Origin of the sequence: Streptomyces sp. NPDC058289 (assembly GCF_042880975.1) — a bacterium.
Classification (GTDB): domain Bacteria; phylum Actinomycetota; class Actinomycetes; order Streptomycetales; family Streptomycetaceae; genus Streptomyces; species Streptomyces stoeckheimensis.
This window is the reverse complement of sequence record NZ_JBHVYI010000028.1, coordinates 1-42,418: the sequence shown is the minus strand read 5'-3', so window position 1 is coordinate 42,418 and position 42,418 is coordinate 1. Positions and strand designations below refer to the sequence as shown.

Below are 42,418 nucleotides of genomic sequence, written 5' to 3'. Positions count from 1 at the left end.
TTGGGGGCAACCTTTATCAGCCCGGCCCCTGGGGGGTGCGGGTCGATAACCGGGGTGGGTATGTCTTTTTGTTGGGGGGGGTTGCGGCGGAACTGCGCCCCGGGGAGCGCCGTGCGGATGTCGGAGAGCAGCCGGTCGACGTCCCGGTCCAGGCCGCGGTGCGTGGCGACCACCGAGTACCAGGTGCTCTTATCGCCCTCGAACCTGGCGGCGGAGCCGTTCGGCTCGGCGATCTTGCGGCCCTCGGAGTACGAGCCGGTGAGCGCGTCGACCTGGTGGACCGCGGGGATCCGGGACAGGACCAGCGCGGTGGCCTCGATCGCGGCCCGGTTCGCGGCCCGGTTCACGGCGCCGTTCGCGGCCCCGAGCCCGGCGCCGCCCGGGCGGCCGGGCGGCAGGACCTGGATCGCGTCCATCTCCTCCGCGGCGAAGCCGTCGCGGATCTCCTGCTGCACCACCCGGCTGGACACGTGCGCGGGCAGTACCCGCTCGTCCGGCAGGCCGAAGGTCAGCCCCAGCGTCGGCGAGGCCAGGCCCAGTAGCAGCACCAGCGCGGGAACCCCGTACAGCAGCGGCCGGCGCACATGCGCAGGGCCGCGCCGTGCCACCACCCGCCGCCGGCGCCAACGGCGCGGGCGTCCGAGGGCCGGCGGGCGACCCGCCGGGCCAGCGCGTCGGGCAGGACCACCAGCGCCGCGAACACCGAGGTGAGGACCGTGGCGATACCGGCGTACGCGAAGCAGGCGGGCGGTGGTGGCGCGGACGGGCAGCGGTAGTGCCGCGCATGGTCAGCGGTCACGCGAACGGTCAGCGGTAGTACGGCTCCACCGCGGCCCGTACCTCGGCGTGCAGCGCGGGGCCGTCCTGCGGTACGGCCGGCCGGCCGCTGCCCGGCCTGATGTCCAGGAGCTGTTCGCCGGACAGGGCGAACACCACCCGCCCCAGCCCCGCCTGCCGGATGACCGGCTCGCACATCCCGCACGGCTCGCAGCTGGTGTACAGCGTGCTCCGGGCCGCGGTGGCCGCGTCCAGCTCCCGGGCGGCCCACCGTGCGAGCTTCAACTCCGGGTGCGCGGTGAGGTCCCGGTCGGTGAGGGACGTGTTGCGCTCCTCCGCCAGCACCGTCCCGTCCGGCCCCGCCAGCAGCGATCCGAACGGCGGGTTCCCGGTCTCGCCCGCCTCGGCCGCGAGGGCGATGGCCCGCCGCAGGAGGGCATGGTCCCCGGTCGTGACACTCATGACGACTCCGTTCTGCTGTCTTCTCTGGTCCCGGTCCCGGTCCCGGTCGTCCCGGTCTCGGTCTCGGCCTCGGTCCCGGGCTCCGTGAGCCCCAGGCGTGCGGCCACCATGGCGAGTGCCTGCCGGCCCGTCTGCGGATGGCGCGTCTCGTCGGGGTCGCCGCCGTAGTGGTCGAGTACGACGGACTCGGCACCCAGCATCCGCAGTTGCTCCAGATCGTCCATGATCTGGTCGATGGTCCCCTCCCCGGCGATCCGCTGCGGCCCCTCGACCGGCGCCGCGGTGACCTTGAGGGCGATCCGGGGTGCCAGCGCGGGCACGGGCAGGCCCTGCTCCTGCGCGCAAGCCGCCATCCTGCCCGCGGCCTCGCGCAGCCACGGCAGCGTGGGGCGCAGCGGATGCCATGCGTCGCCGAGCCGCACGGCCCGGCGCAGCCCCGCGTCGCTGTTGCCGCCGACCCATACGGGGATCCGTAGGTCCCCGTAGTCGGCGGTGTCCTTCCAGGCGGCCCGCACCGCCCGCAGGTGGTCGTCGGTAAGCCGTCCCCGCTGCTCGAACGGGATCCCGAGGGCGGCGAACTCCTGCCGCGCCCAGCCCACCCCCACCCCGAGGACGAACCGCCCGCCGCTGAGCCGGTCCAGATTGGCCGCCATGCGGGCGGTGAGCAGCGGGTGCCGGTACGGGGCGATGAGCACGGTCGTGCCGAGCCGGATCCTGCTCGTCAGGCCGGCGAGCCAGGACAGCGTGGTGAAGGGCTCGTAGAAGGGGGCGGGATAGCGTTCGGCGACGTCGGGCGTGATGGCGATGTGGTCCGAGAGCATCAGCAGGTCGAAGCCCAGACCTTCGACGGTCAGGGCCGCGTCCCGAAGGGATCCGGGGTCGGCACCCGGGCCGAAATTGAGGATGTTGACTCCGATCTTCACACCGTCGAGCCTAGCCAGCGGGGCCGTCCCGCCTGAAGGGATTCCTCCCTGTTCAGAGCCGGTTCGGCCGTGGATCCCCCGGTAATCTCGCCGGATGACCGAGAATCTCGACGCGACGGACTGGGCGATCCTGAACGAGCTCCAGCAGGACGGCAGGATCGCCTTCACGGAGCTGGCGCGCCGGGTCAACCTGAGCCCGTCCGCGACGACGGAGCGGGTACGCCGCCTGGAGGCGGCCGGGGTGATCACGGGCTACCGCGCGGAGGTCGATCTCGAGCGCACCGGCTACATGGCACTGGCCGTGGTCCGCCTGAAGTACCCGGGAACCCGCCACGAGCCGCTGCACCGGCTGCTCGCGGAACGCCCGGAGATCCTGGAGTGCCTGCGCACCACCGGGGACGACTGCTACGTCCTGAAGGTGGCGGCGACCTCGATGGCCCAACTGGAGCACATCGTCGATGCCCTGGCCCAGTTCGGCAGCACCACCACCAACCTCGTCCTCAGCCGGCCCCTCCCCTTCCGCGGCCCGAGGGCCGTTTCCGGTCCCGGGCTGGTCCGATCGGTCGGATCTTTTGGTGGGTCGCGCGGGGACACTCCGAGCGACGACGGAGCCGGGGCTATGCATGGGGCATCTGACCATCCGTGAGTCGCACCCTCAGGAGCCACACGATGCGCCCCATCAGAGCAGCCTCTCTCGCCACGGCCACTGCGCTGATTGCCCTTCTCGCCTGCGCCCCCGTTGCGTCCGCCGTCGCGGCGGACACCGATTCCGCCCACGACAAGGGCAAGGGCCAGGTCATCACCCTGACCGGCCGGCTCGCGGAGCAGTCGCGCTTCCCCGTCAACCCCGGCGGCGCCGCGGCCCAGGGCGACCGGACCGTCTTCCGCTCGATCCTCTTCGACAAGGACGGCCAGCAGGTCGGCGAGACCGGCGGCACCTGCACGACCACCCGGGTCGACAACGGCGGAGCGGAGGCGTGCGTCGTGACCTACACCCTCCCGGGCGGCCAGATCGCCGCACAGGGGATGGTCTTCGGCCACCTCGTCCCGGGCCCTCCCCCTGCGTTCGACAACGCGATCACCGGCGGCACCGGGAAGTACGACCGGGCCCGCGGCTCGATCCACGCCGAGACGATCGCTCCGGGCGAGAGGCGCTTCACGATCGACCTCGAGCGCTGACACACCCGCTCTGACGGCTCGGTTCGCGCTCGAGGTCGTCGCGAACCGGGCCGAGGCCCTCGTACCGCCGCAGGTCAGGCGTGCGCAGCCGCGCACGCCCCCGGCGGGCGCACCATGAAGACGTCGATCGGGTCCTGGGCTTCCACGACGAATCCGTGACGCTCATAGAGCCGACGGGCAGCGCTGCCCTGCAAGACGTTCAGGCCCACGGTGATGCCCTGCGCGTCCGTCCGCTCCAGCACCGTGCGCAACACGGCGGAGCCGAGCCCGCGGCCCTGATGGTGCGGAGCCACGTAGAAGTGCTCGAGCCACTGTCTGCCTTCGGCGGTCCGGACCGTGACGCATCCTGCGGGTTCACGGTCGATCACGACGATCGACGTGTGCTGCGGGGAGAAGGAATCCCGCAGCCGCTGCCGCACCCGGTGCTCGTCGTAGCGCCCGAGACGTTCGAGATCCCCGCGCATGACCGTGGCCCGCAACTCCGCGATCATCTCGATGTCCGCCGTCACCGCAGAACGCAGCACCCAGCCCGCTGCGTGCACCGCCGCGGCCCGTGCAGACACCGCCACGTCCGCCCGCGCACCGCTCCCCGTCGTCCCCCTGGCATCCATGGCATCCATGGCCGGAGTATCTCAACCCACCCGCTCTGACCAGCACACGGGCACCTCAGCCCGGGCCGCCAGGGCTGCAGCCCCTGCACTTACCGGGCGTCGGGCTGCGGAAGGCGCGATCGCACTCCGGGCAGATCACGAAGGGATCCGGAGCCACGAAGGCGGGCGCGCGGGGCAGCGGCACCAGCGGCGGTGGCAACTGGGCCGTGAGCCGGTGGGCGATCAGCCCGGCCGGATTGCGCAGCCCCACCGGCAGCCGGGCGGACAGCGCGGAGACCAGCGCCTGCACCCCCGCCCCGCGCTCCAGCCAGGCTTCGACCCCACCCGCGAGGTACCGGACGTCCCGCTCCCCGAGCAACAGCCGCGGATCGACCCGCCGCAACTCCGCGAGCACATCACCGGCGAGCCGCCGCCGCCCGGGGTCGTCCGGCTCCCGGGGCACGGGCAGCCCGCTCGTGGGCGCCGCCTGGGCTGTGGGCGGCTCCTCCGCAGGGCCCTGCACCTCTGGCTCCGCCTCGGCCGGCGGCGGGTTCACGAAGGCGGGGGTCACCGAAGCCGAAGCCACTGCGGGACTCACCCGACCCACATGGGATCCGTGAACGGCGCCGCGCCGCGCAGCCGCCACGGTGGCGGCCCGGGGATGGTTGTAGGACACCGTACGGGTGGCGATCCGCCCACCCGGCAGGCTCTCCAGGGACCGCTCCAGATACCCGAACAGCACCAGTTCCCTGAGCCCCTTGGCGATCGAGGTCTCCCCGATCGAAAGCCGTTTGGCCAGGTCCTTGATGCCGATGGGGGTCCCGGAGGGCATCGACTGGATGAAGATCCCCAACATCCGCGCGATCACCGACATCTCGGGATGCTGGATGAGGTCGTTGCTCACGACGGTGAACCGCCCGGTGAGCCGGACGTTGGCGTGCCGAACCCCGTATGCCGCGCGCGAGGGCGCGGTAAAGTGCACCGAAGCCATCAGGAAGGGACTACTTCCTCGTTGGTCAGGCCCTCGATCGGGATTCGCAGTCCCGGCGGGGGCCGTCTCATGTCTGGGTTGTCGGGGCGAGCATATGCCAGACAACCATCGGGAAATCCACCCCAGTTGGCCGATTCACCCGTGTGAGTGAGAGCCGCCGAGCGGGAGGCTGGAGGGGTCTGGAAAGAGGTCTTTCCCCAGGTACTCAACCCAAAAGAAGCATCGTGCCCCACCGGGACGCGCCCGGCCGCGACCCGGTACATTCCCACCTCGGAACTCGAGTTCGAGACAGGTGAACCCATGCCGATCATCGCGGAAGAGGTCGCATTCGACCCGCAGGAGATGTTCGCGCTCTACGACTCGGTCGACTGGGCGGGCTACACCAGCGATGTCGACAAGCTCTGCCGTGGACTGGCGAATTCGCATCTGGTCATCACGGCCAGGGACGAGTCGGGCGCCCTCCTCGGACTGGCCAGAACGATCTCCGACGACGAAAGCGTCTGCTACGTCCAGGACTTGCTCGTCAACCCCAAGTTCCACCGCCAGGGCATCGGCCGGAAGCTCCTCGAGCACCTGAAGCAGCGGTACGCACACTGCCGCTTCTTCCTCCTGTCGACCGACCACGAGTCGACCCCCGAAGGACAGCGCAACCACGCCTTCTACCGCTCGCTCGGTTTCCTCTCCTACGAGGAGAAACAGATGTCCGCCTTCGGCCTGCCACGCGTCCGCTGACCCGCCTCGCCGGAGTCAGCGAACGACGGGACCGCGTCCGGCCCTCCAGTCGTCGACGCGCTTGCGGATGCTCGGCACCATCGGAAGACCGTCCACGGCCTCCGGTGCGAACCACGCCACCTCGGTCGACTCGTCCGACACGCGCAGAGTGCCGCCGGTGGGCCGGGCGAGGAGGCAGATCGAGAACTCCTGCCGCACCTCACCGTCGTCGTAGGAGAAGACGTGGCCGGGGTTGCTGTACGTCCCGACGATTCCGGTGATCTCGACCGTCACGCCCGTCTCCTCGAACGTCTCCCGGACGGCACACTCCCCGAGGGACTCACCCACCTCCATCTTCCCGCCGGGCAGCGCCCACATCCCGTTGTCGGTCCGGCGCTGCAGAAGGACTCGTCCGGCCTCGTCCACGACCACGGCCGATGCGGCCGGCACGAGACTGTTCGCTTTGGGGGCTTGAGGGTCGTCCTCGTAGTCACGCCTGGGCATCGTGGCCCACCTCCCGAATATCCCGTCCCCGACTCCACAACTCCTCGACATGGGCGGAGAACCGGTCGAACATGCCGTCCGTCTGTCGGCGTCGCAGGTGCATCATCGGCGAGTCGTGCCCGACCCGACGGGCCAGGATCGGTGTCACGATCATCTCGTCGTCGAAGCGGAAGACGGACAGGTTGACGTGTCCCGTCTCGAAGCGCCCTTCGATGCCGTCTTCCTTGTCCGGACCGCTTGTGAGTGCCGTCCGGATGGCGTTTGGCCACAAGGCTGTTTCCTCCTCGCCTAATGCCTCGCAGGTAGCCCATCGATGGCGGGCGTGAGGGATTCGGTTGGGGTCGGTGATCCATCGGCCAACCGTCTTGGCGTCCACCCCGCACGCCTCAGCGAGCTGCGTTTCGGTCATCTTGGCATTCGCCATCGCACGAGGCAGAGCGTGATTCGCAGTTCGCCTCCACGGGACGCCTGGGACGGTACGAACCGTAGTTGCGAACCGTCCCAAACGTCCCACAAACGGGGTGGTAACGCCCTGACGAGCGACGGAGCATCCGTACATGCCCGTTCCTGGACCTGGAACGGAGCGACGCGGTTGGGGCGACAGCCCCAACCGAGCCGAGAGGGCGATCAGTTATGAGCAGGGGCTTGAGCAGTGATTTGCCGCGCGTATTGATGACGGTGCGGGTCTCGCGGGACGCGGGGCGAACCTGGGAGCAGGAACGCGTGGTGCGTGAGGGCGACCCGGTGGGCATCCTGTCCGACCCGGGGCGGTACCCACCATGCCGATGCGGCCGATGCCTGGGGCGCCAGATGGTGCCGGCCCGATCGCTGCGACCATCATCGTGATGGGCTTGCGCTGTGTGTGCCGCCCCGTCACGCGGGTGAGCACACGTTCATGGAAGCCGAGGAGCCGTGTGCGGTCGTTGGGGGTCACCCCGTGAAGGACTCCGGGCCGAAGCGGCCCCAGGCTACGAAGGCGGCCAGGAGGACGTAGGCCAGGTCCACCGCCATGTACGTGGGCTCGTGGCGGCGGTAGCGGGTGAGGGTCGCGCCCAGCATGAGGAGGACCAGGCCGGCCGCGGCCAGGGGGACCAGAACCGGGGCGATGTCCAGGACGGCCGGGAGGATCAGGGCCGTCGCGGCCAGCATCTCCACGGCGCCTATGGCCTTCACCGCGCCGACGCCGAAGTCCTCGACCCACTTCGCGCTGGCGCCGCTGGCGGCGATCTTCTCCTTCGGCGTGAACACCTTGAAGGCGCCGCCGAGCAGGTAGGCCACGGCGAGCAGTCCGGTGACGATCCACAGCGCGATGTTCATGGGGGTGTTCCGTCCTTGTGGGGGAGGGGGATGGGCCATGCGCCGGCTCCGGCGCGGGGCCGGAGCCGTGCGTCGCGTGGGTCAGTGTTGGAGCTGGCCGGGCTGGTAGTCGCCCGCCGGGGTCTGGACCATGACGTTGCCGCGGTTGAAGGCGTTGATGAGCGCGATCTGGGTCACCAGGGCGGCGAGCTGCTCGTCGTCGAAGTGCTTGGCGGCGTTCGCCCAGACCTCGTCGCTGACCCCGCCGGCCGCGTCCGCGATGCGGGTGGCCTCCTCGGTCAGGAGCAGGGCCGCGCGCTCGGCGTCGGTGTACACGGTGGCCTCGCGCCAGGCCGCGACCAGGTGGAGGCGTACCGAGGTCTCGCCGGCGGCCGCCGCGTCCTTGGTGTGCATGTCGATGCATCCGGCGCAGCCGTTGATCTGGCTGGCGCGGAGCATCACCAGTTCGCGGGTCGAGGCCGGCAGGGTCGACTCCCCGAGCGCCTTGCTCGCGGCGATGATGTGCTTCCACGCCTTGACGGCGACCGGGTCGGCGAAGAGGTTCAGGCGAGCGGTCATGGCGGATTCCTTTGCCGTTGTGGGCCGTTCGGTGTGTGTCTCCCTCTAAGACACGGCGCCCCTGCGCCCTGTGACATGTGGCGGATGTGACCTGGGTCACGGGTGGTGTTCATGATCGATAAGCCGGATCCCCTCCGATAACCTGCCGGACGGCGCGCAGCGAATCGGGGGAGGGTTTCGTGCAGGGACCGACGGTGCAGGGATCGACGGACGTGGCGGATGCGGTGGCGTACCGGCCGCTGCTGTTCTCCATCGCCTACGGGATGACCGGGTCGGTGGGTGACGCGGAGGACATCGTCCAGGACGCGTTCCTCGGGTTCGCCAAGGCCCATCGGGCCGGGACCGAGATAGCCGCACCGAAGGCGTACCTGACCACGTCGGTGACGCGGCTCGGGATCAACCACCTGAGCTCGGCGCGCGTGCGGCGGGAGACGTACGTGGGGGAATGGCTGCCCGAGCCCGTCGTCGTGTCCGGCGAACGGCCGGGGCCGGCCGAGCACGCCGAGCTGGCCGACTCCCTGTCGATGGCGTTCCTCGTCCTGCTGGAGGCCCTGTCCCCGGTGGAGCGTGCGGTGTTCATGCTCCGCGAGGTGTTCGGGTACGAGTACCCGCAGGTGGCCCGGAGCACCGGCAAGTCCGAGGCGAACTGCCGCCAGATCTTCGCCCGCGCCAGGAAGCGCATCGCCGCCGGGGGTCCGCCGCCCCCGGCCCGGCGCGCGGAGGGCGAGGAGCTCGCCCGTGCGTTCTTCGAGGCCGCGGAGGGCGGCGAGATGGACGCGCTGCTCGACATGCTCGCGCCCGACGTCGTCTACCACGGGGACGGCGGCGGCAAGGCGCGGGCGGTCGCGAGGTCGGTGACCGAGCCGCGCCGCGTCGGGCAGCTGCTCATCGGCGGACTCCGCCGGCTCCGCTCGCTCGGCGCCTCGCTGCGACCGACCCGGGTCAACGGCCGGCCGGGCGCCCTGATCGTCGACGCCGAGGGGCGGGTGGCCAGCGTGGTCGAGCTCGACATCGCCGACGGCGTGGTCCGGGCGGTCCACACCGTGTCCAACCCCGACAAGCTCGGCCACCTCGGTCCGGTCTCCGACATCGGCCGCCTGCCGGAGAAGTAGGAGGAGCAGGGGAGGGGCGAAAGCGGTACGGGCTCAGGCCGGTCGGCGCGCCAGTACCAGCCGCCACCTCGGTGTCCCGTCCGGCCTGCGGCCGAAGTGGTCGAGGGGGAGCGTCTCCACCGTGAAGCCGGCCGCGCGCAGGTCCGTACGGACGCCGCCCAGCGGGAAGGTGCGGTAGTACATGACGAACGGCGGGCGCCAGACGGCGTTGCGCACGCGCATCGCCGCGTCGAAGCCGGACAGGACCCACCACGCCGGGCGGCTCGGCGGGATCGGTGCGCCGATCGGGAAGGTGAACACCCCGCCGGGGCGCAGGGCCGCGTGGACCCCGGAGAAGACCGCGGGCCGCTCCGCCGGGAGGAAGTGGCCGAAGGCGCCGAAGCTGACCGCCAGGTCGTACGAGTCCCCGAGCGCGGCGGGCAGGGAGCGCGCGTCGGCCCGTAGGAGGTCCACCCGCTCCTCGGGGTGGGCGAGCCCGGCCTCGGCGAGCATGCCCGAGCTCAGGTCCACCCCGGTCACCCGCCCCCGGCACAGCCGCCGCAGCATGCCGAGGCCCGCGCCCGTACCGCAGCACACGTCGAGCCCGGCGTCGAAGGTGCCCTCGTGGCGGGCGAGCGTCTCCTCGACCGCGTCGAGCATCCGGTCGGGGGTGCGGAAGGGGGTCTGGTCGAACTTCGGGGCCAGCAGGTCGTAGCCCCGCTCGATGGAGGACATGCCCTGGACGGCCAGTTCGCGGAGGGTCGGGCCCTGGGAGGTGAACACACGGTCAGCCTAGTCAGCGCGCGTGCGGGCGCCCGGCATTTCGGGCCCTTCGGCCCCGGGCAAAACGGGCATCGCGTGACGTAGAGTAAATCGATGCGTTTTGCCGACCCTTGGGGATTCCGTGGTCAATGCCATACGAAGTGAGGTGCCGGGCCGGAGCATGGGCCGGAGCTCCACGAGCGGCAGCGCCCTGGAGAAGACCCTGAGGATCACGGAGGCGCTGACCGCGTTCGGCGGCCCGCACCGGCTCGCGGAACTGTCGGCCGCCGCCGGGGTCCCCAAGTCCAGCACGTACCGGATCCTGGTCTCCCTCGTCGAACAGGGCTACGCCGTCACCGACGGGGAGGGCAGCTACGGCGTCGGCCTGCGGTTGCGCACCCTGGCCGCCGAGATCTCCGCCGACCGGCCCGAGGGCATCGCCGAGCTGCTCGAATTCCTCCAGAAGTGCACCGGCCAGGCCGTCCACCTGGCCCTGCGCAGCGGCAACGCGCTCACGTACGTCCGCAAGATCGAGAGCGCCCGGTCCCACCCGACCTCCTCGCGCGTCGGCATGCGCATCCCCCTGCACGCCACCGCGATCGGCAAGGCCGTCCTCGCGCACCTGCCGCCCGAGGAGACCGAGGGCATCCTGCGCGCCACCGGGATGCCCGCCCTGACCCGGCAGACCCTCACCGACCGGGCGGGCCTCGCGGAGGACCTGCGCGCCGTCCGGGCGCGCGGCTACGCCGTCGACGACGAGGAGCACGAGCCCTCGACCCGCTGCCTGGGCGCTCCGGTCTTCGACCGGGCGGGCGTGCCGGTGGGCGGGGTCAGCCTGACCGCCTCCGCCTTCCTGAGCACGCGGGCGGAACTGGAGAAGTTCGCGCCGGCGCTGCTGGAGGCCGCGCGGGGCGTACAGCGGCGGCTCCAGCTCGGCGGCTGAGCCGTCCCGCTGTCGCGCTGCCGCGTCGTCCCCACGCACGCAAGCGGCGGCCGCGGTGGTCCCCCCTCCTGGCCACCGCGGCCGCCGTTCCCCCGTGCACCTCCGTCGGTCCCCCCGTGACCCACGGTCCCCCCGTGGTACGCACTGCGGTACGGCCCGGATCCCCGTTTCCCCCGTGTTCCCGGGCCGTACGCGTCTGTGAGGCCTAGGCCTGCACCCCCACCTACAGGCCGCCACCGGCAGCGTGGTTGTCCATCGTCACGATGTCCTCGCCCGCGGCGTGGTTGTCGAGCGGCTTGACCGGCTTGATCGGCTCGCCCGCCGCGTGGTTGTCCATCGGTGTGATGTCGACATCCGAAGGGTGGGTGTCGATCGGCGTGATCTCGCCGTCGGTCGGCAGGACGTTCTCGTTCGTCGTCATCGGATCTCCTGATGGTGGGTAGGACCCGTTCGGCAATTCCCCCGCGGATCGCCGAACGGGTGGTCTTGCAGTCGACCCTGGTGCCCCCCGACACGTCGAGTCGATGAACACCATCCTGGTGGACGGTGATAAACGAACGATGAACGCCTCGTTCAGCGCCACCGCACCGCACGGAACTGCGCCGCACCGCACCGCACTGCACCGCGGCTCAGGCGGCGATCTCCGCCGCCAGCAGGGCCCGTACCTCTGCCAGTTCCGGCGAGCCCAGCTGCTTGAACACCACCTCGGCGTCACGCCAGCACACCCGTGCCCGGTCCCGCTGCCCCAGCTGCCGCAGTGCCCGGCCCAGTACGGTCAGCACCCGGGCGCGGCTCCACTCGCCGCCGATCCCCCGTAGGGCGATGGCCTGTTCGGCGTGCGAGGCGGCCAGCGTGGGCCGGCGCGCGGCCAGGTGGACCTTGGCGAGGCGGAAGTGCGTGACGCCTTCCCACAGGGGCTGCCGGTTCTCGTGGAACAGCGAGAGCGCATTGCTGAGCTGGGAGTGCGCCTCGGAGAGTCGGTCGGCCTGGGTGAGGGCGATGCCCAGCGCGTAGCGGCCGTTGGCCAGGCGCAGGGTGAGTCCCATCCGGTCGTAGATGGCGATGCCCTGCTGGGCGAGGTCGATGGCGCTGCCCAGCCGGCCCTGCTCCACGTGGATGCGGGACAGGTTGCACAGGGCGCTCGCCTCGCCCACGTGGTTGGAATCGGCCCGGAAGTTGGCGATGGCCTCCAGCAGGTACCGTTCGCCGTCCTCGTAGCGGCCCTCGTAGAGGGCGATGATGCCCCGGTCGTTGGGTGCCCAGCAGCTGGGCAGCGGGTCCCCGGCGGCGCGGGCGAGGAGGGTGGCCCGGCGGGCCTCGTCGTCGGCTTCGGCGAACCGGCCCGCGACCAGGTGGGTGTTGGTGAGGGTGGTACGGGCGCGCCCCTCGGCGTACGAGTCCTGCGCGGCCTCCGCGGCGTCGCGCAGCGCGGTCGCGGCGGACTCGTACTGCTTGGAGTTGGCCCCCGACTCGGCGAGGTCCTTGGCCGCCCACAGCAGGTCCACGGCCCGGCGCAACAGATCGGGCCGCCCGGTCGTGCGTACGGACGCCTGCCGTACGCAGGCGAGCAGCGGGTCGGCCTCCGCGTACAGCCAGTCCTGGGCGGAATGCGACTCGGTGAAGACCAGCCCCGGGTAGCGGGTGGCCGACAGGTGGGCCACGAGCCGGTCGCCCGGCCGCTCCAGGCCGTACACCCCGGCGGCGGTGGCCAGGTAGAAGTCCAGCACCCGGTCGAGGGCGGCGTCGCGCGCGCTCGGCGGCTGCTCGTCGCGCTCGGCGCAGGCACGCGCGTAGAGGCGTACGAGGTCGTGGAAGCGGTAGCGGCCGGGCGCGGCCGATTCGAGGAGGGAGCAGTCCACTAAGGCTTCGAGCAGGTCCTCGGTGTCGTGCTCCGCCCGGTCGAGTACGGCGGCTGCCGCCGCGAGGGAGATGTCCGGACCGTCGGCAAGCCCCAGCAGCCGGAACGCACGCTGCTGCGCGGGCTCCAACTGCCCGTAACCCAGCTCGAAGGTGGCCTTGACGGCGAGGTCGCCGGCCTGGAGCTCGTCCAGGCGGCGGCGCTCGTCGGCGAGCTTCGCGGCGAGCACGGAGACGGTCCAGGTGCGGCGGGCGGCGAGCCGGGAGGCGGCGATGCGGATGGCGAGCGGCAGGAACCCGCAGGCGCCGACCACGTCGAGGGCGGCCTGCCGCTCGGCGCCGACCCGCTCGGCCCCGACGATCCGCGTGAACAGCTGGAGGGCCTCATCGGGGCTCATCACGTCGAGGTCGACGAGGTGCGCGCCGGCCAGGCCGGCCATCCGGACGCGGCTGGTGACCAGGGCGGCGCAGCCCGCGGTGCCCGGCAGCAGTGGGCGGACCTGGGCCGCGTCGCGGGCGTTGTCGAGGAGGACCAGGACGCGGCGGCCGTCGAGGGTGGAGCGGTAGAGCGCGGCCCGTTCGGCGGGGGAGTCGGGGATCGAGGAGTCGGGGGTCCCGAGGGCGCGCAGGAAGGAGCCCAGGACGGCTTCGGGCTCGGCGGGGCGGGCCTCGGTGCCCTGGAGGTCCACGTAGAGCTGCCCGTCGGGGAAGTGCGGGCGGGCGGCGTGTGCGATGTGCACGGCGAGCGTGGTCTTGCCGACGCCGCCGATGCCGGCGAGGGCGGAGACCGCCATCACCTGGCTCTCGGCACCGGAGAGGATCTCGCCGAGGTCCCGGACGAAGCTGGAGCGCCCGGTGAAGTCGGAGACGGTGGCGGGCAATTGGGCGGGCCTCACGAGGACGGGCGCGGCGGCCGGTGCCGGGTCTTCGGCGCGGGCGAGTTCGGAGTCGGCCCGCAGGATGCGCTGTTGGAGCTCGGAGAGTTCGGGGCACGGGTCGACGCCGAGTTCGTCGGCGAGGAGCCGGCGGGTGTCGGCGTAGACGGCGAGGGCCTCGGCCTGGCGGCCGCTGCGGTAGAGGGCGAGCATCAGCAGCTCGCGCAGCCGCTCCCGCAGCGGGTGGGCGGCGGTGAGGGCGGTGAGCTCGGAGACGGCCTCGGCGTGGTGGCCCAGCTCCAGGTCCAGGTCGAGGCGGGTCTCCAGCAGTTGGAGGCGCCATTCGGCGAGGCGGGTGCGCTCGGTGTCGGCGTGCGGTCCGGGTACGCCGGCCAGCGGTTCGCCGTCCCAGACGTCCAGGGCGCGGGCCAGCAGCGTACGGGCGAGCTCGCGGTCGCCCTTGCCGGCGGGGGTGCCGGGGCTGCTGGGGGTGCTGGGGGTGCCTGGGCTGCCGGGGGCGCCCATCCCGGCGGCGTGGCCCTGCGCGTGGTCGTGGGCCCGTCCCTGTGCCCGGCCTTGCGCCTGCGTCTGCAGCTGCCTGTGCGTCTGCGCCTGCGGCTTCGCCTTCCCGGCGCGGGCGGCCTCGGCGTCGGCGGCGAGGGCCCGGGCGATGCCGAGGTCGAGGGCCTCGGGGTGGGGCAGGCGGATCGCGTAGCCGCCGGACTCGCTGACGAGGAGCCCGGGTTCGAGGATCTTGCGCAGGCGGGAGGCGTACGTACGGATGGTCGCGAGGGCCTGCTGCGGCGGGTCCTCGCCCCAGATGGCGTCGATGAGCTCGGGCGCGGTGGCGGTGCGGCCCTCGCGGAGCAGGAGCACGGCCAGCAGCGCCCGCTGCTGCGGGGTCCCGGAGCTCAGGGCCTCGCCGCCGCGCCAGGCCCGGATGGGGCCGAGCACGGCGAACCGGTTGCCTCCGGCGGCGGAGGGGGGCGGGGTCCCGTTGACGGCTTCGTCGGCTCTGGCTTCCGCGGCGGGCGCTGCGTCGACTCCGGGTCCGGCGGCTGCGGCAATGGCGGTGTCACCGGACTCGGGGTGGTTCCGCTGGTGCGGGATGGCCGGTGTGCCGTCCATCTGGTCTCCCCCCTGCCTTCCATAGGTGTAAGGGTCAGTCTGCCCTGTGTTGCGCGTACACGTCAGTCCGTAACGGACCCAGTCCGTACGGATCCGGCGCCCGGTCCGTGCGGATCCGGCACCCGATCTCCGTGGATCCGGCACCCGATCTCCACGGATCCGGTATCCGGCCCCGCCCAACTAGCTGACGGTTCGTCAGATTGGCGCTACCGTGAGGACATGGAGACCTTCCCGAAGATCATCTCGGTGGACGACCACACGGTTGAGCCCCCCAACGTCTGGCGGGACCGGCTCCCGTCCAAGTACCACGACGTCGGCCCCCGCGTCGTCCGCGCCCCCCTGAAGGAAATGACCTTCCTCGGAGGCAAGTTCGCCCCCGTCATGGGGGCCAAGGGCGACGACGGACCGATAGGCGACTGGTGGGTGTACGAAGACCTGCACCGACCCCTCACCCGCCTCGACACGGCCGTCGGCTACGACCGCGACGAGATCAAGCTCGAAGTCATCACGTACGAGCAGATGCGCCCGGGCTCCTTCTCGGTTCCCGACCGGCTCGCCGACATGGACGTCAACCACGTCCAGTCGGCCCTCTGCTTCCCGACCTTCCCGCGCTTCTGCGGCCAGACCTTCACCGAGGCCAAGGACCGCGAACTCGGCCTGCTCGGCGTGCGCGCGTACAACGACTGGATGGTGGAGGAGTGGTGCGGACCCGACGCCTCCGGCCGCCTCATCCCGCTCACCCTCGTCCCGCTCTGGGACGCCCGCCTGGCCGCCGCCGAGGTCCGCCGCAACGCTGCGCGCGGCGTCCGCGCGGTCGCCTTCTCGGAGATCCCGCCCCACCTCGGGCTCCCCTCCATCCACACGGACGAGTGGGACCCCTTCCTCGAGGCGTGCAACGAGACCGGCACGGTCATCGCCATGCACATCGGCTCCTCCTCGCGCATGCCCTCCACCTCGGCGGACGCCCCGCCGGCCGTCGGCTCCACCATCACCTTCGCCAACTGCTGTTTCTCGATGGTGGACTGGCTGATGAGCGGCAAGTTCGAGCGCTTCCCGAACCTCAAGATCATGTACGCGGAGGGCCAGATCGGCTGGATCCCGTACATCCTCGAGCGGGCGAACGTGGTCTGGGAGGAGAACCGCGGCTGGGGCGGCGTCGCCGACAAGGTGCTGCGCCCGCCGTCGGAGCTCTTCGCGGAGCACGTCTTCGGCTGCTTCTTCGACGACGCCTTCGGCCTGAAGAACCTGGACTCCATCGGCGTCGCCAACGTCCTCTACGAGACGGACTACCCCCACTCCGACTCCACCTGGCCCAAGTCCCGCGAGGTCGGCGAGGCCCAGATGGGCCACCTGTCCCCGGACGTGGTGGACCGCATCGTCCGCGGCAACGCGATCGATCTGCTGGGCCTGACCCCGGAGGGTCTCTGGCCGGGGGCGTAGCGCGCGGTGGTCACGCGGTGGCCATGCGGTGGTTGGACGGTGGCCCTGGGGGAGTTCCCCCGGGGCCGCTGGTCGTGGGGGCCGCTGGTCGTCGGGGTCGCTGCCTGTCGGGGTCCCTGCCCGTGGGTGTCGCTGCTCAGCAGGGCAGGGTCACCGGCTCACCCGCGTGCTCCTCAAGTACTAGATCCCGATCCCACTCCATGGCGTGATGTGCCGGTGGGCTTCCCTCGCGAGACTGGAGCCACCACCAAGATCCACGCCAAAGGAGCAGCACGATGTCGGACCAGATCGCGAAGGCCGCGCGCACCGTCTTACCGGGGCTCCGGGTATGGGGTGCGCGGGCGGTTCCCCCGGCCCTGGCGCTTCCCGCGGGGCTCGTCGGCCTCGCCCCTGGGCCTGACCGGCCAGGGGTGGCGGGCCGCGCGGCTCCAGGCGCGGGCCTCCGGAGTGCCGGGCTGGACGGTGCCGCGCATAGCGAGCCGCACGCTGCTCGGCCTGCCGCTGGACATAGCCGCCTTCGTCCTGGGCGCCTACTCGGTGTTCAACACCGTGCGCAACCTCGGCTACCCGATCTGGTACGGCGACACCGACTACCACCAGGCCTGGGGCGGCCCGACCCTGACCGGCGTCTGGCTGGTGCACGCCTTCGGCTCGCTGGCCTGCCTTTGCGTCATCGGCTGGATCCTGCGGGGCATAGGCCGGGGGCAGCAGTCGATCACCCGACGAGTAGCCGGTGCCGTGGGGTGGCCCGTGCCCGCCGAAACGATATCGCTTGACGTCGATCTTGATATCGTTTAAGTGAACGGGGGACCGTGGGTGACCCCCGCTGAGGAGGTTCACGATGACCAGAACCGTGATCGATGTCGACGACGCCCTGCTGGCGGAGGCCGCCGAGCTCTTCGGTACGAAGACAAAGGTGGCGACCGTGAACGCGGCCCTTCAGGACGTGGTCAACCGGCGCAAGCGGGAGGCCTTCTTCGCCCGTCTGGCCGAGGGTCGGCTGCCGGACCTGACCGGTCCTGTCGACCAGCCCGAGGTGCCTACCGCACCTACCGCGTCGGCAGAGCCCCCTGTCCCGGATGCACAGGACAGGGCGGCATGAGCACGAGGTTCCTCATCGACAAGTCCGCACTCGCGCGCTATCCCAAGCCGGCCGTGCGCAGCGTGCTCGATCCTCTACACAACGCGGGCTTGCTCGCCTTGTGCGGTGCCATCGAGCTGGAAGTGCTGCACAGTGCCCGGGGGCGTGCCGAGGCCCAGGAGATCAGCGAAGAGCTGCGCGGGTTCGACTGGCTCGCCACCTACGACGAGGCCTGGAGCCGCGCGGTTGAGGTCCAGGCGCTGCTCATCGAAGCGGGAACCTGGAAGGCGGTGTCCGTCCCCGACCTGATCATCGCGGCGACGGCTGAGCTGCACGGAGCCACCGTCCTGCACTACGACGGCGACTACGACATGATCGCCGAGGTCACCGGCCAGCCGATGCGATGGGTCGTACCGCGGGGAACGGCCGACTGAGACCGACCGACTGAGGCCGGCTGGCTGAGAGCGGACCGGCTCCCTCATGCGCCGGCGCACCGCTCGCTCGCGACCGCCGGGCGGACGTGGGTCTGGAGGAGGTCCAGGAAGCGGTCCGGGCGGGTGAACGAGGCGAAGTGGCTGCAGTCCTCGATGAGGGCGAACCGCTTCACCGGGGCCTCGACCTCGTCGAAGAAGGCCTTGGCGGAGGCCGTCGGGGTGAGTACGTCGTGCTCGCCCTGGAAGAGGAAGAACGGAATCTCGAAGCGGGTGCCGTCGGCCCGGTCGTCGAGCCCCGCGGTCCCCTCGGTGATCCGTTCCGAGAAGGACTGCCCCCGGAAGAAGTCCCGCAGGTCGCGCAGCGAGTGCAGCGGCGACAGCCACATCGAGCCCAGGACCACCTTCTTGAGCGTGGCGAGCGTCAACGGGTCGCTCTGCGCGCTGAGCTTGGCGTACGTCGCCCGCTGCTGCGGCGTCCACGCGTGCGGGTCGGCCCCCATCGCCTCGACCTGCGCGAGCTGCTTAGCTTTCCCGGCGGCACGCAGACGCTCCCGTAGGGCGTCGTGGGCGGAGGTGTCTCGGCCGCCGGTGTGGATGTTCTGGTCGGTGCCCACGTAAGCGGAGTAGAGCTCGGGGTGGTTGCGGGCCAGGCGCAGCCCGAAGGCGCTGCCGTAGGAGTTGGCCAGGAGGATCACCCGCTCGGTGCGCAGGAGGTCCCGGGCGTACCGGGTGACCTCCAGGGCGTCCTCGTAGAGCCGCTCGAAGGTCGCCTCGCCCTGGCCCGCCGGGCCGCCGCGGCCGAAGGTCTTGCCGGCGCCGCGCATGTCCCAGCGGACGATCGTGAAGTGCCGCTCCCAACTGCGGGTGCGGACCGTGTAGATGGAGTTGGCGGCGCCGGGGCCGCCGTGGATCTCGACCAGGACCGGGTTCGTCCGGTCCTCGCCGCGGACCGAGATCCACTGGTCGATGCCGCCGATGCGGACGAAGCCCTGCTCGTCGATGCCGCGCGGGGAGTCGATCCGCAGGGTCTTGGCGGCCTGTGCGCGGCGCAGGCCGCGGTGGGTGAGGAGGGTGAGGAGGGCGGCCGTGGGGGTGGCCAGGGCGGTGACGGCGGTGATGGCGGCGGCGGTGGCGATCATTTTCGTGTCCTCCGTAAACTGTTTCCTGTGGATACAGATGAGTGTGGGGGGTGATCGGGGCGCTGTCAACGGCTGGGGGCGGGGGTCCCCCTTGCGGGGGTCGCCGCGGGCAAGGCATGCTTCGCCGGAGCAAATTGGGGAGGGTTGTCGGTGATGGACAAGCGGGCCGTGGTGACCGCGGTGCTGTGTGCGGTGGCGGCGCTGGGCGCGTCCGCGGCCATGACGAAGGTGGTCCCGGCCGACGACGGCAAGGCCTCCGCGCAGGCGAAGGCGGCCCCTCGTGCGGCCTCGTCCACTGCTGCTCCGTCGCAGTCGCAATCGCCGTCGCAATCGCCGCTGCAAGCGCCGGAAGGGTCTCAGTCTTCGGCTGCTCAGACCCCCGGCGCGTCGGGTTCACCCTCCGCGCAGGGCGGGCCCGCCGCCTTTGCCGGGGCGCTGTTCGAGGGCGATGTGACGGGTGATCACTTCTGTACGGCAACCGTCGTGCACAGCCCCGGGCGGAACCTGATCGTCACCGCCGGCCACTGCCTGCGCGCCGGCCGGGCCGGAGAAGGCGGAGCCTCCTTCGCGCCCGCGTACGCGGACGGGCGGGCCCCGTACGGCACCTGGAAGATCGCGGAGGTCTTCGAGGACCCGCGGTGGTCGGACGGGACGAACGACGACTACGACCTGGCCTTTGTCCGCCTCGCCCCCGACGCCTCGGGCCGCAACATCGAGGACGTCACCGGCGCCGCCGTCCTGGACACCACGGGCCGCACGGACGAGCAGGTCACGGTGACGGGCTACCCGTCGGACCGCAAGGTCCCGCGCACCTGCCTGTCCCGCGCGGTGCGGCTCAGCGCGACGGAACAGCGCTTCGACTGTGCGGACTTCCCGGGAGGCACGAGCGGCAGCTCGTGGATCGCCACCGACGGGAAGATCATCGGTGTCCTGACCGGCGGGGACACGGACGACGTCTCGACGAGCACGATCCTGTCCGGCTACGCGGCGGAGCTGTACGCGCGGGCGACGGGAGGGGGAACCGGCGGGTGAGCCAGTACTACGACCTCGGCGACGAGACTCTGTGGAACCCTTCGAACGGCGCCGCCCGTCTCTTCCATCGCCAAGTGGCCCTCTTCGAGGCGGAACTCGGCCTCCCGTCGGGTATCGGCCCGATGGAGAACGACGAGTGCCAGATCGACCCGGCCGCTCTCGGCGTCTTCACCGAAGCCCTCGTTGCCCGCCACGGCCACGCCGGCCACGCCGTCATCCGCGCCCTCTCGGGGGGATTCGTCGCCACCGTGCTGGTACTGGCGGAGCGGGCGGGTGCGCAGGCGTGTTGGCTGAGGCCGGCCGATTCGCTGGAGGGGGCGCGGGACGTCCAGGTCCCGCTCCCGGGCTCCTACGAGGCGTTGGCGGAGTCCGAGCTGCGCGCGGCCGCCCGGGAGCTGTCCCGGCGGATGCCGCGTTGAGATCAGGCGAGTAGTCCCAGGTGCACGGGCTCGGCGGGGGCCTCGTCGAGGAGCTCGGCGAGGCGCGGCGGCCACAGGGGTTCGCCGAGGGTGGCGAGGTTCCGCGGCGACAGCCACCGCCAGTGGGCCTCGGGGTACTCCGGGACCGGATCGCGGTGCGGGCCGGTGGTCACGTAGATGTGCTCGTGCTGGCGCACCGGGATGCCCTGGTGGGTGAAGTCGTGCTCCCAGGTGCAGAGCAGCCGTTCCGGCTCCAGGTCCGTCCAGCCCGTCTCTTCCCGCAACTCCCGCCGTACGCACTCCTCGGGCGTTTCCCCGGGATCGATGCCACCGCCGGGCGGCAGCCAGTGGATGCCGACTTCCACGTTGTTCTCGCGGAAGAGGAACACGGATCCGGCGGGGTTGAGGACGACGATTCTGGCTGCCTGCCGAGGAGTTCGAGGTGAAGTTTGCATCAGACCAGCGTACGGCGGGGGGTGCGGGGGCGGGAGGGGTTGGATGGATCAGGGCTGGTGGGACGGCGGAGGCCGGTCCCGGGTGGGGAAGCGCTTCTGAGTGATGACCCGGGGGCCTTCGGTGGCCGTGGAGGTGGTGAATACGGGTGTGCTGGGTGGGTCTTGGACGGAGTAGGCGGCGTGGGCGTGCGGGCGGCGGGTGTTCTGGACGATCTGCTTCGTCAGGTGGACGGCGTGGGGGGAGTGGGGTGGTGGCTTGGGCTGCGGGGTGGGGTCTGGCTTCGTGGGGTTTCGGGGGGCGTCCCGGCAGTCCAGTGTCCTTTCGGTGTGGGTCGGTCCCTCAAGGGCGCTCCCTTTGGTCGCGTCGCTTCGCGATGGCCTTCGGCCACCCTTGACCGACCGACCCACACCGAAACGCCACAAGACTTCCGGGATCCCCCCGGGGAACGGCCGGGGGGAGGAGAGGGGAGGAGCGGCCTCGTCTGAGATGCGCAGCCCCCTTCGGCCGGTGGCCATCTGGACACGGATCCGGCAGGACCGTGACCTCAGCCCCAACAGACGCGCGGGGCGGTCAGAGCATCCAGGGCCGGGCGTCTGGACACCCTTCCCGTGACCGTCGACCGTCAGCATGACTGTGAGGTGGACGGGAAGGACCTCGGGGTCGGGGGGCGCGATAGATCGCTACACAGTCCTGCTCGGCTTAGCGGCTACCGACCGGCTGGGGCTGGGGCTGGGTAGGGGAGGTCAGAGCCAGCCGCGCTGGGAGGCTTTGAGGCCGGCCTCGAAGCGGCTGGTTGCTTCTAGGCGTTCCATCAGGGCGGACATCTGGCGGCGTACGGTGCGCAGGGAGACGCCGAGACGTTTGCCGGCGGCCTCGTCGGTCATTCCGGAGGCCAGCAGCTTGAGCAGTTCGCGCTCGTTTTGCGTGATGCCGTCCTCAAGCGCCCGCGTGCGGGTCGCGCCGAGGGGGATGGCCGTGTCCCAGGTCTGTTCGAAGAGGGTGACGAGCGAGGCGACGATGCCGGGTGCGGTGGTGCACAGGGCGCCGAGGCGGGAGTTGGCCGGGTCGATCGGGACGATGGCGGTCGTGCGGTCGAAGACCAGCAGGCGTGGTGGGAGCAGTGGGCTCGTCCGTACCTCGCCGCCGTTCTCGGTCGTCCACTGCGCGTACGCGAGGGTGGCCAGGTCGTTCCTGGCGCTGTCCTGGTAGATGACGCGCATGTCGATGCCACGTGCCAGGGCTCTCTCGTCCAGGGTTCGTGATGCGTCCAGGCTTGCCTGGGACTGGGCGCCGCCTGGTGCGATGGCGAGGCACTCGCCGGTCATCTCCTCGGTGAGTGCTTCTAGTCGGGTCTGGATGGCGTCGAGTCCCACGAGGCGTTCGGTGCCGTCGGTCTCCGTGTTGGGTCGGAGGCCCGCGTAGTCGGCCACTGCGCGGGCAGCGGCTGCCTTGCTCAGGTCCAGGGCGTGCCGACGGCGGATCAGGTCCTCCTCCTGGCGGCGCAGTAGCTGCTCCAGACCGGCTTCCGGGCTGACGGGGCGCAGCCCGCCGACGGTGTCCCGGGACGGTGTGAGCAGGCCCAGGTCCACGAGCTGATCCAGGCCGTCCCTCACCTGGGCCTCGGCGAGCCCTGTCCGCTGTACGAGTTCGGCCATGCTGCCGGTGGGCTGCGTCAGCATCCCTCGGTAGACGGTCTCCAAATGCGCATCAAGTCCCAACGCTTCGAGCATGGTTCAGCCCCCCGGCCGTGGTGGTGGTCAATCCCCCGTGCAGTCGATCGTAATCGCCACCCTGTCCTCATGGTGCCTGACTGCTTGATGCCATCCGTGATCCCTTCCGGCAGGGCGGACGCGTCAGCAGGATGGTGTTCACCGGCCGGGGGATGCGAATCCCACCCAAGGCCAGGGCCCACAAGGCCGGCCGGCGCGGCGCGCTCCCTCCCGTCAAGCTCCGATGAATCCAGGGGAATCCATGTTTCGCTCCGTGCACCTGCTCGCCGCCGCCGGCCTCACCGTTCTTCTCTCCGCCACCGCCGCAGTCGCCTCCGTGACCACGTCGGGGCCGGACGTCATCGGCTGGGACACGGTCCGGGCAGCGGGCGCGAACACCCAGGTCATCGGATGGGATTCCGCTCCGGCGGACATGCAGGTCATTGGTTGGGACTGAACCGGGTGCGGGTGATTCTGGGGCACCTGGCCCGTATGTCGGCCGACCCCGTCCCCGCGACCGTGGTTCCGCTGATCCAGGATCTGCTCTGGGCGCACGCCAGGCCGGCCGACGGCCTTGAGCACGTACGGGTCCGCCCCGCTGCCCACGGGCTGGACATCTACCTCTTCGTCAGTTCCCCGAGCGAGGCATCGGCGGTGGCCCGGATGCGCAACCTGCTCCAGCGCGTCGAGCAGCCGGTCGCCCGGCACGGCTTCGGCATCTGCCCGCGCTGACCCTCCTGCGACGGCGAAGCCTCGTTACGGTTGGCGATTTAACTCGACATTTTTCCCCCGGTCCTTCACCACACCCGAGTCGTCGTGTCCGATGCCTTCAGTGCCGTTTCGGTGTCCCGTCGCCGCTACCGCATCGACGGTCGAGGCGACCGGGCCGTCCCGGCGTTGCCCACCGGGTGGTATGCGGCGGCGACCTTGAGGAGCCAGGCGATCTCCTCGCGCGGTGTGCGGCCTCCGGTGGTGCGGTCGAGGGTGGCGGGGAGTGCGGGGGCCGGTAGGTGCTGGGTCCGCTGTTGTACGGAGAGGTGGAGCCAGCGGGCTTCCGTTGCGGCCCGGTCCGTGTCGCCGGCGGGGTGTGGCAAGGCGGGCGGGGGCTCTTCGGTGGGGGTGTCGTCGCGCAGGGCGAGGGCGGCGTCGCGGATGGCGAAGGCGCGGTGGGCCACGTCGAGGGAACGGTCGCCGAACGCGAACAGCTCGCGGACGCGGCTGGTGGCGGGGGTGCCCAGGACCACGTGCGGTACCGCCGTCACGAGGTCCGCCCACAGCGGGTGCAGTCGCCACAGTGCGTACTGGTCACGGCAGTAGCGGACCAGGGAGCGGGTCGGCGGAATGGATACGCCCAGGACGAGCAGCACCACGGTGACGGCGGGCAGCAGCTCGCATATCGGGTCCGTGAGCGGTACGGGATTCCCCTCGGCGTCGAGGATCGTGGAATCGCCCTCCCGCAGGACGAAGTAGATCCGGTAGAGGGTGTAGAGGACCCCGTTGGCCGTCGCCGCAGCCAGACAGGTGACGCCGACCCGGAGCAGCCCCGGGGCCACGTTGCGGCGGTTCGACCAGAAGAGGACCGTCGCCTGTACGGAGGACGCGGCGTACACGGCGTAGAAGACGCCGAGGTAGAGCTGGACGCCGGGGTGGCCGTAGTGGGCGTCGATGCCGTACGCGCCGGTGTAGTCGTGCGGAAGGACGAACACGAAGAGGCCGGTCAGCACGGTCATTGCGGTACAGGTGAAGAGCAGCCTCCGGCGCGCGGCCCGCTCCTGACCCGGGCGCTTGTGAATCGCGTGGACGTAGTCGAGGAGAAAGGAGGCGGCCGCGACTCCGGCGAGGTGCTTGACGAGCAGGGTCACGTCGTCGATCCCGGTCACCGACTCCAGGAAGCCCGCGATCCGGGGCGGGCGGGTGCTGAGCCCGATCGCACCCGCGACGAAGGTGGCCCACAGCGCAAGGTTCGCCCGGGTGCTGAACGCGGAGGGCGCACGCCAGATCACCACGCTCCAGGCGAGCAGGGGCATCAGCCATTCGAACAGCGGACGCATCAGCGCTTCCTCCAACGGCGGGCACGGACCGGGTGCAACAGGCTCTCGGCCAGACGGCTGGAGGTGGGATCGACCGGGTCCGCGGATCCGCAGCGGTCGGCCAGCAGGAGCGCGATCATCTCCGCCTCCTGTTCCTCGACGGTGTCGTAGCTCGTACGGCTCGCGCCGATCACCTGGGCGACGGCTTCGGGCGTCAGGTCGGGCATCAACGCGGCCAGGTGGGACAGTTCCAGGACGCCGGAATGGCCGCACAGGACATGGCCGAGTTCGTGGAGCTTGATGAGGTCCTGGTGCGCAGGGCTGGTGTGCTGCTCGTAGAAGACGACATCGATGCTCGGCAATGCGATCCACATGCCGCACGGTGCGTCACGGCCCAGTACGGGCAGGGGCTCCATCACGATCGGCCGGCCTCGTTGTTGTTCCAGGCAGGCGCGGAAGCCCTCGACGGTGAACGGGCTCGGCAGGTCCAGGCCCGCGAGCACGGTCTCACAGCGTTTGCGCAGACCTCGGGGAAGCGGCATGTGTGAAGGAACGTTTCTGTAGAGGCGGAAGAGGAGCGGGCCGGCTGGTCGCACTCACTCGGTGCCGGCCGGACCGTGCCTCGATTCCCCGCTTCCGGCGTTGTCCTCAAGCTGTTTGAGCTTGTCGGCGAGGGCGACCAGCATGTGAAGGCTGCCGTCGGAGAGCCCCGACGCACGCTGGACGAGGCTGACCACCTCGGAGTTGCCCAGGGCCTGCCGCAGATCCCCGATCTTTTCCAGCCGCTCCAGCTGTTCGTCCACCATGGCGGCCTTGGCGTCGTCCACGAAGTAACTCGCACCGGCCCGGATCCCGAAGCCGCGGCCGAGCCAGTCGAGGGTGTCCACGGTGGGGTTGGGCACCTGCCCCTTCTGGTTCACGCCGTGGTGCAGGTTGCGGATCGTGTCCTTGGAGATGACGTCGCGCCCGGCCAGCCGGTTGATGCGCTCGGTCAGTTCCCGGTACGTCGGTGCCCGTCCACCCGCTTTGACCGCCTCACGGCCGATCAGCCGGTCCACCCGCTCGGCGATCTTCCGCGCGCGCTCCGCCGAACGCACAGGTCCCTCCGCGCCACCGGCGACGCCGTGCTCCACCGAATTCACCCCTACCCCCCATCAAGACACCCACCGTACCGTCGGCCCACCAGCCCCCGGTACGGCATCGAGCGTGCAGCGATCCGTCGCCCCCTACCCCGCCTGCAGGGCCAGTGTCGGCGACAGCCTCGCCGCGCGGACCGCCGGGTAGAGGCCTGCCACCGTGCCTATGGCCAGGGTTGCTGCGAAGCCGCCCGTGACGGCCCAGAGGGGGACCACCCAGGGGAGGTCGCCGGCTTGGGCGTACACCGCCGTGGCTGCGCCGCCCAGGGCGATGCCGGCCAGGCCGCCCAGGCCCGACAGGAGCAGGGACTCCGTGACGAACTGGATGCGGATCTGGCCCTTGGTGGCGCCCAGGGAGCGGCGCAGGCCGATCTCGTGGCGGCGTTCCAGTACCGAGATGATCATCGTGTTGGCCACCCCGACCCCGCCCACCAGCAGGGCGATGCCGCCCAGGCCGAGGAGGAGGGTGCTGAAGGCGCCTTCGGTGGCGGCCTTTGCCTGCAGGGCCGCCGAGGGGTCCGTGACCGAGACCGTGCTCGGGCTCTCGGGGTTGGCCGTCTTGGCGATGAGGTCACGGACCTGCTGGACGCGGTCGTCGGCAGAGCGCTCGTAGACGGACGTGGGATGTCCGTCGAAGCCCAGGAGGCTCTGCGCGGCGTCCCAGCCGATGAGCGCCGAGCGTTCGATCTCCGGCGCGAGGGGGATCGGGTCGAGGATGCCGATGACGGTGAAGTACTGCCCGGCGATGAACACCTGTCCGCCAGGTGCCGTCATGCCCAGGCGCTCGGCGGAGACGTGTCCGAGGACCACGGACGGGTAGCGGCCGGTCGCCGCGTTGAGCCAGCTTCCGCTCTGCATCCGGGCGCGGAGGGTCTTCAGGAGCTCGTCCTTCGCCGCCTTGAGGGCGATGCCGCTCGTCTCCTCCTTCGGGATGTTCTCGCTGCGGCGGACGGACTCCTTCACGTCGCCCGTCGTGCCGACCGATTCGACCCCGCTGATCCGGGCGATCATGCCGGGGGCGTCCTTGGGCAGCTTGGTGTCCTGTCCGGAGAACATCGACGGGCCGGGCGTCGCGACCATCATGTTCGTGCCGAGCTTGTCGAGTTCCTGGAGCAGCTTGGCCTGGCTTGACGAGGAGATGCCGACGACCGCGATCATCGTCGCGATGCCGATCGCGATCCCGAGCGCGGACAGGAACACGCGCATGGGCCGCGAGCGCAGCCCCGCCGATCCCACGTGGAACACGTCGCGGGGGCCGAGGCGCGGCGGAGTCAGCTTGCGCGCCTTCTTGCCGGCCGCGCGGGACTTCGTACGGGCACCCATGACGGGCCCGGACTTCGTACGGGCACCCATTACGCGCCCACCCCCAACGCGTCCGCGTTCCACACGTCGGCCACGATCTCGCCGTCGCGGATGCGGACCTGCCGGGGCAGGCTCGCCGCGATCTCGTTGTCGTGCGTGATCACGGCGATGGTGGCCCCGTCCTGGTTGAGCTCGTGCAGCAGTTCCATCACCGATTCGCCGGACGCCGTGTCCAGGGCGCCCGTCGGCTCGTCGGCGAGCAGCAGGTCCGGTTCGCCCGCCACCGCGCGGGCGATCGCCACGCGCTGCTTCTGCCCGCCGGACAGTTCGTGGGGACGGTGGTCCATGCGGTCGCCGAGGCCGACGCGCTCCAGGGCGCGTTCCGCCCGGCGCCTGCGTTCGGCGCGGGAGAGGCCGGAGTACAGCAGTCCTTCGGCGACGTTGGCGCGGGCGCTGATGCCGGGGACGAGGTGGAAGGACTGGAAGACGAAGCCGACGTGCCGGGAGCGCAGGGCGGAGAGGGAGCGGTCGGAGAGGGTCGCGATGTCGTACCCGGCGATGGCTACGCGCCCGGCCGTGGGCCGGTCGAGGGTTCCGACGATGTGCAGGAGCGTGGACTTTCCGGAGCCGGACGGACCGACGATGGCGAGGAGTTCGCCGTTCAGGACGGTGAGGTCGACTCCGCGCAGGGCCGCGACCCCGCCGGGGTACTCCTTGGTGACGCCGGTCAGTTCTACGACCGCGTGGGCGTGTTGGTTCATGACGCGGGGACTCCTACGAGCATGCCCTCCTTGAGGGCGTCCCCCTTCACTTCCACCCGGCCCTGGCCGAACATGCCGAGCTCGACCTTGACCTCGCGGACCTTGCCGTCCTCGACGACCTGGACTCCGAAACCGCCTTCGGCGAGGGCGAGGAGCGAGTTGACCGGTACGGAGAGCACTCCCTTGCGGACCTCGCCCGTCAGGCCCACCGAGACCGGGGACTGGTCGGGGCCCGTGGCTTCGGCGGGGTTGTCGAGGGTGATCTCGACCTCGACCTTCGGCTTCTTGTCGCCGCCCCCGCCCCCGCCGCCCGAGGACGGGTCGTCGCCGTTGGCGGTGGCGCCGATCGAGCTGATCTTGCCCTGGGCGGTGCCCCCGCCGGGCAGGCTCACGGTCACCGGGTCGCCGGTCTTGACCTTGCCCGCCTTGGCCACGTCGAGCTGCAGGCGGGCCATCCGCTCGGTGCCGGTCAGGGTCATGACGGGCTTGCCGGCAGCCGCCTCGTCGCCGACCGCCATGTCGCTCTTCTGGATCCGCTGGGGACCGGAGGCGAAGGCGATGTCGCCCTTGCCGACCTCGCCGGTCTCCTTCACCTTGTGAGACTTCTGCCAGCGCTTGACGGCGGTGGCCGTGCCGTCGGTGAAGGTGCCGTCCGAGGTGTCCAGGCCGGTGCCGAAGCCGAGGGCCTGGAGGTTCTGCTTGAGCTGTTTGACGTCCTCGCCCTTGTCCCCGGACTTCAGGGACCGGTACATGGGCGTGGAGCCGTACATCAGACGCACCGGCTTGCCGTTGACCTCGTAGAGCTTGCCGTCGCGCTCGACGGAGGAGCCGACGGGCGCCGCCCAGGTCAGGGTCGCGGAGCCGGAGCCGGAGCCGGAGCCGGAGCCCGAGCCGGCCCCCGCCCCGCCGGCCCCCGCCCCGCCGGCGCCCGGGGCCCCGCCCGCCCCGCCGGCCCCGCCCGCCCCGCCGGACGCGTCCGCGCCCACCGCGTTGAGCTTGCGTTCCTTGGCGAAGCCGAGCGTCCCGTCGACCTTGAACCCGGAGCTCAGGTCCCCGCGCGTGACCGGCTGCGTGGCCCCCGGCAGCCCGTCCGCACGGCCCTGCTTCGAGCCGTCGCCGCTGCCGCTGCCGCCGTCAGTCCCCGCCTGGGCGACGACCGCGTACCCGCCGCCCGTGACGGCGAGTACGACGGCCAGCGAGCCCAAGAGCCACTTCTTGCCCTTGCTCACTGGTCGCCGCTGCACTTGTTCAGCTGGGCCATGAAGGCGTCCTTGTCGGCCCCCTCGGGCAGGGATATCCCGGTCCGGGCGTTTCCGTTGAACTCCGGGTCCGGCATGTCGAAGCCGTTGTCCCGCATGCACTTGGCCTGCTTCAGGGCCTTGTCCTTCTCCGCCTGCGATATCTCGCCGCCGGAGCCGGGACCCTTCATCCCGCACTTCTCCATGGCCTTCTTCAGGACCTCCTGGTCCGCGCCCGCGCCCAGCGTCATACCGCGCGGGTCCTCGCCGGGCTTCGGGTCGGGGGCGTCGACGCCGTTGTCGCGCAGGCACTTGCGCATCTTGAGGGCGTTGTCGGCGTCCGCGCCGCCACCGCCACCGCTGCCGCTGCCGCCCGCGCCGCTCGAGTTCGAGGAGTCCTTCTTCTCGTCCTTCTTTCCGTCGGAGCCGCCGCTGCCGCCCGTGCACGCGGTGACGAAGAGGGTGAGGCCGGTGAGGAGCGCGGCCGTGGTCATGGTCGTGGATCGCTTCATGGGCCCGAGACTGCGCGAACAGCGGGTTTCGCTTCTCTAACGGCTCGTGCTTACAACGGCGAAATGCGCCTCTCCGGTAAAGAGGACGCCATGCGAGTTCTGGTGGTGGAGGACGAGGAGTTCCTGCGGGAGATGATCGCCGAGGGGCTGCGCGGCGACGCGCTGGCCGTCGACGAGGCGAGCGACGGCCTGGAGGCCCTGCGCCGCCTGCGCCTGGGCGCGTACGACGTCCTCGTCCTGGACCGTGACCTGCCGGGCCTGCACGGCGACGAGGTCTGCCGCCAGGTGGTGCGCGAGCGGCTGCTGACCCGCGTCCTGATGCTGACGGCCTCCGGGACGGTACGGGACCGGGTTGAGGGCCTCGGCCTCGGCGCCGACGACTACCTCACCAAGCCCTTCGCCTACGACGAGCTGCTCGCCCGCGTCCTGGCGCTCGGTCGGCGCGCCCAGCCGGCCCTGCCGCCGGTGCTGGAGCGGGCGGGGGTGGCCGTGGACGTCGCGCGGCGCACCGCCACCCGGGAGGGGCGCCGGCTGGCGCTCTCCCGCAAGGAGTTCGCCGTCCTGGAGTCGCTGCTGCGCGCGGAGGGCGCGGTCCTCAGCAATGACGACCTGATCGAGCAGGTGTGGGAGGAGGACACCTCGTACAGCACCAATGCGGTACGGGTGACCCTGAGCAAGCTGCGCGCCAAGCTGGGGGAGCCGCCCCTGATCGAGACCGTTCCGGGCGCCGGATATCGGATCGGTGATCCACGATGAGAGCAGTGCTCCGTTCCGAGCGCGCCCGTCTCACCGTCCTCTACGGCTCCCTGCTGCTCCTCGCGGGCGGCGGCCTCATCGCACTGATCAACATCCTGCTCCGCAACGGCCTGTACAGCCGCATCAACGGGGCCGTCATGACCACCGCCGTGCGGCCGGGCTTCGAGGGCACCCCGCCGCCCGCGGTCCCGGGCCAGCGCCTGCCGGTCCCCGCCGAGAGGCTCGACACCGGCGCCACCCCGACCCCCGAACAGCTCGAACAGTGGCGGGCCACCCGCGTCCTGACCACGGCCGTGGAGCAGGCCACCCTCCACGAGCTGCTCGTCGTCTCCCTCGTCGCCCTCGCCGTTTTCGCCGTCCTGTCCATCTGGCTGGCCTGGTGGATGGCCGGCCGCGTGCTGCGCCCCGTCGGCGTGATCACCGAGACGGCCCGGCGGCTGTCCGGAGCCAACCTCCACGAGCGGATCGGCCTCCGGGCACCGCCCGGCGAACTCAAGCGGCTCGCGGACACCTTCGACGGGATGCTCGACCGGATGGAGGAGCTGGTCGGGGCGCAGCGCCGGTTCGCCGCGAACGCCGCCCACGAGCTGCGCACCCCCCTCGCCGTCCAGCGGGCGGCCGCCGAGATCGGGCTGGCGGGGGAGCCGCCGCCGGAGAAGGTGGCCCGGATCCGCTCCAAGCTCATCGAGGTCGCGGACTCCAGTCAGCACCTCGTCGAGTCGCTGCTCCTGCTCGCCGTCTCGGAGGAGGGCTTGGAGGCGACGGAGCCGGTGGACCTGGCGGGGCTCGCGGAGGCGGAGCTGGCGGGCATCGAGGGGACGGTCCCTCAGGACCTGCTGGTGGTACGGGACCTCGCGCCGCTGACGGTCGCGGGCGACCGGACCCTTCTGGGGCACCTCGTACGGAACCTGCTGGCCAATGCCGTACGTCACAACCGCGCGGGCGGCCGCCTGGAGGTGGCGACCTCCCCGGAGGGGGTGCTGACGGTCTCCAACACCGGTCCGGTGATCGAGCCGGGGGACGTGCCGCGGCTGCTGGAGCCCTTCCGGCGGCGGGCGGAGCGGCAGCATACGGCGGGCGAGGGCGCCGGGTTGGGGCTTTCGATCGTCGGGTCGATCGCGCGGGCGCACGGCGCGGAACTGACGGCGCGGGCCAACCCGGCGCCGGGCGGCGGGTTGATGGTCCGGGTCTGGTTCCCGGCCGGGTCACCGGCTGCGCGACCCGCCGGGGAAACGCCGGGCGCTTGACCGGTCAACAAAAATGAAGATCGGCTGTGTACGGTCGGGTCAATGAGCAAGCACGCCCGAGCCGGCTCCCGCGCGACCCGTCCGTCCCGCACGCCCGGTACGTCCCGCCCGACCCGGCGCTCCCGCGCCGGCGGTACGCGGCGCGCCGACGGCGGCTCCCGGGGCTCCCGCGGCTCGCGCCCGCTCGCCTTCGCGGCCGCCCTGGGACTGCTCGGTTTCGGCGCGGGCTGGGTGTACCTGGCCCACGACCCGCCGGCCAACGCCGCGGCCCGCGTCGCGGCCGACGCCCGGCCGCCGGCCGAGGAGCGGGCCGCGCGGGCGGCCGAGCGCGACCCCCTCCAGGGCCTGCCCGAGGTCAGCGAGCACACCCGGGGGAAGATCCCCGCGGACGCCCGCCAGCTCATCCTGGTCACCGGCAAGGCGAGGGACTCCTCGGAATCCACCGCGGCCCTGTACACCCGCCCGGCGGCCGGCGCCGACTGGGCGAAGAGCGACAGCTGGCCCGCGCGCAACGGAGCCAAGGGCTGGTCCACGGAGCGTACGTACGGGGACCTGACCTCCCCCGAGGGCGTGTTCGCGCTCACCGACGCGGGCGGGCTGCTGGCGAAGCCGGCGGGCACGAAGTTCCCGTACGACCAGGACGGCTCCTTCGTGGCGACCGGCCGCGGGGTCAACGGGGAGTCGCTGCGCGGTTCCTTCGACTATGTCGTCGCCATCGACTTCAACCGCAAGACGGGTGTGAGTCCGCTCGACCCGACGAAGCCCGAGGGCGAGGAGAAGGGCGGCAACATCTGGCTCCACGTGGACCACGACGGCCCCTCGCAGGGCTGCGTGGGCATCCCGAAGGCCGCGATGCAGAAGGTCCTGGAGACCCTCGACCCGGCGGCCAAGCCGGTCATCGTGATGGGGCCGCAGGGCTTCTGAGCCCCGCCGGCCGCCGCCTCAGGCCGCAGCGCCCGTAGCGGCCGCGGCGGCAGTGCCGTCCACCGCCGGTCGACCGTCCACCGCCTGTCGGCCCTCCACGGACCCGCCCGCCTTCCCTCCCGCGGCCGGGTCGCGGGCCAGCAGGGCGATGTAGGCCAGGTCGAACACGGCGCACAGCAGCCCCAGCCCGAGGATGAACGGTGCGTCCTCGAGGACTCCGAAGAGGAAGGTCGGCGCGAGCGTGCCGAGCCATTTGGCGACGGCCATCACCAGCGACTGCCCGTGCCGGCCGCCCCGGCTCGCGTAGAGGGCGATGAACAGGCCGGACATCAGCAGGTTCTGCAGGAACGCCGAGTACCGGCTCGAGTCGTGCGTGCCGAAGTGGGCGACGAAGAGCCACTGCACGGCGAAGGCGCTCGCGAAGACGAGCACGCTCCAGACGGCGAACAGGGGCCGGGTCACGAAGCCGGGCAACTCGGCCCGCCCGTAGCGCAGGTACGTGTACACGATGACGATGTCGGCGACCGCCCACACCACGTTGACGACGGCCTGCGCCGTGACTCCGGAGTTGTGGAACTCGTAGAAGGCGTAGGTGGTTTCCCACGCGAAGTTCAGCGCGAGCGCCGCGACCGGCATCGCGTACGTCCGGTCGCGCAGCCCCACCCGGATCGCCTCGACGTACACGAGGGTCCAGGCCAGCCCGCTGATCAGCGTCAGAAAGAGATCCACGGGCGGAACCCTAGCGGGCGGCCGGGAGCCCGGACATCCCCCCGGAGGTCACGGTCCGAGGTCCGCCTCCGTCACCGGATCCCCGCCCCGGCCGGCCGCCGGTCCGGCCGTTCCCGCTGTCAGACCTTGACGACCCGGATCCGCTTCCCGCACAGCATGGACAGGTCCTCGGGATCTGAGGTCAGCAAGGTGACGGGTCCGGGTTGGTCGAGGGCGGTCGCCGCCGCGATGGCGTCCAGGGCGTACTCGTGCCCGTGTAGCCCGGCGGCGGCGAGCAGCTCGCTCGCATGCCGCACGATGGCCTCGCCCGGCGGGACGATGTTCACGCGGGAGACCGCGTAGTCGAAGCGGGCCTGGTTCACCCGGGGGTCGCGCGCCTCGACGAGGGTGACCGAGCTGATGACCACCCGGATGTCCTCGGTTTCCGCAGCCGTGAGCCACTCCAGCAGCCCGGGGTCTTGTCGTACGAGTCGGGAGAGGCCTTCGCAGTCCAGGACGAGGGTCCCGCTCATGCGGCGTCCGACGAGGCTGCCGTCCCGCCGCGCAAGATCGCTCGCTTCTCGTCGACCGCCGTGGGGTCGGCCGGGCCGTTCACGGATTCGGAGTCCTCGATCAGCTCTCGGAGCCGATCACGCTCCAGCTGTCGCTGAACCAGGGCTTCGATGTACGCGGACATGCCGCGCTTGCCGGTGCGCGCCTTGAGCGCCGCGATCGTCCCCTCGTGAAGCGAGACGGAGACGGGCCGGGTGGGACCTTCGCCGGGTGCGGGCTGGTCGGTCATGAGGCCATCGTAACAAAACTCATGTTATTTGGCGTGGGGCACCGCGCCGGGGCCTCGTCGCCGCTTCGGGTCCCACCGACCCCTTGCCTGACGACCCGTCAGCTACGACGATGGCCCCCGCACCGGTATGACGAATCGGCAGTCGAGGACGAGGCGGGTACGGCCCATGGCGCGCGTGTTTCCGGAAGGTCGGCTGGTCTACGGGATGCAGCTCCCGATCCAGTCGCAGAGCACCATCTACGCCGAGCCCTGGGAGGCGACGGCCGGCGCGGCCGACCTCGCCGCGGTCGCCCGCGCGGCCGACGGGGCCGGCTTCGGCTACGTCGCCACCTGCGACCACGTGGCCATCCCGCGGCACATGGCCGGCCCCATGAGCACCATCTGGTACGACCCGGTGGCCACCCTCTCCTTCCTGGCCGGGATCACCGAGAACGTGCGGCTGCTCAGCCACGTCGCGATCCTCGGCCTGCGCCACCCGCTGCTCAGCGCCAAGCAGTACGCCACCGTCGACCACCTCTCCGGCGGCCGGCTGATCCTCGGCGTCGGCGCCGGGCACGTGAAGGAGGAGTTCGAGGTGCTCGGCGTGGACTTCGCGCGTCGCGGGGCCGTCCTCGACGAGACCCTCGACGCGCTGCGCGCCGCCCTCGGACCCGAGGAGTACCCGGAGTTCGAGGGCGAACTGTTCTCCTTCAAGGACCTCGGGCAGCTGCCCCGCCCCGTCCAGGCCCGGATCCCGGTCTGGGTGGGTGGCTCCTCGCCCGCCGCCGTCCGCCGGGCCGCCGTGCGCGGCGACGGCTGGCTCCCGCAGGGCGACCCGCTCGACAAGCTCCCGGCGCAGATCGCCCGGATCAAGGAGCTCCGCGCCGAGGCGGGGGCCGCCGGACCCGTGGAGTTCGGCGCGATCACCGCGCCGCTGTACGTCGGCGAGCCCGGCTGGGACACGGGCCGGCGGACCCTCACCGGCAAGGCGGAGGCGCTCGCGGAGTCGCTGCGCGCGTACAAGGCGATCGGCATCGACCAGATCCAGGTCCGCTTCCGCAACCGCGACCGGGCCGAACTCATTGACCAGATCACCGCTTTCGGGTCCGAAGTGGGCCCGCTCCTCAACGACTAGCGACAGCGACAGCGGCAGCGGCAGCGGCAGCGACAACAACAAAACATTCGGGAGCAACGCATGGGCAAGCTGGACGGACGCGTCGTCATCATCACGGGTGCCGCGCGCGGCCAGGGCGAGCAGGAGGCCCGGCTCTTCGCCGCGGAGGGAGCCAAGGTGCTCCTGGGCGACGTGCTGGACGAGCAGGGCGCGGCGGTCGCGAAGGAGATCGGCGACGACCGGGCCCGGTACGTACGGATGGACGTGAGCCGGGAGGAGGACTGGGCGGTCGCCATCGCGGCGGCGAAGGAGGCCTTCGGCGAGGTCAACGGCCTGGTCAACAACGCGGGCATCCTGCGCTTCAACGAGCTGACCGCGACCCCGTTGGAGGAGTTCCAGCAGGTGGTCCAGGTCAACCAGGTCGGCGCCTTCCTCGGCATCAAGTCGGTGGCCCCGGAGATCGAGGCGGCCGGCGGCGGCACGATCGTCAACACCTCCTCGTACACGGGCCTGACGGGCATGGCGTACGTGGGCACGTACGCGGCGACCAAGGCGGCGATCCTGGGCCTGACCCGGGTGGCCGCGCTGGAGCTGGCCGCGAAGAACATCCGGGTCAACGCGATGTGCCCGGGGGCCGTGGACACCGCGATGGCCACCCCCGGGAACACGAATCCGGCGGACCTGCCCCAAGAGGCCCGGGACGCCATGGCGGACCTCTACAAGCGCGTGGTGCCGATGGGCCGGGTGGGTCAGCCCGAGGAGATAGCCAAGCTGGCGCTGTTCCTGACCAGCGAGGACTCCTCCTACATCACCGGCCAGCCGTTCGTGATCGACGGGGGCTGGATGGCGGGCGTCAGCGTCCTCTAGTCCCGCTCGACCGTATCTGATGGAGCGTCAGGTATTGACGCTCCCGCCCCCGCGATGGAACAGTCGTGACATCGAATCTGACGCAACGTCAGAAACAGAAGGACGGTGAATCCCCTTGGAATTCGGGCTCTTTGTGCAGGGATACGTGCCTGAGGCACGGTCCAAGGTCGACCCCGAGGCAGAGCACAAGGCGCTGATCGAGGAGACCGAGTACGTCATCCAGGCGGACAAGTCAGGGTTCAAGTACGCCTGGGCCTCCGAGCACCACTTCCTGGAGGAGTACTCGCACCTTTCGGCGAACGAGGTGTTCCTCGGGTACCTCGCTCACGCCACCGAGCGCATCCACCTCGGCTCCGGGATCTTCAACCCGCTCGCCCCGGTCAACCACCCGGTCAAGGTGGCCGAGAAGGTCGCCATGCTCGACCACCTCTCCAAGGGGCGCTTCGAGTTCGGCACCGGCCGCGGCGCCGGCAGCCACGAGATCCTCGGCTTCCTCCCCGGCATCGAGAACATGGACGGGACCAAGGAGATCTGGGAGGAGACCATCGCCGAGTTCCCCAAGATGTTCCTCCAGGAGGAGTACGAGGGGTTCCAGGGCAAGCACTGGTCGCTCCCGCCGCGCAAGATCTTCCCCAAGCCGTACGGCAAGGCCCACCCGGCCATGTGGTACGCCGCCGGCTCCCCGGCCTCGTACGCCATGGCGGCCAAGAAGGGCCTCGGGGTCCTCGGCTTCAGCGTCCAGAAGGTCTCCGACATGGCCTGGGTGCTGGACCAGTACAAGACCGCGATCCAGGAGGCGAAGGCCATCGGCGCCTTCGTCAACGACAACGTCATGGTCACCTCGACCGCGATCTGCGCCGAGACCCACGACAAGGCCGTCGAGATCGCCGTCAACGCCAACATGAACCGCTTCCAGTCGCTGGTCTTCCGCTACCACGACACCTTCCCGCGCCCCGAGATGATCCCCGAGTGGCCCGAGATCCTCCCCGAGTACAACGCGGAGATCATCGAGCTGCTGATCGCCGAGGAGCTGCTCATCTGCGGCGACCCGTCCGAGGTCCGCGCGCAGTGCAAGCGCTGGGAGGAGGCCGGCGCCGACCAGCTCTCCTTCGGTCTGCCGACCGGCGTCTCGCCCGAGGACACGATGACCACCATCAAGCTCATCGGCGAGCACGTCATCCCGCACATCGACACCGACCCGGTGCACCGCACCACCCGCTTCCGCGAGGCTTCGGGAGCCTGAGGCTGCGGCTTCTCAGGAACTGGGGCGGCGTCTTCCCGGACCGCCGCCCCGCAACCGGCCCCGGCCGGAGTCACGCCGTGGCTGCGGCCGGCCCGGCGGACCCCGACCGGGGCCCCGGGCTGCGGCCCCGCAGATGCGGCGCCGCTGCCGGGGACCAGCCCCCGGACCCCCGCTCCTCGCACGCCGGAGGGGCTGGATTTTCCAGTCCCCGGCGTTCACGTGCGGGCTGAGATCAGCCAAAGGCAGAGAGGACGTCATGCTCGACCACCTGATCAAGGGCGCCACCGTCGTGGACGGGACCGGCGCTCCCGCCCGCATCGCCGACGTCGGCCTGCGCGACGGCCGGATCGCCGTCATAGCCGAGCCCGGCACCGTCACCGAGGAAGCCCGGACCAGCGAGGACGCGACCGGCCTCGTCCTCACCCCCGGGTTCATCGACCCCCACACGCACTACGACGCCCAGCTCTTCTGGGACCCGTACGCGACCCCCTCCATGAACCACGGAGTGACCACCGTCGCGGGCGGCAACTGCGGATTCACCCTGGCCCCCCTCAACCCCGCCCGCCCCGAGGACGCCGACTACACCCGCCGCATGATGAGCAAGGTCGAGGGCATGGCGCTCAAGGCCCTCGAAGAGGGCGTCGACTGGACCTGGTCCACCTTCGGCGAGTACCTCGACGCCCTCGACGGCCGCATCGCCGTCAACGCCGGCTTCATGGTCGGCCACTGCGCGCTCCGCCGGCACGTCATGGGCGAGGACGCCGTCGGCGGCCAGCCCACCGAAGAGCAGATGCAGGCGATGCTCGACCTGTTCCACGACGCCATGAACGCCGGCGCCTGGGGCCTGTCGACCACCCAGTCCTCCACCCACTCCGACGGCTCCGGCGCCCCCGTCGCCTCCCGGCACGCCAAGCCCGAAGAGCTCCTCGCGCTCTCCCGGGCCGTCGCCGAACACGAGGGCACCCAGCTCGAAGCGATCGTCGCGGGCTGCCTGGACCAGTTCGCCGACGAGGAGATCGACCTCTTCGTCGAGATGAGCGCGGCCGCCGGACGGCCCCTGAACTGGAACGTGCTGACCATCGACGCCTCCGTCCCCGAGCGCGTGCCGCGCCAGCTGATCCCCAGCGAGCGCGCCCGCAAGGCCGGCGGCCGCATCGTCGCGCTGACGATGCCGATCCTGACCCCCATGAACATGTCGCTGGGCACCTTCTGCGCCCTCAACCTCATCCCCGGATGGGGCGAGGTCCTGGGTCTGCCCGTCCCCGAGCGCATCGCGAAGCTGCGCGACGCCGACGTGCGCGCCGAGATGCTGCGCCGCGCGGCCAGCAAGGAGGCCGGGGTCTTCCGGCGCCTCGCCAACTTCGGCCGCTACGTCATCGGCGACACCTACAGCGAGGCGAACGAGGGCCTGTCCGGCCGCGTCGTCAACGACATCGCGGCCGAGCGGGGCCAGGACGCCTTCCAGTGCCTGGTGGAGATCTGCGCCAACGACGACCTGCGTACGGTGCTCTGGCCCATGCCGACCGACAACGACCCGGCGAGCTGGGCCCTGCGCGCGGAGACCTGGCAGCACGAGGACGTCATGCTCGGCGGCTCCGACGCCGGCGCCCACCTGGACCGCATGTGCGGAGCCCCGTACACGACCCGTTTCCTCGGGGACTGCCTGCGCGGCCGCAAGCTGGTGCCGCTGGAGCAGGCGGTACGGATGCTCACCGACGACCCGGCCCAGCTGTTCGGGCTGCGCGAGCGCGGCCGGATCACCGAGGGCTTCCACGCGGACCTGGTGCTCTTCGACCCGGAGCGGATCGAGGCGGGACCGGCCACGCTGGTGCACGACCTGCCCGGGGACAGCCCGCGGCTGGACGCGCGGGCGATCGGCATGGTGTCCGTACGCGTCAACGGCGTGGAGACCATCCGCGACGACGAGGTCACGGGGGCGATCCCGGGGATCGTGCTCCGTTCGGGCCGGGACACGAGGACGGTGAGCACCAGGTGAGCAGCGCTACGGACAACCCGCAGAAGCTCTACATAGGCGGCGAGTGGGTCGAGCCGGCCGGCGGGCACTACGAGGTGGTCAACCCGGCCGACGAATCCGTCGTCGGCCTGGCCCCCGAGGCCTCGCGCGGCCAGGTCGAGGACGCGGCGCGCGCCGCGGCCGCGGCCTTCGAGGGCTGGTCCCGGACGAAGCCGGAGGAGCGGGCGGCGATCCTGGACCGGGCCGCGGACATCATCCAGCGCGAGTACGAGCCCTGGGCGGCCCTCGCCCAGGCCGAGACGGGCGCCCCCACCGGGATCGCGCGCGGCATGCAGGTCGGGGTGGGCGTGGCCCGCTTCCGCCGGTACGCGAAGGGGGCGCTGGAACCGGTCGAGCGCGGGCTGCCGCCGCAGGTCACCGAAGCGGGCCCGATGGGTGCGGCGAGCATCCTCGGTGCGCTGGAGGTGCGCCAGCCGGTCGGGGTCGTCACCTGCATCACCTCGTACAACAACCCGTGGGCCAATCCGGCGGGCAAGGTGGCCCCGGCGCTGGCCATGGGCAACACGGTGGTCGTCAAGCCGGCCCCGCAGGACCCGCTGTCGGTGTTCCGGATGGCGGAGGCGCTGCACGAGGCCGGGGTTCCGGCCGGCGTGGTGAACGTGGTGTCCGGCACCTCGGTGGAGGTCGGCGAGGCGGCCGTGGACTCCCCGGACGTGGACATGGTGTCCTTCACCGGCTCCACGGGCGTCGGGCAGCGCATCGCCGAGGTCTGCGGCCGTACGATGAAGCGGCAGCTGATGGAGCTGGGCGGCAAGGGCGCGGCGATCGTCCTGGCGGACGCGGACCTGGACGCGGCGGTGATGGGGATCGGCACCACCTTCTCCTTCTACTCCGGGCAGATCTGCACGGCTCCGACCCGGGTGATCGTCCACCGGTCGGTGTACGAGCAACTGGTGGAGAAGCTGCAGGGCTACCTGGCCTTCATGAAGGTCGGCGACCCGTCGGTGCGCGGCACCGTGGTGGGTCCGGTCATCTCGGCGGCGCACCGGGACCGCGTGGAGTCGTACATCGAGCTGGGCAAGAAGGAGGGGGCCCGGATCGCCTTCGGCGGCGAGCGCCCGGTGGTGGGTGAAGGTGCTGGTTCTGGCAAGGGCTTCTACGTGGCCCCGACCCTGCTCGTCGACTGCACCAACGACATGCGCGTGGTCCGCGAGGAGATCTTCGGGCCGGTGGTGGTCGTCGTCCCCTTCGACGGAGCCGCCGGAGACGACGACGAGGCGGTGGCGCTGGCCAACGACAGCGACTTCGGCCTGATCAGCTACGTGTGGTCCGCGGACGCGGCGCGCGCCTTCCGGGTGGCGCGGCGGCTGCGGGCGGGCGGGGTCGGCGTGAACACCATCGGGCGGAACATGGAGGCGCCGTTCGGCGGCTTCAAGCGCTCGGGGGTCGGCCGGGACGTGGGCTCGTACGCGCTGCACGCTTACAGCGAGATGCAGTCGATCGTCTGGGCTTGACCAAATATTGACCCGGAAAGTTTGAAACCGGTCAAAACGGACAGTGCTGCGGTTTCCGCATGGCGAAATAAAAGGTCCAGGCCTGCCGAAACGATGATCGGCAGGCCTGTGAACCTTCCATTACATCCTCGTGAAGACTTTCGATCTCGAGATTCGAAGGGCTTTGGGCGTGTGGCGAACTGGACTTAAGTCCTCCAGATGTGGAAAACGCAGCGTCTAACGTCCTGACGTATGACACAGCTGGACGTCCGGCCCCAGGCCGGAGACTCGGTAAGCGGAGCCACCCCCCGGGGTGGCTCCGATGGTGACGTGCGCGGCAAGGGCCTCGGCAAGGGCTCCGTCGGCCTCGTGGGAAGCGCCGTCATCGGCATCTCCACCGTCGCCCCCGTCTACTGCCTGACCTCGACCCTCGGCTCCACCGCCGGTGAGGTCGGCGTCCAGATGCCGGCCGTCTTCCTGGCCGGCTTCCTGCCGATGCTGCTGGTCGCCTTCGCGTACCGCGAGCTCAACAAGGCCATGCCGGACTGCGGCACCTCCTTCACCTGGACCGTGAAGGCCTTCGGCCCGCGGATCGGCTGGATGTGCGGCTGGGGCCTGGTGATCGCCACGATCATCGTGCTCTCCAACCTGGCCGGCGTCGCCACCTCCTACTTCTGGCTGCTGGCCGGCGAGATCACGAGCAACGCGTCGATCGCCGCCCTGGACGACAACAAGCTCGTCCACATCGCCACCTGCCTCACCCTGATCGCCGTCGCGACCGCCATCAGCTACCGCGGCATGACCGCCACCAAGGGCGTCCAGTACGCGCTGGTCGGCCTCCAGCTCGCGGTCCTCGCCATCTTCGTGGCGATGGCCTTCCAGAAGGCCTCCGCGGGCACCTTCGACACCGGCCTGGACTTCTCCTGGCAGTGGATGAACCCCTTCGCGGTCGAGTCCATGGCGGCCTTCACCGCCGGACTCTCGCTCTCGATCTTCATGTATTGGGGCTGGGACGCCTGCCTGGCCACCAACGAGGAGACCACCGGCTCCGCGAAGACCCCGGGCCGCGCCTCGCTCATCGCGATGGTCGTCCTGGTCGGCTCGTACCTGGCCACCGGCATCGCCGCCCAGATGGCCGTCGGCTCCGGCACCGAAGGCCTCGGCCTCGGCAACCCGGAGACCTCCGACAACGTCTTCGCCGCCCTCGCCGGCCCGGTGATGGGTCCCTGGGTGCTCGGCGTCCTGCTCTTCGTCGCCGTCCTGGCTTCCGCGACGGCCTCCCTGCAGACCACCTTCATCCCGGTGGCCCGCACGGTCCTGGCCATGTCCACGTACGAGGCGCTGCCGCCCTCCTACGCCAAGGTCCACCCGAAGTTCAAGACCCCCGGCCGCGCCACCGTCATGGCGGGCGTCGCGACCGGCGTCTTCTACACCGTGATGACCCTGATCAGCGAGAACGTCCTGACCGACACGATCTTCGCGCTCGGCCTGATGATCTGCTTCTACTACTCGCTGACGGCCTTCGCCTGCGCCTGGTACTTCCGCGGCGACCTGCGCAAGTCCACCCGCGACCTGTTCTTCAAGGGCGTCTTCCCGGTCCTGGGCGGCCTGCTCCTGGCGGCCGTCTTCTTCAAGACCCTGATCGACATGTGGAACCCGTCGTACGGCTCCGGCTCCACGGTCCTCGGCGTCGGCAGCGTCTTCATCATCGGCGTCGGCCTGCTGGCCCTCGGCCTGGTCGTCATGTTCGTCACCGAACGCCGCAGCCCCGCCTTCTTCCGCGGCGAGGTCCTGACGAAGTCCACCCCGTCCCTGGTGGTCCAGGACTGACCCCGGGGCCCCTGGCCCCCCTCCCGCCGTGTCATGCACGCCCGCGGGGCCTCGCGGAGGGCTCAGCCGGTGTTGCGCAGGCCCGCGGCGACGCCGTTGACCGTGAGCAGCAGGGCGCGGGCG

General features: G+C 71.1%; 46 protein-coding genes and 2 pseudogenes. 22 read left to right on the top strand and 26 right to left on the bottom strand.

Translation table 11 applies throughout. The features are described 5' to 3' along the window. The 4 genes and pseudogenes from ACFVX6_RS16855 to ACFVX6_RS16840 all read right to left on the bottom strand — a co-directional run. Positions 1-548, bottom strand: a pseudogene (locus ACFVX6_RS16855) (hypothetical protein); the annotation flags it as partial. Then, positions 509-799: a hypothetical protein gene (locus tag ACFVX6_RS16850; protein ID WP_389692084.1), complete on the bottom strand. Its 291-nt coding sequence runs from the start codon at positions 797-799 to the stop codon at positions 509-511. The pseudogene ACFVX6_RS16855 and the gene ACFVX6_RS16850, both read right to left, overlap by 40 nt. 8 nt (positions 800-807) lie before the next feature. Then, positions 808-1,239, bottom strand: coding sequence for a nucleoside deaminase (locus ACFVX6_RS16845; RefSeq protein ID WP_389692082.1), 432 nt, complete (start codon positions 1,237-1,239; stop codon positions 808-810). Continuing rightward, entirely contained in the window at positions 1,236-2,162 is a 927-nt protein-coding gene (locus tag ACFVX6_RS16840) for an LLM class flavin-dependent oxidoreductase (RefSeq protein WP_389692080.1), read from the bottom strand. The genes ACFVX6_RS16845 and ACFVX6_RS16840 overlap by 4 nt, the downstream gene beginning before the upstream one ends. Positions 2,163-2,256: 94 nt before the next feature. Between ACFVX6_RS16840 and ACFVX6_RS16835 the strand changes: the two are divergent. Then, positions 2,257-2,691 (top strand): annotated as a pseudogene (locus ACFVX6_RS16835) (Lrp/AsnC family transcriptional regulator); the annotation flags it as partial. 140 nt (positions 2,692-2,831) lie between these two features. Then, complete coding sequence (locus ACFVX6_RS16830; RefSeq protein WP_389692078.1) at positions 2,832-3,341, top strand: hypothetical protein; 510 nt, start codon at positions 2,832-2,834, stop codon at positions 3,339-3,341. Positions 3,342-3,415: 74 nt separating this feature from the next. On the opposite strand, the gene ACFVX6_RS16825 is transcribed toward ACFVX6_RS16830, so the two are convergent. Both ACFVX6_RS16825 and ACFVX6_RS16820 read right to left on the bottom strand, forming a co-directional pair. Next, on the bottom strand, positions 3,416-3,952 hold the full coding sequence (locus ACFVX6_RS16825; protein WP_389692173.1) for a GNAT family N-acetyltransferase: 537 nt from the start codon (positions 3,950-3,952) through the stop codon (positions 3,416-3,418). Between the two features lie 55 nt (positions 3,953-4,007). Then, positions 4,008-4,922 (bottom strand): hypothetical protein, encoded by a 915-nt coding sequence (locus ACFVX6_RS16820; protein WP_389692076.1) that lies wholly within the window; start codon positions 4,920-4,922, stop codon positions 4,008-4,010. A 300-nt stretch (positions 4,923-5,222) separates the two neighbouring features. Here ACFVX6_RS16820 and ACFVX6_RS16815 point away from each other — a divergent pair, with 300 nt between their 5' ends. Then, positions 5,223-5,654: a GNAT family N-acetyltransferase gene (locus ACFVX6_RS16815; protein ID WP_389692074.1), complete on the top strand. Its 432-nt coding sequence runs from the start codon at positions 5,223-5,225 to the stop codon at positions 5,652-5,654. 15 nt (positions 5,655-5,669) lie between these two features. Here the strand turns inward: ACFVX6_RS16815 and ACFVX6_RS16810 are convergent, their stop codons facing one another. From ACFVX6_RS16810 to ACFVX6_RS16795, 4 genes are all read right to left on the bottom strand, one after another. After that, positions 5,670-6,137: an NUDIX domain-containing protein gene (locus ACFVX6_RS16810; protein WP_389692072.1), complete on the bottom strand. Its 468-nt coding sequence runs from the start codon at positions 6,135-6,137 to the stop codon at positions 5,670-5,672. Next, complete coding sequence (locus ACFVX6_RS16805) at positions 6,124-6,561, bottom strand: hypothetical protein (RefSeq protein ID WP_389692070.1); 438 nt, start codon at positions 6,559-6,561, stop codon at positions 6,124-6,126. The genes ACFVX6_RS16810 and ACFVX6_RS16805 overlap by 14 nt, the downstream gene beginning before the upstream one ends. A 506-nt stretch (positions 6,562-7,067) precedes the next feature. Next, positions 7,068-7,454: a DoxX family protein gene (locus ACFVX6_RS16800; protein ID WP_389692068.1), complete on the bottom strand. Its 387-nt coding sequence runs from the start codon at positions 7,452-7,454 to the stop codon at positions 7,068-7,070. Positions 7,455-7,535: 81 nt separating this feature from the next. After that, positions 7,536-8,012, bottom strand: a complete 477-nt coding sequence (locus ACFVX6_RS16795) for a carboxymuconolactone decarboxylase family protein (protein ID WP_389692066.1) — start codon at positions 8,010-8,012, stop codon at positions 7,536-7,538. Positions 8,013-8,275: 263 nt separating this feature from the next. Here ACFVX6_RS16795 and sigJ point away from each other — a divergent pair, with 263 nt between their 5' ends. Further along, complete coding sequence (gene sigJ, locus ACFVX6_RS16790) at positions 8,276-9,124, top strand: RNA polymerase sigma factor SigJ (RefSeq protein ID WP_389692171.1); 849 nt, start codon at positions 8,276-8,278, stop codon at positions 9,122-9,124. A gap of 33 nt (positions 9,125-9,157) precedes the next feature. Here the strand turns inward: sigJ and ACFVX6_RS16785 are convergent, their stop codons facing one another. Further along, positions 9,158-9,886, bottom strand: coding sequence for a class I SAM-dependent methyltransferase (locus ACFVX6_RS16785; protein ID WP_389692064.1), 729 nt, complete (start codon positions 9,884-9,886; stop codon positions 9,158-9,160). A 160-nt stretch (positions 9,887-10,046) separates the two neighbouring features. Here ACFVX6_RS16785 and ACFVX6_RS16780 point away from each other — a divergent pair, with 160 nt between their 5' ends. Further along, on the top strand, positions 10,047-10,808 hold the full coding sequence (locus tag ACFVX6_RS16780) for an IclR family transcriptional regulator (RefSeq protein WP_389692062.1): 762 nt from the start codon (positions 10,047-10,049) through the stop codon (positions 10,806-10,808). A gap of 223 nt (positions 10,809-11,031) precedes the next feature. On the opposite strand, the gene ACFVX6_RS16775 is transcribed toward ACFVX6_RS16780, so the two are convergent. After that, positions 11,032-11,229, bottom strand: a complete 198-nt coding sequence (locus ACFVX6_RS16775) for a hypothetical protein (protein WP_389692060.1) — start codon at positions 11,227-11,229, stop codon at positions 11,032-11,034. Between the two features lie 208 nt (positions 11,230-11,437). After that, the gene (locus ACFVX6_RS16770) at positions 11,438-14,668 is read right to left on the bottom strand and encodes a BTAD domain-containing putative transcriptional regulator (protein WP_389692058.1); all 3,231 of its coding nucleotides are present in this window, start codon (positions 14,666-14,668) and stop codon (positions 11,438-11,440) included. Between the two features lie 219 nt (positions 14,669-14,887). Between ACFVX6_RS16770 and ACFVX6_RS16765 the strand changes: the two genes are divergently transcribed. The 4 genes from ACFVX6_RS16765 to ACFVX6_RS16750 all read left to right on the top strand — a co-directional run bounded on the left by ACFVX6_RS16765 (position 14,888) and on the right by ACFVX6_RS16750 (position 17,623). Continuing rightward, the gene (locus tag ACFVX6_RS16765; RefSeq protein ID WP_389692056.1) at positions 14,888-16,108 is read left to right on the top strand and encodes an amidohydrolase family protein; all 1,221 of its coding nucleotides are present in this window, start codon (positions 14,888-14,890) and stop codon (positions 16,106-16,108) included. Positions 16,109-16,441: 333 nt separating this feature from the next. After that, complete coding sequence (locus tag ACFVX6_RS16760; RefSeq protein WP_389692054.1) at positions 16,442-16,906, top strand: hypothetical protein; 465 nt, start codon at positions 16,442-16,444, stop codon at positions 16,904-16,906. A 43-nt stretch (positions 16,907-16,949) separates the two neighbouring features. Next, the gene (locus ACFVX6_RS16755) at positions 16,950-17,210 is read left to right on the top strand and encodes a type II toxin-antitoxin system VapB family antitoxin (protein ID WP_389692052.1); all 261 of its coding nucleotides are present in this window, start codon (positions 16,950-16,952) and stop codon (positions 17,208-17,210) included. Beyond that, positions 17,207-17,623, top strand: a complete 417-nt coding sequence (locus ACFVX6_RS16750) for a PIN domain nuclease (protein WP_389692050.1) — start codon at positions 17,207-17,209, stop codon at positions 17,621-17,623. The genes ACFVX6_RS16755 and ACFVX6_RS16750 overlap by 4 nt, the downstream gene beginning before the upstream one ends. Before the next feature lie 44 nt (positions 17,624-17,667). Here ACFVX6_RS16750 and ACFVX6_RS16745 read toward each other — a convergent pair whose 3' ends face one another. Further along, positions 17,668-18,762: an alpha/beta fold hydrolase gene (locus tag ACFVX6_RS16745; protein WP_389692048.1), complete on the bottom strand. Its 1,095-nt coding sequence runs from the start codon at positions 18,760-18,762 to the stop codon at positions 17,668-17,670. Between the two features lie 153 nt (positions 18,763-18,915). On the opposite strand from ACFVX6_RS16745, the gene ACFVX6_RS16740 reads away from it, so the two are divergent. Both ACFVX6_RS16740 and ACFVX6_RS16735 read left to right on the top strand, forming a co-directional pair. Next, positions 18,916-19,794 carry a trypsin-like serine peptidase gene (locus ACFVX6_RS16740; protein ID WP_389692169.1) on the top strand — a complete coding sequence of 293 codons (879 nt, stop codon included), beginning with the start codon at positions 18,916-18,918 and terminating at the stop codon, positions 19,792-19,794. Then, positions 19,791-20,213, top strand: coding sequence for a DUF6086 family protein (locus ACFVX6_RS16735; RefSeq protein ID WP_389692046.1), 423 nt, complete (start codon positions 19,791-19,793; stop codon positions 20,211-20,213). Before ACFVX6_RS16740 ends, ACFVX6_RS16735 begins: the two co-directional genes overlap by 4 nt. A gap of 2 nt (positions 20,214-20,215) precedes the next feature. On the opposite strand, the gene ACFVX6_RS16730 is transcribed toward ACFVX6_RS16735, so the two are convergent. After that, entirely contained in the window at positions 20,216-20,668 is a 453-nt protein-coding gene (locus ACFVX6_RS16730; RefSeq protein WP_389692044.1) for an NUDIX hydrolase, read from the bottom strand. A gap of 744 nt (positions 20,669-21,412) precedes the next feature. Continuing rightward, a complete protein-coding gene (locus tag ACFVX6_RS16725; protein ID WP_389692043.1) occupies positions 21,413-22,399 on the bottom strand; it encodes a LuxR C-terminal-related transcriptional regulator in 987 nt (328 codons plus the stop codon). A gap of 241 nt (positions 22,400-22,640) precedes the next feature. Between ACFVX6_RS16725 and ACFVX6_RS16720 the strand changes: the two genes are divergently transcribed. Further along, positions 22,641-22,835, top strand: a complete 195-nt coding sequence (locus tag ACFVX6_RS16720) for a hypothetical protein (RefSeq protein ID WP_389692041.1) — start codon at positions 22,641-22,643, stop codon at positions 22,833-22,835. Between the two features lie 35 nt (positions 22,836-22,870). Next, positions 22,871-23,110 (top strand): hypothetical protein, encoded by a 240-nt coding sequence (locus ACFVX6_RS16715; protein WP_389692039.1) that lies wholly within the window; start codon positions 22,871-22,873, stop codon positions 23,108-23,110. Between the two features lie 125 nt (positions 23,111-23,235). Here the strand turns inward: ACFVX6_RS16715 and ACFVX6_RS16710 are convergent, their stop codons facing one another. The 7 genes from ACFVX6_RS16710 to ACFVX6_RS16680 all read right to left on the bottom strand — a co-directional run bounded on the left by ACFVX6_RS16710 (position 23,236) and on the right by ACFVX6_RS16680 (position 29,357). Beyond that, positions 23,236-24,429 (bottom strand): MAB_1171c family putative transporter, encoded by a 1,194-nt coding sequence (locus tag ACFVX6_RS16710; RefSeq protein ID WP_389692037.1) that lies wholly within the window; start codon positions 24,427-24,429, stop codon positions 23,236-23,238. Continuing rightward, positions 24,429-24,950: a hypothetical protein gene (locus ACFVX6_RS16705; RefSeq protein WP_389692035.1), complete on the bottom strand. Its 522-nt coding sequence runs from the start codon at positions 24,948-24,950 to the stop codon at positions 24,429-24,431. The genes ACFVX6_RS16710 and ACFVX6_RS16705 overlap by 1 nt, the downstream gene beginning before the upstream one ends. Before the next feature lie 54 nt (positions 24,951-25,004). Next, complete coding sequence (locus tag ACFVX6_RS16700; RefSeq protein WP_389692033.1) at positions 25,005-25,505, bottom strand: hypothetical protein; 501 nt, start codon at positions 25,503-25,505, stop codon at positions 25,005-25,007. A 129-nt stretch (positions 25,506-25,634) separates the two neighbouring features. Then, positions 25,635-26,867, bottom strand: coding sequence for an ABC transporter permease (locus ACFVX6_RS16695; protein ID WP_389692167.1), 1,233 nt, complete (start codon positions 26,865-26,867; stop codon positions 25,635-25,637). Between the two features lie 29 nt (positions 26,868-26,896). After that, complete coding sequence (locus tag ACFVX6_RS16690; RefSeq protein ID WP_389692031.1) at positions 26,897-27,607, bottom strand: ABC transporter ATP-binding protein; 711 nt, start codon at positions 27,605-27,607, stop codon at positions 26,897-26,899. Beyond that, on the bottom strand, positions 27,604-28,836 hold the full coding sequence (locus ACFVX6_RS16685) for a peptidoglycan-binding protein (protein ID WP_389692029.1): 1,233 nt from the start codon (positions 28,834-28,836) through the stop codon (positions 27,604-27,606). Before ACFVX6_RS16685 ends, ACFVX6_RS16690 begins: the two co-directional genes overlap by 4 nt. After that, positions 28,833-29,357 carry a hypothetical protein gene (locus ACFVX6_RS16680; RefSeq protein ID WP_389692027.1) on the bottom strand — a complete coding sequence of 175 codons (525 nt, stop codon included), beginning with the start codon at positions 29,355-29,357 and terminating at the stop codon, positions 28,833-28,835. The genes ACFVX6_RS16685 and ACFVX6_RS16680 overlap by 4 nt, the downstream gene beginning before the upstream one ends. Before the next feature lie 90 nt (positions 29,358-29,447). Here ACFVX6_RS16680 and ACFVX6_RS16675 point away from each other — a divergent pair, with 90 nt between their 5' ends. The 3 genes from ACFVX6_RS16675 to ACFVX6_RS16665 are packed head-to-tail and all read left to right on the top strand — an operon-like array spanning position 29,448 to position 32,284. Next, the gene (locus ACFVX6_RS16675; protein WP_389692025.1) at positions 29,448-30,113 is read left to right on the top strand and encodes a response regulator transcription factor; all 666 of its coding nucleotides are present in this window, start codon (positions 29,448-29,450) and stop codon (positions 30,111-30,113) included. After that, positions 30,110-31,360, top strand: coding sequence for a sensor histidine kinase (locus tag ACFVX6_RS16670; protein ID WP_389692023.1), 1,251 nt, complete (start codon positions 30,110-30,112; stop codon positions 31,358-31,360). The genes ACFVX6_RS16675 and ACFVX6_RS16670 overlap by 4 nt, the downstream gene beginning before the upstream one ends. A gap of 42 nt (positions 31,361-31,402) precedes the next feature. Beyond that, complete coding sequence (locus ACFVX6_RS16665) at positions 31,403-32,284, top strand: hypothetical protein (protein WP_389692021.1); 882 nt, start codon at positions 31,403-31,405, stop codon at positions 32,282-32,284. Between the two features lie 18 nt (positions 32,285-32,302). Here the strand turns inward: ACFVX6_RS16665 and ACFVX6_RS16660 are convergent, their stop codons facing one another. The 3 genes from ACFVX6_RS16660 to ACFVX6_RS16650 form a co-directional block, all read right to left on the bottom strand. Then, positions 32,303-33,013: a hypothetical protein gene (locus ACFVX6_RS16660; protein ID WP_389692019.1), complete on the bottom strand. Its 711-nt coding sequence runs from the start codon at positions 33,011-33,013 to the stop codon at positions 32,303-32,305. A gap of 119 nt (positions 33,014-33,132) precedes the next feature. Then, a complete protein-coding gene (locus ACFVX6_RS16655) occupies positions 33,133-33,525 on the bottom strand; it encodes a type II toxin-antitoxin system VapC family toxin (protein ID WP_389692017.1) in 393 nt (130 codons plus the stop codon). Continuing rightward, positions 33,522-33,794, bottom strand: a complete 273-nt coding sequence (locus ACFVX6_RS16650; protein ID WP_389692015.1) for a hypothetical protein — start codon at positions 33,792-33,794, stop codon at positions 33,522-33,524. Before ACFVX6_RS16650 ends, ACFVX6_RS16655 begins: the two co-directional genes overlap by 4 nt. A 166-nt stretch (positions 33,795-33,960) precedes the next feature. Between ACFVX6_RS16650 and ACFVX6_RS16645 the strand changes: the two genes are divergently transcribed. The 6 genes from ACFVX6_RS16645 to ACFVX6_RS16620 all read left to right on the top strand — a co-directional run bounded on the left by ACFVX6_RS16645 (position 33,961) and on the right by ACFVX6_RS16620 (position 42,295). Then, positions 33,961-34,908 (top strand): LLM class F420-dependent oxidoreductase, encoded by a 948-nt coding sequence (locus ACFVX6_RS16645; protein WP_389692013.1) that lies wholly within the window; start codon positions 33,961-33,963, stop codon positions 34,906-34,908. Between the two features lie 60 nt (positions 34,909-34,968). Next, positions 34,969-35,754, top strand: coding sequence for an SDR family NAD(P)-dependent oxidoreductase (locus ACFVX6_RS16640; protein WP_389692011.1), 786 nt, complete (start codon positions 34,969-34,971; stop codon positions 35,752-35,754). 115 nt (positions 35,755-35,869) lie between these two features. Beyond that, positions 35,870-36,997, top strand: a complete 1,128-nt coding sequence (locus ACFVX6_RS16635) for an LLM class flavin-dependent oxidoreductase (protein ID WP_389692009.1) — start codon at positions 35,870-35,872, stop codon at positions 36,995-36,997. A 256-nt stretch (positions 36,998-37,253) separates the two neighbouring features. Beyond that, positions 37,254-38,993 (top strand): amidohydrolase family protein, encoded by a 1,740-nt coding sequence (locus ACFVX6_RS16630; protein WP_389692007.1) that lies wholly within the window; start codon positions 37,254-37,256, stop codon positions 38,991-38,993. Next, on the top strand, positions 38,990-40,486 hold the full coding sequence (locus ACFVX6_RS16625) for an aldehyde dehydrogenase family protein (protein ID WP_389692005.1): 1,497 nt from the start codon (positions 38,990-38,992) through the stop codon (positions 40,484-40,486). The genes ACFVX6_RS16630 and ACFVX6_RS16625 overlap by 4 nt, the downstream gene beginning before the upstream one ends. A gap of 231 nt (positions 40,487-40,717) precedes the next feature. Next, positions 40,718-42,295 carry an APC family permease gene (locus ACFVX6_RS16620; RefSeq protein WP_389692003.1) on the top strand — a complete coding sequence of 526 codons (1,578 nt, stop codon included), beginning with the start codon at positions 40,718-40,720 and terminating at the stop codon, positions 42,293-42,295. Positions 42,296-42,418 lie beyond the last annotated feature (123 nt).

What these genes read in the sequence shown, in the direction of transcription:
- ACFVX6_RS16845 (WP_389692082.1), bottom strand. Translation starts at nt 1,239, where the DNA reads ATGAGTGTCACGACCGGGGACCATGCCCTCCTGCGGCGGGCCATCGCC.
- ACFVX6_RS16830 (WP_389692078.1), top strand. Translation starts at nt 2,832, where the DNA reads ATGCGCCCCATCAGAGCAGCCTCTCTCGCCACGGCCACTGCGCTGATT.
- ACFVX6_RS16825 (WP_389692173.1), bottom strand. Translation starts at nt 3,952, where the DNA reads ATGGATGCCAGGGGGACGACGGGGAGCGGTGCGCGGGCGGACGTGGCG.
- ACFVX6_RS16820 (WP_389692076.1), bottom strand. Translation starts at nt 4,922, where the DNA reads ATGGCTTCGGTGCACTTTACCGCGCCCTCGCGCGCGGCATACGGGGTT.
- ACFVX6_RS16815 (WP_389692074.1), top strand. Translation starts at nt 5,223, where the DNA reads ATGCCGATCATCGCGGAAGAGGTCGCATTCGACCCGCAGGAGATGTTC.
- ACFVX6_RS16810 (WP_389692072.1), bottom strand. Translation starts at nt 6,137, where the DNA reads ATGCCCAGGCGTGACTACGAGGACGACCCTCAAGCCCCCAAAGCGAAC.
- ACFVX6_RS16805 (WP_389692070.1), bottom strand. Translation starts at nt 6,561, where the DNA reads ATGGCGAATGCCAAGATGACCGAAACGCAGCTCGCTGAGGCGTGCGGG.
- ACFVX6_RS16800 (WP_389692068.1), bottom strand. Translation starts at nt 7,454, where the DNA reads ATGAACATCGCGCTGTGGATCGTCACCGGACTGCTCGCCGTGGCCTAC.
- ACFVX6_RS16795 (WP_389692066.1), bottom strand. Translation starts at nt 8,012, where the DNA reads ATGACCGCTCGCCTGAACCTCTTCGCCGACCCGGTCGCCGTCAAGGCG.
- sigJ (WP_389692171.1), top strand. Translation starts at nt 8,276, where the DNA reads ATGACCGGGTCGGTGGGTGACGCGGAGGACATCGTCCAGGACGCGTTC.
- ACFVX6_RS16780 (WP_389692062.1), top strand. Translation starts at nt 10,047, where the DNA reads ATGGGCCGGAGCTCCACGAGCGGCAGCGCCCTGGAGAAGACCCTGAGG.
- ACFVX6_RS16775 (WP_389692060.1), bottom strand. Translation starts at nt 11,229, where the DNA reads ATGACGACGAACGAGAACGTCCTGCCGACCGACGGCGAGATCACGCCG.
- ACFVX6_RS16770 (WP_389692058.1), bottom strand. Translation starts at nt 14,668, where the DNA reads ATGGACGGCACACCGGCCATCCCGCACCAGCGGAACCACCCCGAGTCC.
- ACFVX6_RS16765 (WP_389692056.1), top strand. Translation starts at nt 14,888, where the DNA reads ATGGAGACCTTCCCGAAGATCATCTCGGTGGACGACCACACGGTTGAG.
- ACFVX6_RS16755 (WP_389692052.1), top strand. Translation starts at nt 16,950, where the DNA reads ATGACCAGAACCGTGATCGATGTCGACGACGCCCTGCTGGCGGAGGCC.
- ACFVX6_RS16750 (WP_389692050.1), top strand. Translation starts at nt 17,207, where the DNA reads ATGAGCACGAGGTTCCTCATCGACAAGTCCGCACTCGCGCGCTATCCC.
- ACFVX6_RS16745 (WP_389692048.1), bottom strand. Translation starts at nt 18,762, where the DNA reads ATGATCGCCACCGCCGCCGCCATCACCGCCGTCACCGCCCTGGCCACC.
- ACFVX6_RS16740 (WP_389692169.1), top strand. Translation starts at nt 18,916, where the DNA reads ATGGACAAGCGGGCCGTGGTGACCGCGGTGCTGTGTGCGGTGGCGGCG.
- ACFVX6_RS16730 (WP_389692044.1), bottom strand. Translation starts at nt 20,668, where the DNA reads ATGCAAACTTCACCTCGAACTCCTCGGCAGGCAGCCAGAATCGTCGTC.
- ACFVX6_RS16725 (WP_389692043.1), bottom strand. Translation starts at nt 22,399, where the DNA reads ATGCTCGAAGCGTTGGGACTTGATGCGCATTTGGAGACCGTCTACCGA.
- ACFVX6_RS16720 (WP_389692041.1), top strand. Translation starts at nt 22,641, where the DNA reads ATGTTTCGCTCCGTGCACCTGCTCGCCGCCGCCGGCCTCACCGTTCTT.
- ACFVX6_RS16715 (WP_389692039.1), top strand. Translation starts at nt 22,871, where the DNA reads ATGTCGGCCGACCCCGTCCCCGCGACCGTGGTTCCGCTGATCCAGGAT.
- ACFVX6_RS16710 (WP_389692037.1), bottom strand. Translation starts at nt 24,429, where the DNA reads ATGCGTCCGCTGTTCGAATGGCTGATGCCCCTGCTCGCCTGGAGCGTG.
- ACFVX6_RS16705 (WP_389692035.1), bottom strand. Translation starts at nt 24,950, where the DNA reads ATGCCGCTTCCCCGAGGTCTGCGCAAACGCTGTGAGACCGTGCTCGCG.
- ACFVX6_RS16695 (WP_389692167.1), bottom strand. Translation starts at nt 26,867, where the DNA reads ATGGGTGCCCGTACGAAGTCCCGCGCGGCCGGCAAGAAGGCGCGCAAG.
- ACFVX6_RS16690 (WP_389692031.1), bottom strand. Translation starts at nt 27,607, where the DNA reads ATGAACCAACACGCCCACGCGGTCGTAGAACTGACCGGCGTCACCAAG.
- ACFVX6_RS16680 (WP_389692027.1), bottom strand. Translation starts at nt 29,357, where the DNA reads ATGAAGCGATCCACGACCATGACCACGGCCGCGCTCCTCACCGGCCTC.
- ACFVX6_RS16675 (WP_389692025.1), top strand. Translation starts at nt 29,448, where the DNA reads ATGCGAGTTCTGGTGGTGGAGGACGAGGAGTTCCTGCGGGAGATGATC.
- ACFVX6_RS16670 (WP_389692023.1), top strand. Translation starts at nt 30,110, where the DNA reads ATGAGAGCAGTGCTCCGTTCCGAGCGCGCCCGTCTCACCGTCCTCTAC.
- ACFVX6_RS16665 (WP_389692021.1), top strand. Translation starts at nt 31,403, where the DNA reads ATGAGCAAGCACGCCCGAGCCGGCTCCCGCGCGACCCGTCCGTCCCGC.
- ACFVX6_RS16655 (WP_389692017.1), bottom strand. Translation starts at nt 33,525, where the DNA reads ATGAGCGGGACCCTCGTCCTGGACTGCGAAGGCCTCTCCCGACTCGTA.
- ACFVX6_RS16650 (WP_389692015.1), bottom strand. Translation starts at nt 33,794, where the DNA reads ATGACCGACCAGCCCGCACCCGGCGAAGGTCCCACCCGGCCCGTCTCC.
- ACFVX6_RS16645 (WP_389692013.1), top strand. Translation starts at nt 33,961, where the DNA reads ATGGCGCGCGTGTTTCCGGAAGGTCGGCTGGTCTACGGGATGCAGCTC.
- ACFVX6_RS16640 (WP_389692011.1), top strand. Translation starts at nt 34,969, where the DNA reads ATGGGCAAGCTGGACGGACGCGTCGTCATCATCACGGGTGCCGCGCGC.
- ACFVX6_RS16630 (WP_389692007.1), top strand. Translation starts at nt 37,254, where the DNA reads ATGCTCGACCACCTGATCAAGGGCGCCACCGTCGTGGACGGGACCGGC.
- ACFVX6_RS16620 (WP_389692003.1), top strand. Translation starts at nt 40,718, where the DNA reads ATGACACAGCTGGACGTCCGGCCCCAGGCCGGAGACTCGGTAAGCGGA.